This is a genomic window from Nocardia sp. NPDC056000 (assembly GCF_042269265.1).
Taxonomy (GTDB): domain Bacteria; phylum Actinomycetota; class Actinomycetes; order Mycobacteriales; family Mycobacteriaceae; genus Nocardia.
Genome location: NZ_JBHJXS010000005.1, coordinates 505,065 through 560,943, shown reverse-complemented (window position 1 = coordinate 560,943; position 55,879 = coordinate 505,065). Strand labels below are relative to the sequence as shown.

Genomic DNA, 55,879 nt, shown 5'->3' with positions numbered 1-55,879 from the left:
GTGATCGTGCCCACGCTGCTGCACCCATTCGATGTGGAACCCATTGCCGCGGCCTGTGATTCGGCGCGCATCATCTGCGTCGCAGAGGAGAGTACGGGCGGTGGCACCTGGGGCGCCGATATCGCACAGGCGATCTATCAACGCTGCTGGCCGAATCTACAGCGCCCGATCGTGCTGGCGCACTCCGATTCCGGGGTCATCCCCGCGGCTGTGCATCTCGAGCGCAACGTTCTCATTGACACCCAGCGCATCGTCGATGCGGTTCGAAAGGGCCTCGATGGCTGAGATCTTTGTCCCGGTACTCAATGCCAATGACGAATCCTGCACGCTCGTGGAATGGCTGTGCGAGGACGGTGATCTGGTGCGCGCCGGTGATCCGATCGCGGTCGCCGAAACCTCCAAGGCCAGTGTCGATATCGTCGCCGATGTCGACGGGATCTTGCAGCGAGCGGTCGCGGCGGCGAGCGAAATCACGTTCGGCGAGCCGATCGGGCACCTGTTCGACTCCGAGGAGCAGCGTCTGGACCAACTCGCGGCTGCGAGTGAAACAGTCGGTGCTGCAGCAGAACCCGCTGCGAAAGCGAGCTATGTGCTCACCGACGCCGCGCGAGCGCTGGTGGAGCAGCACGGTATCACCGACGAGCAGTTGCGTGGCCTCGGCAAACGCGTGATCCGCGGCGGCGATGTGGAGAATTTGACCTCGACCACGATCGAACTGAGCCTGAACCAGCGTCAGGTCGCTCGGTCGGTCTCGCGGTCGTGGCAGAGCATCCCGGCCGCCTATAACGTGACCCGGCTGCTTGTGGCGAACGCCCTGGCCTTGCGGCAGGAGCTGCGCGCCGAGCGCGGCATCGATATCGGGCTGCCCGTCCTGCTGATTCGCGCGATCGCCCGGCTGCACAACGACTTTCCGTTGCTGTTCGCCAGTATCGGGCACGATGGCCGTACCGCGACCATCACGGGCGCCGATATCGGGGTGACCGTGGACGCGGGTGCGGGGCTGTTCGTTCCGGTGCTCCGTGATCCCGCCGGGCGTCCGATCGAGGAACTCGCCGCCGATCTGGCCCGCCTGCAAAAGTGCGCGGTGCAGGGGAGATTCAGTTCCGCTGATCTCGTGGGTGGCGCGCTGACCGTATCGATCAATCCCTATCACGACACGGTGTTCGTGATCCCGATAGTGTTTCCCGGCCAGTCGGTCGCAGTGTCGCTCGCGGCGGTCACCGACGAGATCGTTCTGGACCCCGCGAACCAGCCGGTGCGCCGGCCGGTCACGCAGCTGGGCATCGCCTATGACCATCGCCTGGTGAACGGTCGCGATGCCGCGATGTTCTCCCGCCGGCTCAAGGGCGAGCTCGAATCTCCGCTCGCCCTGCGCAATCTGCTGACCTGATTTCTCAGCACACCTCCAGTCGGGGGCGTGGATGTGGTTGCGCGACGCACAGCCGCACCACCGGATGCATACTCAGGCGCAGATCGCCCGCGCCGCCGTACCGGCATTCCACCAACTGCTCATTGGCCAGTCGCCCGATCGCGGCCTCGGTCTCACGTCGCGGCAATTGCAGGGCGCAGCACACGGTCGTCGCGGTCCGCGCACCCGTGCGCACCGCTTCGAAGACCCGCAGTTCGGTTTCGCCGAGCATGGTCAGACTGGCCGAAATGGCCGCTCCGACATCGGATTCACCGTAGCGCAGCAGATTGAGCCGATTGCTCTCGTCCGCGAGCAGTTCGGTCAGGTACTCGAGCGACAATCCGGGCCAGTTCTCCCACAGGGCGCCGACCGCGGTCAACGCCAAAGGCAAACCGCCGCAAAGCTGTACTACCGCGCGCGCCGCGGGCTCCTCGGCGATCACCCGGGCTTTGCCGACCAGCATGGCGAGCAATTCCAGTGCGCTGTCGACCGAGAGCACCTCGAGGTTGATCCGGTGCACTCCCCCGAGTTCGGACAACCGGCGTCGGCTGGTGACGATCAATCCGGACTCACTGCCCGTCGGGGATAGCGCCCGGACCTGTTCAGTCGAATAGGCGTCATCCAGCACCACCAGCACCGATCGCGCTGCGGTCCAGCTGCGAAACATATTGATGCGCTGGGCGGTCGAGCGCGGCATCGGATCGGTGCAGCCGAGCGCACGCAGGAAGCCCTCCAGGATCATCCCGGTCTCCACCGGCCGCCCGCCGATACGCAGTTCCGCGACCAGCTGACCATCGGGATACCGGCCGCGGACCTGGTGTGCGGCGCGCAATCCGACCGCGGTCTTGCCGACCCCGGCCATCCCGGTCACGAGCACTGCGACCGGACCTGATCCCACTCGCGCGTCGATGCCCAGATGCCGGACCACCGTGTCCAATTCGCGTGTGCGCCCGACCAGTGCGCCCAGATCGGGCGGCAGGTGCGCGGGCACCCGCGGACCGATCTGCACCGCGGCCGAATCCGGTACGCCAAGTTCGTCATCGGCCATCAGGATCATCTGATGCACACGTTCGGCCTCGGCGCTGGGATCCAGGCCCAGATGTTCGGCCAGGGTGATGCGCAGGCGGTGGAAGACCGCCAGTGCCTCGCTGCGGCGGCCAGTACGGAACAGCGCGATCATCAATTGGATGTGAAAGCCTTCGTGCAGTGGGTGTTCGGCGATGAGCGCACCCAATTCCCCGATCAAACTGGCGTGCCGGGCCAGGCGCAGATCCGCGTCGATCCGCATTGACAGCGCGTGCAGTTTGCGTTCGCTGAACCGCAGCACATGGGTATCGAGCATGGGTCCGGTGGGCACATCGGCCAGCATCGGACCGCGCCACAGTTTCAGGGCGTGTTGCAGTTCGGTGGATGCCAATTCGGGAACCCCGTCATCGAGTGCGCGGGTGCCGCGTCCGACCAGATCCTCGAATCGAGTGGTGTCGACGCGACCCGCCGGAATGTGCAGGGAATAGCCGGACGAGGAAGTCACCACCGAGACGTCGGTATCGGTGCGGGCCAGGCGGCGCAAATGGCAAATATAGGTTTGCAAAGTGGATTGGGCGCTGCGGGGCGGGCGTTCGGGCCATAGTTCGCGCATCAGCACTTTGGCCGGAATCACCTCGCCCGCATGCAATGTGAACAAAGTCAGCAGGGTGCGGACTTTCGGAGCGGTCGGGGTGACGACTTGTCCTCCCGATTCCACGCGCAGGCCGCCGAGCATGTCGATCCTCATTTGTAGGCCCCCTCCGGCCTCGGGCGAATAGCCCGGCACTTCGAACACCGCTACGGGGCCGCACTCGGAACGGCATCCTGCCCAGACTCGCCGTCGAGTATCCAGCCGATGAAGATCCGAAATCCGGCAATCAGTAGTCGTGTTCTCGGTCATCTGAATTCGATTGTCTGCCACCGCATCCCGACGCATCCGTCCCCACACGGAAATATGCCGATAGGCGAAGTAAGAGTCGTTTCGTCGCGAGACTACTCAAGCATGAGTAGGTTGCACTGTCAACATGAGCGGTGCCGAGGCAAATACGCTGTCGCGCTAAGGTTTCGGCTGCTCACGACCCGATGATCCTGCGGCTCGCTCGAGTCCGACTTGAACGGCTGTCCAGAGCCTCGAGCGCCGGTCAAGCGGTACGCAAATCCACCCTGGCAGCGTGAGTGCCATGGGAATCGCCTTGTTGAGCACCATCTCTCTGGTGGCCACCGGACTGGTCGCGGGAATATTGCTCGGGGTCGCCATGGCCAACGTTCCCGGATTTCTGGCCATGCCGGCGGATCAGTACGTCGCGACACACCAGCTGTTCGACCGGCACTACGAGCCGACCATGCCCGCCCTCGTCGCGATCGGCGGGATCGCCGATATCGGACTCGCACTGATGAGTGAAACCGGCTCGGCCACCACACTATTCATACTCGCCATGCTGTTACTGGTTGGCACCGCAATGGTTTCGCAATTCGCCAATGTACCGCTGCTGAGTTCGGTGCGTGACGTCGACCCCGCTGCCCTGAGCCAGGATTGGGCCGATCCGCGACTGCCGTGGCGACGCTGGCACCAGATCAGAACCGTGCTGTCGACTCTCGCACTGGCGGCCACAGCGCTGGCAGTGGCGATCTGAGCCCTTCTCGACCATTCGGAGGTCATGTCCATGCCGCAATCCGAGCACCCCGATTTCGCCACCCTCACCGATGTGATCGCGCCGTGGGCGATGCGGGTCGCCGCCACCCTGGGATTGGCCGACCACATTGGTGCGGGTGTCACCACGATTCCCGAACTCGCCATTGTCGCCGGTGCCGATCCGGACGCATTGCGCCGACTGATGCGCTTTCTCGTAGTGCGCGGGGTATTCCGCGAGATCGATACCGGTTCGTACGCTTTGGGGCCGAGCGCGCAATTACTCAAGGCCGATCATCCGGCGGGCAGGCATAAGTGGCTCGATCTGTCCGGTGCGGGCGCGGTGCTCGATGCCACCTATGTCGGACTGCTCGATTCGATTCGCACCGGCGAGCCCGCGTACGAACGGGTGCACGGACTCTCGTTCTGGGAGCATCTGTCGGCCGAGCCCGCACTGGCCGCCTCGTTCGACACCCTGATGGCGGAGAATGCTTCGTGGTTCGGTGAAGTCACTGCGGCCTACGACTGGACCGGAATCGAGCAGATCGCGGACGTCGGTGGTGGGACCGGGGCGTTGCTGGCGGATGTTCTTGCCGCACAGCCGCATCTGAGTGGTGTGCTGGTCGACCTGCCCGATACCGTGGCCGCCGCGGAAGCGATTCTGGACGCGGCGGGCGTGCGCGAGCGTGCTCGTGTCATCGGTGCGAGCTTCTTCGACCCTTGGCCGCCTGGTGCACAGGTCTACCTGCTCTCGCATGTACTGCACGACTGGAACGACGAAGACGCTCGTCGCATCCTGCGGCGCGGTGCCGAAGCGATCGGCGAGGGCGGCCGACTGTTGCTGATCGAGCGCCTCGCCGATGACGAACCCGACGAACTGCTCGCTACCAAAATGGACCTGCGCATGCTGGTACTGGTCGGCGGACGCGAACGCGGTGCGGGCGACTTCGCCTGCCTGGCAGGAGATGTCGGACTCGACTGCCGAACCCTGGTCCGGACCGATTCCGGGCGCACCCTCCTCGAATGCAGAAAGCGATGAGCCATATGCCACGCAAACCGGTGGAAACACCCTCGCAGACAATTCTGGTAACCGGAGCGACCGGCCTGCAGGGTGGCGCGGTCGCGCGCCGCCTGCTCGCGGACGGCCACCGGGTTCGGGCGCTGGTCCGGAACCCGCTCACACCCGCGGCCGTCGCCCTAGCCGGGCTCGGAATAGAGCTCGCCACAGGTGATTTCGCCGATGCGGGCGCGGTCCGCGCCGCAGCCGACGGCGCGGACCACACCTACGTCATGGGCACGCCCGCGGAATCCGGACCGGATGTGGAGCGGGACAACGCGATTCGGGTCCTGGACGCGGTAGCCGACGCAGGGGTGGGGCATATCATCTACAGCTCGGCCGCCGCGGCCGATCGGGAGATCGGCATCCCGTGGTTCGACAGCAAGAAGGAGGTCGAATCACACCTCGCGGGGCTGCCGGTCCCCTGGACGATCATCGCTCCGGTGGTCTTCATGGATGTCATGCTGGCTCCGCACGTGATCAATGCGCTCCGTGCTGGATTCCTCCCGATGGCGCTACCGGCCGTGCGCGCACTGGCCTATGTCGATGTCGCCGATATCGCGGGGTTTGTCGCCGCCCTAGTGACCCAGCCTGCCGACTTCAGCGGTCAGCGCATCGAAATCGCTTCCGACGAGCTCACCGGCCCTGCTGCCGCAGCCGCGATATCCGCAGCCACCGGGCGCGCTATCACGTACGTGGTTCAACCGCTGGGCGAGCTGGCGGCCTGGAACCCCGAACTCGCCCGCATGTTCCAGTGGTTCGACGAGGTCGGCTTCGGCCTGGATCTGCCCGCCCTGCACGCCGCGCACCCTCAGGTCCGCTGGCACACCTTTGCCGAATGGGCGGCAACCACCTCCTGGGCCATGCTCGACACCCACGACGAGCACACCGGCTGAACACACCGACCAGCACGCGGCGAGCCGCGCCGATATCATTGGCGCAGCAGCAGACCAGGGCCTGGGGGAACCGATGACCGAAGGTGCGCACGCGATCCTGACGCCCATGGCGATCACCACTCTCTCTCTGCTGAATGAGCATCCGATGCAGCCGTACGAGATGTTCCAACTGCTGGTGCGCCGCCACGGCAAGGAACTGACGGCCGTCAATCCCGGCTCGCTATATCGCACCATGGCGCAGCTGGCCAAACAGGGATTGGTGGGGACCGCAGCCACAATCCGCACGGCCAATGGCGCCGACCGGACCGCCTACCGCATCACCGCCGCCGGACGCACCGCACTGCGAGATCGCATCGCGGAACTCCTGCACCGGCCGGTCCCAGAACGCCCCGATCTGCTGATCGCACTGTCGAAATCGCACACACTTCCCCGCCGGGAAGTGATAACCGCACTGCGCGAACGCATTACCTGTCTCGAGGCCGATATACGCGAACTCGACACCCTCCTCCAAAACGGTCGCGCCTGCGGCATCCCCCGCCGATACTGGGTCACCACCGAATATCTTCGCGCGAGAGCGGCAACCGAACAGCACTGGCTGCGCGGTATCGTCGACGGCCTCGAGTCCGGTGACATCGATTGGGAGAGAGCCGATTCCGAATTGGTTCGATAGCGACCTGCTCGATCCACTCTCCCGCCCGTCGAATCAAGCGGGCAGATGCGCGGCCAGGAGTCGAGCCGGTAGCCGCAGTAGTCCATTGTCCCCGGGGGCGAACGATTCCATCATCGAGGCCGCGTGCGGTGGGATGCCTTGTGTGGCGATTTCGATGTAGGACTCGGTGAGGGAGTCGATGATCCAGTGTTTGGTGACGGTGTCGCGGATTTCGGCGTCGGTGAGGGCGTCGAACATGCGGCCGGTGAATTGTCGGTCGAATTCCTCCTGGCTGAAGCAGAGGATGAACAGGCGGGCGCCCGGGGCGGCGGCGCGGGCCACGGAAGCCAGATAAGCGGAGCGGCCTTCCTTCGGGAAGGAATTGAAGGATGCGTTGTCGATGATGGTGTCGAACTCGCCGTCGTGGCAGGTCAGGGTGCGCAGGTCTGCGGCCTCGAAGCGGACGTGGTCCGAAATGTGCTGCGCGGCGGCGTCGGCGGTGGCGGTGGCGATTGCTGACGCGGCGATGTCTATGCCGACTGTGCGGTAGCCCTGGCGGGCGAACCAGAGTGCGGTGGCACCTACTCCGCACGCACTGTCCAGGACGGTTCCGGTGATCTCGCCGCCTGCCTCGAGGTCGATGATCGCCTGTTGCGGTCGGCCGATGTTCCACGGCGGCTGCTGGTCGCCGTTGATCGGTGAGTCGCCTCGGTAGACGGCTTCCCAGTCCAGGGTGCCCATCGATGGCGGAGTCGCCGGGCCGGGGCCCTTGATCGCCGTGACGCACAACAGGTCTCGGAACGACTGGACGTCCTGTTCGGACATGGCGAGTTCGCGGCCGTACTTGTTCATCAGGTCGGCGGCGTCGATCGCGGATGCGCTCCAGCCGTGCGCATTGAGCCAGCCGACCACGTCGATCTGCTCGTTCTCGAGGAAGATCATCTCGGCCATGCTGGGGCCGTCGGATTCGCCGGTGATGTCTTTGGTGTGCTCCTGGCTGGCCGCGAGGAACTTCTGCATATCGATGGTCGGTGAGGTAACGCCGACCGCGAAATGGCTTCCGGCAGCTGATAGTTCGTCGATCTTCTCGAACAGCCGGTTCTGTGCGTCGGTGGGCAGGTAGGGCACCAGGCCCTCGGCTGACCACGCGGTCGCAATGGTCGGATCGAATCCGGCGGCGATCAGGTCGGTGGCCCAGTCCCCCGTCAAATCCGTTGCCACATCGGACCATTGGACCTTGGGTACCGCGCCGGTGTCTTCGTAGACCTTCTTCTTGAAGGCGAAGACTTCGGTGAGGTCGATCTCGTAGACCGTCATATCGGCGGGCCAGTCCAGCCGGTACGGTCGTGCGTCTAGCCCGGATGCCAGGATCACCGCCTGGCGGGCACCCGCGGCGATGGCATTGAGGAAGAAGTCGTCATAGCTCTTGGTCCGGACTCCGGCCATGCTCGAGAACGCGGGCCAGTGGGCCTTGGCGGTCGGGTTCTCGATGATGGCGATCAGATGCTCCACGCCGGAGGCGTAGACGAACCTTTCCGCGAATTCGTCGGTGATCAGGGCGTCCGGGGCCTTGGATTCCACAGCCCGGAAGGCCGCGGATCCCAGGGCGGTGAGACCCACCGTGTTCGCGATATCGGCTTGTGCGCCATTGGTTGTCATGGTTTCTCCTTCGGTTGGGATGGGTCGATCAGAGGATTCGCAGAACGGTGAAGTAGACGAACAGCATGGACAGAACGGTTACCAGCGGTAGTACCGCTCGCAGCCATTTGGGTTGGCGGGCAAACCATTTCCGCAGTGGGGTGAGTCGTCGGCGCGCTCGGGTGAGTCCCCGGCGCACCACGGTGAATTCCGAGGCCAGCAGACCCAGACCCAGGAGCGCCACCGGCGGGGCGACCAGGCAACCCACCGTCACCATCACCGTGCCCACGATCAGCACGACCACTCGGACCGCGATATCGATAACGCGGTTGGTACGCAATCGGCGCGCTCGCGTGCGTAGTGCGGAATCCCTTCGCGTCACCGCGATTTCCGGCTCATCGATGCTCATCGCAGCGCCCCGGACTCGACTGCCACCTCCAGTGGGTCGCCAGGATCGGGCTCCGGATCGGTCGCTGCGGTTCCGGTCGGCACCCCGCGCACGAATACGGCGAAGGCGATGCCGATCAGGGTCAGGGCGGCGGTTACCAGGAAGGCGTCGTGATAGGCCGAAATGGCCGCGGTGTGCCTGGCTGCCGCGTCGGCGTTGTCTCCCAGTGCTCCCAGGCGCGAACTCAATCGAATGCTGAGCAGGCTCGCCAGTACCGCGACCCCGGCGGCCGAGGCGATCTGGCGGGTCGTGCTGAACACCGCGGACGCTCGCGCGGTCGCCTCACCGGTGATGGTGGCGAAGGTCGTGGCCTGCATCGGCACCATTACCAATCCCATGGCCGCACCGGAGACGAGCATGATCCCGCGAATCCACCACAGCGACGTATCCTGTTGCACCGCAAGGAATCCCAGATTCGCGAGCGCGGTCACGAGCAGCCCGGTCACCAGCATGACGCGTGGCCCGACCACGGTGTAGAGCTTGCTCGCCAGCGGCATCGCCAGCACCATGCCGACGGCCTGGCACGCGGTGATCAGCCCCGACTGCGTCGCGGTCAACCCGAGTTCCTGCTGCAGTAGCAGCGGTGTCATGAACAGCACGCCCATCGTGGCCGCGCCCGCCGCCAGGGAGATGAGGTTGCCGAGCCGGAACAGGCGGTCATTCAGGAGCCGCAGGTCCAGCAGCGGCGAACGTTTGCGCAGTTCGACCACGACGAGCAACCCGGCGAGCAGGACTCCCCCGATCAGCGATATCAGTGTGATCGGATCGGTCCAGCCCGCGGTCGGGCCGCGGTCGAGTCCGAACAGCAGCCCGGCGAGAGCGGCCCCGGCGAGCACGAACCCGGCGAGGTCGAACGCTCCGGGGCGCGCCTGCTCATCGTCATCGCGCAGCACGAAGATGACGAACGCCAGCGCGATGGCCCCGACGGGCAGATTGAGGAAGAAGATCCACCGCCACGACACCGCATCGACCAGCCAGCCACCAATCACCGGCCCGAGCGCGGGAGCCACCGCGGCTGGAACGACAAGTACCGCAGAGGCTTTCGCGCGCTCGGCGGCCGGGAAGGCCCGAAACAGCATGGCGGTGCCGACGGGGGTGAGCATGCCGCCGCCCACGCCTTGCAAAAATCGTGCGGCGGTGAGCATTTCGAGCGAGGTGGACAGCCCCGCGATCAATGAGGCGATGGTGAATATCGCCACCGCGAACCCGAAGGTGCGCCGCGCCCCGAATCGGTCCGCGACCCAACCCGAGGCCGGGATGAAGATCGCCAGGCTCACCAGATATCCGGTCACCGGCCACTGCAACATCGCGGCATCCGCGTTGAACTCCCGCCCGAGTGTCGGCAGCGCTGTGTTCAGCACCGTCATATCGAGCAGTTCCATGAACAACCCGAACACGAATGCGGTGGCGACCAGCCACTTGTACGGAATGCGCTTGATCATGGTTCCTCGGTTTCGGTCGGAGGAAATCGCGTTGCTGTACGAAACGATATCGTACACTTAAGCTAGACGCCACCCTCTGGCGAAGATTCCGCGAACACCCGGCGCCCTATGCTTCGATAGATACGGAACCGTCTCGTACGAGAGAAAGTCGACATATGCCCGCGTCCAACCCCGCCCCGCCGCGCCGCCGTATGACCCCCGAACGCGTCGGCGAACTGTATGACGCGGTTATCGAGGTGCTCGCCGAAGTCGGCTACGAGGCCCTGACGATCGACGCGGTAGCCGCGCGCGCTCGCACCAGCAAGGCGACCCTCTACCGGCAGTGGAACGGCAAGACCGAGCTGGTCGCGAGCGCTCTGCGGCATATCGGCCCGGTCCCCGGCGCCGAATTCGACACCGGCAGCCTGCGCGGCGACCTCATCGCCCTCGCCACCCGCGGCGCACGAGATGAGCGTGATACGAGCGTCTTCCGCGCGATGAACGAGGCGGCCAGCCGAGAACCGTTGCTGCACGAGGTATTACGCGAACTCATCTTCGACCCGACCATGCACGCCTTCAACGCGGCGGTCGAGCGCGCGGTCGAGCGCGGTGAGCTGGCGGCCGATTCCCCGGCCATCGAATTCACCGGGCATATGGTGATGGGCGCGATCACTGCCTACGCGGTCGTCGAAAACCGCCAGCCGGAAACGGATTTCATCGTGCGCTATATCGATGCGGCGGTGCTGCCCGCGCTGGGCGTGCGTTGAAACCGACGGGCCCGTCCCTCCCGCTCCCCTACCGGGTCAGGCGGGCTTTCGGGCGGCGATGAACAGATCGGGTTCCGGTGCGGCATCCGGGTGATCGGGCTGGAATTCGACCACCCGCTCGCGCAGCACCTCCAGGCCCGCCTCGGTGAGGCGGCGGCGGAACTCCTCGGGCGGGTAACTGCTGACGGTGACCGGCTTTCCCATGAACTCGATATCGATCCCCTCGATATCGGCGGGCACCGTCGCGAACAGGAAGATTCCGCCGGGCGTCAGCCACCGAGCGAATTCCACCAGCGCGGAGTCGATTTCAGCCCTGGTCAGTTGCAGCAGCGGAAAGAACGCCGTGACCGCGTCCCAGGTGCCGTCCGGATAGGACAGCGTCCGCAGGTCCGCGACCTCGAACCGCGCACCGGGAACCTGCGCCCGCGCGATCTCGATCATCCCGGGCGAGATATCGCATCCGGTGACGTCATACCCCGCCGCCACCAGCACCTCGGCCGTCGGTCTCCCGGTCCCGCAACCGACATCGAGCACCTTGGCCCCGTCGGCCAGCTGCGTCAGCAACCATTCGAGTTCCTCGCGATGCGCCGGATGCCCGGCGAACGCCTTCTCGTAGTCCCTACCCAAGCTGTCGAACACCTCAGCGGCCGAAAGTCCCATGTCTGCCAACGTAATCGAGAATTCGCAGCCGGGCAGGGATGATCGGCTATTCGGGCCGGGCGGGACAGTAGTCCGAAATTCGATGGTCGGAGGTGCCGCCGCTCGGACACACTGCCGGACGTGGCCTTATCGGACAAGCTCACCCGGTCGCCCAGCCGCGGCCGGGCGACCACGCTCAGCCTGACCTCCTGGGTGCTGTTCGCGAGTTCGGGTCCGCTCGCGGCGGCGGTGATGGCGGCGGGGTGGTCTCCTGCGGCGGTGACCTCGGTGCGGATCCTGCTGGCCGCGGTGCTGCTGGTGCCGACGGTTGCGGTGCTGCGGCCGCACGCATTGCGGTTCGGGCGTGCCGACCTCGGGCTGCTGCTCGGCTATGGACTATTGGGTGTCGCCGGGGTGCAGTTGCTGTTCTTCGTCGCGGTCTCCCGGATTCCGGTCGGGGTGGCGATGGTCCTGGTCAATATCGCGCCCGCCCTGGTCGCGGTGTGGGCACGGGTGGTGCGCGGCACCCGATTGCCCGAATCGGCCTGGGCGGGAATCGTACTGGCGCTCGGCGGGCTGGTCGTGGTCGCCCAACCGTGGCAGGCCACCGGCCTGGATCGACTCGGCGTCGCCGCCGGGATCGGCGCGGCCATCTGTTCGGCCGGATACTTCCTGCTCGGCGAACACGGTGCGGGCAAACATGATTCATTCGGGCTGACCGCCGCCGGGTTGGCGATCGGCGCGGTGCTGGTGGCGGTGCTCGCCCCGCCGTGGTCGCTGCCACTGGGACAGCTCGACAACGTTGCGACACTGGGCAGTACGCGCGCACCGGTGTGGTTGGTGCTGCTGGTACTGGCCGTGGCCTGCACCGTACTGCCCTACCTGACAGGACTGCTGGCGTTGCGCGAATTGCCCGCAATCCTGGCAAGCGTGCTGGCATTGATCGAGCCACTGGTCGCCACCATGCTGGCTTGGTTATTGCTGGGCCAGGCGATCGGCCCGACGCAACTGGTCGGTGCGGCAATCCTTTTGACCGGCGCGGTATTGGTACAGCTGGCTCTACCCGCAGCCGCGCCCTAGTTCTAGCCGGATCGGTTGGAGGTGCCGGCGGCGCGGGGTTGTTCGCGATTGGCCACAAGGGTGCGGCGGCGCTCGGCCATTGCCTCGGCGGGTGATTCACCGGTGGTCAACGCGGTGAACAAGACCAAGGCGTCTTCGATGGCTTCGCGCGCCCCGCGCACGGCGGCGGGGGTGATGGCGTGGTCGGCGTCGCCGATCAAGATGACCGGTGGCGCCGGCGGACGGGCGTCGGCGAGGGGGACGCTGCGGGTGTTGGAGACGTGAATTGTGCTGGTGGCGTCCAGGATTGCGCCGATCAGAACTGTCGCGTCGGGATCCGCGCCGAGCACGGTCTCGGCCCAGTCCGCGGCGGGATGAAAGCCGGTGTCGGCCTCGGCAATCGGATCCCGGGTGAGGCGGGTGAACCAGAAGACCGTCTTGTCGGTGGCGAGGTGCCCGAACGAACTCAGTGGCATGGGACCCTGGCCGAATTGACCGTGAAAGTGCATGACCGATGGATCGGCAGGCAGTGACACCGGATGCGAGGTTTGGCCGTAGATCACGATCTGCCCGGCGTAAACCGGTGTGCGCGTGGGCTCGAGCAGAGTTCGGGCGAGCGAATCGATGCCGTCGGCGGCAATTACCAAGCCGTCCCCGGACAGCTCACCGTCGGTGCTGTGCAATGCACCGGTGCCGAGATCGATGTCGGTGATGGTGTGCCCGTATCGGATATCCGTGCCCGCAGCACCGGCGAATTCGTTGAGCACACGCATCAGTTCGGTGCGTTCGTAGAGGCGGTGCCCGCGACTGGGCCCGGTGTTGCGCCCCTCGGGCAGGTAGTGAAAGGCGAAGCCGCCGGGAATCGGGTGCGACGCGGCGTGCAGCGCCTCGATCGAAACGCCCAGCGCGGTGAGGGATTGGTGGGCGTCCCCATCGAGGACCATGAATGCCCCGCTGGCGGGCCCGGTCCGGCGCTCGTACACGGTGACCGGATGTCGTTGCCGGGCAAGTGCTCCGCCGAGCACGGTGCCTGCGATACCGCCACCGAGAATGGTGACCATGACGAGCCTCCTGAACGCTGGATGGGTCGGGCAGAGCGATCACAGCACAGCGTCGATGGCGGTATCGGTGTTCTCGAGTGACTTCGGGAATGTCAGCTCACAGCGGCACCGCGATCGGCTCCTCCACGATAACTTGCGGTGCCGCATGGCGATTCGGTCGCAAGGTGAACAGAGCGATCGGGATGCCGACCGCGACGATGGCCGCGGCGATGATGATCGCGAAGCGGTAACCGTCCAGGAATGCGGTCAGGGGTGCGGCGCCGTCGTGGGCGGAGGCGGCTGCGCGGGTGGTCAAAATCGCGCCGACCACGGTGACGCCGAGGAGGGCGGAGATCTCACGACTGGCGTTGATGACCGCGCCCGCCGCACCGGCTGAGGCAGCGGGCATCTGCCCCATGACGGCGGTGTTCAACGGCGCCATCAGCAGGCCCGACCCGACACCGAAAGCGACGAAGGGCAATACGAGATCGATGAACCGCCCGCCCTCGCCAACCGTCGAGATATCCAGTAGCGCACCGACGATGCCGGCAACACCTAGTGCGACAGTCACATTCGTGCCCAGTCGACGCGCAGCGAGCGGAGCGATCGGTGAGATCGCGACCATGCTCAGCGCCATCGGAATGAATGCCGCGCCCGCCATGGTCGGCGACAGGGCCAGCACGTTCTGCAAATACATAGCGGTGAAGAAGTAGATCCCCATCACGCCGAAGCCCCACAGCATCATCGTGACCACGCCGCCGCTGAAAACGCGCGAACGGAACATCGACATATCCACCATCGGGTCCGCGCTGCGCATTTCGACGATGATGAACGCCGCCAGCGCGACCGCCCCGAGGGCGAAGCAGCTCAGGATCACCGTCGAAGTCCACCCCTTACCCTGACCTTCGATCAGCGCGTAGGTGATCGCGAAGAGCGCGACCGTCGAGGTCACCAGGCCGGGGAGATCGAGTCGCGGCCGCACCTGATCGCGGGTCTCGTCCAAGGTCAGGGCGGTGAGCGCGAATGTCGCGATGCCGAACGGCACATTGATCAGGAAGATCCAGCCCCAATCCATGTGCTGGCTGATCACTCCGCCGGTGAACGGTCCGAGCGCCAAAGCCAGTGCGCCGATGGCACTCCAGACGCCCACGGCCTTGGTGCGTTCGGATTCGTCGGGGAACAGTCCGGCGATGATCGCCAGCGTCGGTGGAATCGCCGCCGCCGCGCCTACGCCCTGGAGTACGCGGGCGCCGATCAGCATGGTTTCGTCACCGGCCAGTCCGGCCAGCAGCGATGCGAAAGTGAAAACGGCCAAGCCGCTCAGGAACATTCGGCGTCGTCCGAACAGGTCGGCGAGTCGGCCACCGACCAGCATGAGCCCGGCGAACACCAGGATGTAGCTGCTGACGACCCATTCCAGGGCCGAGATGGACAGCCCGAGATCGCGCTGGATCGACGGCAGCGCCACGTTGACCACGTTGTTGTCGAGAAAAGTCATGAATGTCGCCAGCGATACCCCGATCAGGGCGAGCCAGCGGCGCGGCAAGGTCAGCACAGCAGTGCTCCTATACGTCGTTATTGTACGGTGTTCCTATACCTTGTACATGTACGAGGCAATCAGACCTGTACGGTGTACATTTGTCAAGTGGCGAAAACGGAGAATCGGCTGAGCCGGGAGTCGGTGGCAGAGGGCGCGCTCGCGCTCGCCGACGCCGAGGGCCTGGACGCGCTGACCATTCGACGGTTGGCGCAGGAGCTCAATGTCACGCCGATGGCGCTGTACTGGCATTTCAAGAACAAGGACGAGCTGCTCGACGGCGTGCTCGGCCGACTGTGGGCGCGGGTGGACACCACCCGCGATCGCTCACGCCCGCCGCTGGAGCAATTCCGTGCGCTGACCGAATCGCTGCTCACGGTGCTGCGCGAACACCGCGCATTGGCCCCGCTGCTGCAGATTCCGCGCAGCAGCGAACCCTCCCCCGGATTCCTGGACGCGGTGGAAACCGCATTGGACATCCTGGTCGAATTCGGCTTCGACGTGCCGACCGCCGCCGCGATCTGTACCAACGCGCTGCGGACCACGACCGCTTTGGTGCTCGGTGAGCCCGGCGCAGCCACCCCGCAGCAGAGCCCCGACGATGCGGCCGAATCCAGCCGCCGCAAGCGTCTGACGCTGGAAAGTCTTCCCCCGCAACGCTATCCGAACGTCGTACAGGCGGCGCCGTTCCTGACGTTCTGTGCCGACCCGGAGGATCACTACACCTTCGGCGTCGACTTCTTCATCGGCGGAATCGCCGCCCTCCCACTCCCCCGGTAGGCGGGCGGCGAATCGCGTTCTAGGAGTTCAGGTGTACCGGCAACGAGCCGTGGCCGTTGGAGATGAACGACGCGATCGAGCCGAGTTCGGCCGGATCCTTGGCCAGTTCCATCGCCGGGAACCGGGCGAACAGCGTCGACAGCGCGATCTCGGCTTCCAGCCGGGCCAGCGGCGCGCCCAGGCACAGGTGGACGCCGTAGCCGAAAGCCAAGTGCGCCTTGTTCTCTCGCGTCACGTCGAACTCGTCGGCGGTCTCGCCGTGGATCTTGGGGTCGCGGCCCGCGGCGGCATAGGAGGCGAGAATCGGTTCGCCCGCGGCGATGTGGACCGGTCCCGCATCGGTGGCGACGTCGATGTCCTCGACCGCGTAGCGCAGCGGCAGGTGCGCGACGGGCGCTTCGAATCGCAACGCTTCCTCGACCACATCGGACCAGGTCACCTCGCCCGCGTCCAGCTTGGCGCGCTGTTCGGGCTGGGTCAGCAGCAGGAAGATCGCCTGGTCGAGCAGGTTGACGGTGGTCTCGTGACCGGCGCTGATGACCAGCAGCAGGGTGTCGACCAATTCCTGTTCGGTCAGCGCGGAGCCGTCATCCTCATCGCGGTGGGCGATGAGCACGCTGGTCATGTCATCGGCCGGATGCTCGGTGCGGTAGGCGACCAGTTCGCGCAGAATACGTTGCATCTCAACGAAATTGGCCTGCGCCTGTTCAGCGGTGAAGGTGGTGTCGAAGATGCCGTCGACGCAGGTGCGCAGGCCCGCGTGCAGTGACTCGGGCACTCCCATCAGCTCGCTGATGACCCCGATAGGCAAAGGGTAGCAATAGCTTTCGCGCAGATCCACGGGCTGTCCGGCCGGGGTCTCGGCGAGTTTGTCCAGCAGATCCGAGGCCAGCGCCTGCACCTGCGGCCGCATCGCCTGGGTGCGGCGCGAGGTGAACGCGGGCCGCACCAGCTTGCGCAGCCGAGAGTGGTCGCTGCCGTAGGCGGTGAACATATTGGCCACCGCGACCCAGGTGTACAGCGGCCAATCCTGGCCCACCTCACCGGAAATGAAGGCGGGCCAGTGTTGGCGAGCATCTTTGGAAACGCGGGGATCGCGCAGCAGATCGTGCAGGATCTCCTGATCGGTGACCGACCAGGCGCGAACCCCGCCCGGTAGCTCGACCCGCGTGATCGGGCCGCGCGCGCGAATCCGCGCGGACTCGCCTTGAATATCTTTACCGCTCGGGTCCAGGACCAGCGGTGTCGTGTGCTCCATCGTCATTTCCTCACTCGGGTGCTACGGCATTTGCGGAGTTGGCGGGAATTCGACGGGCAACGCGGTCAACGCTCGGTGGAACGGGCCGGGCCGCCAGACGAGATCATCGATGGCGACGGCCAATCGGAGTTCGGGCAGTGCGTCGAGCAGGTAATCGATTGCGTCCATGGCGATCTGGTAGCCGAGCTGGCGCGCCGGGCACTGATGTGGACCGCCGCCCCAGGCCAGATGCGACCGGTTGCCGAAGCGGTCCATGCGATCCAGGCGAATGGTGGGATCGGCATTGCAGGCGGACATACTGATCAGCACCGGCTGGTGCGCAGGCAGCCAGACGCCGTCGATGAGCATCGGCTGCGGCGGGTAGCTGACGCAGTAGTTGGCCATCGGCGGACTGGTGAACAGCACCTCATCGAGTGCGTCGCGGGTCGAGAGACTGCCGCCGATCAGATCACCGGCGAATCGCTCGTCGGTCATCATCAGCAGCAGCGCGTTCGAGATCAGATGCACCTGCGGTTCGCTGCCCGCGCCGTGCAGGGTCACCAGCTGATGGATGATCTCCTCGGTGCTCAGGTCGGTGGACCGGATCATCTCGGAGGTCATGTCATCGCCGGGTTCGGCGCGCTTGCGCGCGATGTGCTCGGCCAAGGCCGCCGCCATCATGTTGCTTCCGGCCTCGGCCTCGCCACCGGAGTCGAACATCATCGCCATACCCGTGGAGACCCGCTCCAGGGTGTCGTCGTCGAACCCCAGAATGACCGCCAGCACCCGATACACCAGCGGATAGATGTACTGGCCCAGCAGATCCGCCTGCCCGGTCCCGCTCGCGAATGCGTCGATCAGCGGTCCGGACAGCCGTTCGATGACCGCGTGCATACCGTACAGATCGACGGTATCGAGTGCGGAGACATTGGCCGCCCGATAGCGTGTGTGCTCATATCCGCTGCTGCGCAACGCATTCGGCCGCCACTCCAGCATCGGCTTCACCGGGCACCCGGCGGGCACCGAGTCCTGCCAGATGCGCGGATCGGCCGGAAAATGCTGCGGATCGTTGAGAATACGCACCGCGGTGGCGTAGCCGATGACCAGCGTGGCGGGAACCCCCGGCGCGAGCTCGATCGGCACCAGCGGTCCGTACGCGGCGCGCCAACGCTCGTAGATCGCGTACGGATCCTTGGCGAATTCCTCGGTGTACATGGGTTCGGGCGGGCCGCCACCTGCCAATATCGGCCCGGCCGTGTGGACCTGCGTCGAAGGCGCGGGCGCGGGCCCGGGCTGGTTCGAGATGGTCACAATGCTCCCTCTGCGAAGGTGTATTGACGGACGATCAGGACCCAGCGCGTCACATCGGTTGCCCCGGAACCGTTTTCACTGCGTCATTCCCTACGTTAGCCAACGAAGTGCTGTGCCGCAGCTTATTCCGGGACGGCTTCGCGCACCGCCTTCGCAATCGGGTCGGCCGCAGGTGCTAGACCAGCGTTTTACCGGCCAGCTGCCGCTCACGCATATCGCGCACGTAATTCTCGAAGGGGTACAGACGCCACCGCTCGGGCATCACCCGCAGAGCGCGGCCGATGAGGCGCATGACGGTCTCGAAGGTGCGCTGGCGGCGTGGACTCCAGTGCACCCCGAGTTCATCGCGGAAGCTTTGCGGCAGAAAACCGATGGTGAAGAAGCGATTCAGCCCCGCGAACGCGAACTGGGAGCGGCGCCCGAAAGCGCCGAGGTTCACGACCTGGTCGAGGAGATACCGCCTGACCTCGGGGTCGAGGGAGAGCTGGGGCAGCATGGCGTCCCAGTACTCGGCGAACGCGGCGCGGTCGGCGGGCCACAGCTCCGGTCGCACCTGCAAGGTCGTGCCGAAACGGCTGCTTTGCCGATACAGGTCGTCGGCGGTCGCCTCGTCGAGCGGGCCGAAGAACAGTTCCATGTAATCGGCGACGCCCCGGTAGATGCAAGCGGCCACCCACAGTTGCAGGTTGGGATCGAATGCGTTGTAGCGCAACGTACTTCCGGGCTCGGATCGCACATATCGATGGACGGAATCGACCGCGTCCCGGTACGCCGCGCGATCCTGCTCGCTACCGATCATCGCCACGGCGAGATAAGTCAGTGTCGTGCGCCCGCGCTTGCCCGGCCGCATATCGAAGCGGCCACTGGCCACCGGGCTCTCCACCACCCCGCGCCCGACGGCGGGCAGGCTCAACTGCATCACCACATTGGCGGGGCCGCCCAGCAGCGCGCCGAGCCCGATCATGTAGCGCCGTCGCCGTGCGGCAGCGTGAATCTCGTTGTCGGAGTCCGATTCTCGGGAGTGGTGCAGCGGTGCCGCCATGGAAGTCCCCATCGAGGTAGTGAGAAAGAATATGCCTCAGTTTCTCAATACGGGATTGGTTGGTCAACTCCGAGGGTTGTCACACGCACGGACTGGGCGGTGTGTTCAACCCGGCGCCGAGCGCACCGCGGAGGATGCGGATACGTTGCCTGTCGTGCACCGACGTCAGAACCGCAGCGCCACGAACCGCGCGCTCCCTGTGAAATCAGCGCGTTGTCCAGCGTGATCGTCACGATCGGCAAACTCGCACCGGTGGCATTCCTGTTCGCCGCCGGTGCGCTGTTCGCCCGTCGTGGCATCATCGCCGGGGAGGTGTCGAAGGCGTTCTCCGAGTTCGCGTTCCGCTTGGCCATCCCGGCATATCTGCTGGGCAGCCTGTATGTCGCTGACCTGCGGCGGGTGTTCAATGTACCGGCGCTGACCGCGTACACCTGCACCGCGATCATCGCGGCGGCCGCGGTGGCGGTGATCGCCCGGATGCGTGGCCGCACGACTCGCGAGATCGCGTTGCGCATCATGGCTGCCTGCCAGGTCAATACGGCCTACATCGCCATTCCGGTCTTCGGGCTGCTATTCGGGGATGTGTCCCCGATCTTCCCGGTGATCCTGTTGCAGGTGTGCGTGCTCACCACGATCGTGATCGCCATCATGGAATCCTCATCCCGCGACTCCGGCGATCAAAGCAGAACGAGTGTGCGGCAAGGTATTCAGGCGGCGCTGACCACCCCACTGGTACTGGCCTGCTGGGTGGGGATCGCAGCCAACGCCGCGAATGTCCCTGTCCCGCAATGGCTCTTGGACTGCTTGTCGATGGCGGGCGCGGCGGCCGCACCGGTCGCGCTATTCGCGCTCGGCCTGCATTTGGGTGCGACCGGACTACAGCTGCGCGGCGCCGATCCCGATGAATACTGGCTGATCGCCTGCAAGTGCGTCGGATTTCCGCTGCTCGCATTCGTGTTGGCGCACTTCGTCTTCCATCTCTCCCACCCGTGGCTGGGCGATGTGGTTCTGATCGCCGCCATGCCCAGCCCGCAAAACCTGTTCATCTTTGCCCAGACCTACGACACCGATATCGACCTCGCCGCATCGATCGTGGTGAAGTCCACCATCGTGACACTGATCCTGCTGCCCCTGTGGGCGGTGGCGTCGGCGCGGATGTGAACTCGGCTACGGCAAGGACGTCATCGCGAATTCCTGGCCGTCGCTGGTACGGATCGTCAATTCCGACGTGGTTGCGCTGGCCGTGATGTTGCGGAAACGCCCTGTGCCGGTGAGCTGTTCGACGACCGGGCGCAGGCGCGAGGAACGCCGGTCCAAGCCGTTCGACTCGTCGGGGGAGAGGCCGAGAATGCCGTGGTACGTGCGCGGTGTGCGAGTCAAGCCCTCGGGTTGCCAGTTCATGCGGGTATCGCTGGCCAGCATGGCGTTGAGGGTGGCGCACGCGCCGTCGGAGGTGCACAGCCGCAGCGGGATTTCGTCTGCGGCATAGTCGAAGTCGCGCGTGGTCAGCGTCCAGCCCTGCGGATCCCGATAGGCGTAGTGCACGCCCGAGGGCGGCGCGAGGGTCAGTGCCGAGGTGTCGGCCACCCGGTTGTCCAGCGTCGGGGCGAGCATCGGCTGATCGGTGGGAGTGAACTCCCAGGCGCTGTTCGGATCGATCGGCTTGTGCCAGAAGCCCGTTCGATCGTCATCGCGGCCTTCGACCCGCAGTTCGCGCTGGAACGACCGGGAGCCGGTCTGATGGATGCTGATGGTCGAGGTGATCTCGCCCGGGATCTTCGGCTGCTGCACCCAGCGGGGCGCGGGCAGTTGGATATTGGCGTATTCGTTGAACGGCGGGCGCAGTTGGGGGAAGCGGGAGAATTCGTGCTCGAAGTTGTTGGGCGCGGAGTCGTAGGCGGACTGGTCCTCATACGAGTAGGAGAAGAACAGGGTGTCCGCGCCGGAGATATCGAAATCCCAGAGCCGGGTGAACATATCGCCGTACTCGTTGATCACGAAGGTCGTCGAGCCCGCCGAACTGAGGTTGATCGCGCGGAAACGGCCGTTCAGCGGTCCGGGCACCTCATAGCTGTAATCGTCGGCGAGTGTTTGATCCTCGGGATGCAGGGGGTCGCTGCCGGGCAGCCAGGGATCGAGGATGACGATGCGATTGCCTTCGGGGGACAGGACGTACACCGTGGTGACGCCGGCTCCACCGACCGGCACGTCATGTCCGGCGGTATCGGTCCAGGTTCCCTCCTGCCGGAACGGGAGCACCTCCTTGTAGACCGGATCCAGCCAGGACAGGCTCCAGGCCCGCGATCCGGCGCGCACTCGCTGGCCCGACGGATCCAACCAGATGGGTGCGCCGAATCGCATGGTCCACCACCAGATCTCGGGTGTCTGATCCGCCGATTCGAGGCTGTACACCCGGCCCTCCGGTCCGGTCGCGGCCAATCGCCCGCCGTCCACGGAGATTCCGGTGATCTGCCCGCGCAGGCAGTTGGGCATCGGCGGAATTCGCCATCCCGACTCGCCCTCGGTCGCCTTGACGTAGAGGTTCTGGTCCAGCAGCGCGAACTGCCATGCGTCGTTCCAGCCGCCGTCACTGGTGCGCAGGTCGATATGGCGCGGCAGCCGGACCGCGATATCGGCGGGGACGAGCGGCATGGTCCACAAACCGATTCCGACGTTCGGATAGTGCAACGGCACCGGCCACGCACCTGCCCGGCCGGGAAGTGAGAGCGCCGCGCAACTGAACACCGGCGGCAGTATCCCGAACGGCAGGTACTCATCCGCCGCGGCGGGTCCGGCACACAGCAGCGACAGTATGGTGAACCACGCGGTGAGGCCGCCGCGCCAGCTGTTACGCATCGAAGATTCCTGCCCTTTCGGATGAGTTGGAGTTCATGACCGCGACATGAGGACTTTCACGCCCTCGTCGGTGCGCACTCGCAGCGCCGAATTCGTCGCGGTGACAATGGCATTGCGGAACCTGCCGGTTCCGGTGAACTGCTCCACGATGGGCCGCACTCGCTCGTCCATGGCATCCCACTCGTCCTGCGGGACGACCACGAAGCCGTGATACTCGCGCGCGGTATCGCTCAAACCCTGGGGCTGCCAGCCCAATCGGGGCGCACTGGCGAGGTAGGCGACCAGATCGGTGCACGCCTGCCCGGCGCACAGCCGCAGCGGTAATTTGTCGGTGGCGTAGTCGAAGTCGCGGGTGCTCAACGTCCAGCCGTCCGGATCTCGGTAGTCGAAATGCACCCCGCTCGGCGCCGCGAGCGTCGCGGCGGAGGTATCGCCCGGCCGATTGTCGAGCAGCTCGGTGGTCAGGGTCCGGTCCGTCGGCTCGAAGGCCCATTCGGCGTTCGGGTCGATCGGCTTGTGCCAGTATCCGGTTCGCGCGCCGTCACGGCCCTCCACCCGCAATTCCCGCTCGAAGGACCGGCCACCGGTCTGATGAATGCTGATGGTCGAGGTGATCTCACCGGGAATCTTCGGCTGTTGGATCCAGGACGGCGCGGGCAGCTGAATGTTCGCGTATTGCGAGAAGAACGGCCGCAGGAAGGAGAACCGAGCGAACTCGCCCTCGAAATTGTTCGGCGCGGTGTCGTGCGCGGTCTGATCCTCGTAGGAGTAGGAGAAGAACACCGTATCCGAGCCGGAGATATCGAAATCCCAGAGCCGGGTGTACATATCGCCGAACTCGTTGATCAGGAACGTGGTCGACCCCGCGGCGCTGAGATTGATTGCACGGAAGCGGCCGTCGAGTGGTCCGGGCATTTCGAAGCTGTAGTCGTCGGCGCGCGCAGGGTCATCGGGATGCAGCGGATCCCCGCCCGCGAGCCAGGGGTCGAGAATGATGATCCGGTCACCTTCGGGCGAGAGCACGAATACCGTATGCACCCCAGCGCCGCCAACGGGCTGGTCATGTCCGGCGGTATCGGTCCAGAATCCTTCCTGGCGAAAGGGAATCAATTCCACATAGCGCGGATCCAGCCATGACAGGCTCCATGCCCGGTTGCCGGGACGCACCCGCTGACCTGCCGGATCCAACCAGGTCGGCGCGCCGTAGCGCGCGGTCCACCACCACAGTTCAGGCGTTTGATCGGCGGATTCGAGGGTGTAGACCCGCCCCTCGGGTCCGGTCGCGACCAGGCGGGAGCCGTCCACCGAGATCCCGGTGATCTGTCCGCGCAGGCAATTCGGCAGCGGCGGAATACGCCAGCCCGATTCACCCGCGACGGCCTTGACATAAAGACTGTTGTCGAGCAGCGCGTACTGCCAGACCTCATTGAATCCGCCGTCGGTGCTACGCAATTCGATGCGCTGCGGCAGTCGGGTCGCGACCTCCGCGGGCGCGAATGGCATGGTCCACAAACCGATCCCGGTGTTCGGGAAATGCATCGGCAAGGGCCACGCACCCGCTCGCCCCGGCAACGACAGCGCCGCACAGCTGACCGGCGCGGGCAGCACCCCGAACGGCAGCCATTCATCAGCGTTCGCCGACCCGCTGCTCGAAACACACAATGCCGCAGCGGCTACCGAAACCAGGGCTCGCCGACGCTTGCCAATCAACGATTTCATCCTTCCGCTGAAACCTTCGGGAGCGCATCGCGCCCGCATGACATCGCAACCGAGACAATCGAACAGGTGTTGCTGGCAATCACTTCGGCGATTCGCCGTGGATCATCAGGAATGGGCCCGGAAGAAATTGGCCGCGCGCACAATATCACCCGCCGAGTGACCTGATCCCGAGGCGGGCCGGAACCGGAGTGGGTCGTCTGCGAGCCTGGCAATAGTCATGGCTGGGAATGCCCCCAGCGCGCCGGGGGCAGAAGGTGGCATCTTGACCCCGTGAGAGCGAATGTCGAAGGAGTGGCGAGCAATCCGAGCACGCCCGAGGAGTTGCTGCTGCGAATTCTGGCCGCCGATTGTGCGGGTGCGGCGGCGGTCGCGACCCGGCCCGAACTCCCCGACCCGATCTACGACGCGATGGTCGCACACCGTGATCTGGATATTCGAGGGTTGCTGGCGCGCAGCGTGTTCGCACCGGCACGGCAGCGGGCGCGGCTGGCCGACGACTCGAGCGCTGTCATCCGGCTGTTCGTCGCCGCCGGGCCGATCACGTTCCGCACCAAGGTCGAACCGCTGCCCGATCACACCTACCGCGAGCTCGTCGCCGACCCGTCTCCCGCGGTACGGTCCGCGGCCTGCCTGACCTGGCCCAATCCGACTGCGGCGGTACTGGATCTACTGCTGCATGACCCCGACCCCGAAACGCGCACCGCGGCGGCCACGCGCAGTTGGCGGCGGCTGCCGCACCTGCTGACCCAAATAGCTACTGTCAGAGATGATTTGGTGCACCTGTGGTCGGAGGCGATCGCGACCGCACCGCTGGATCCCGCTACCGTCGCAGCACTGTTGTCCCGAGATGAATGGGTACGGCGACTGCTGGCCGAGAATCCGTACCTGCCGGGGGAAGCGATCGCCAGGCTGATTGCCGATCGGAGTCACGATGTGCGCGTGGCGGTTTCGATGCGACAGGAGCTGGGTGATCGAGTGCGGGAGATCATCGCCGTGGACATCGACCCGGCCGAACAGATCACCCCCGCGTTCTGGCCCAGCACCACCGATAACCCCGCCCTCATGCGGCGAGCGGTCGAGTCCACCCACCTGGGCCTGCGCCGCAGCGCCGCCTACAACCCCCGGCTACCCCGCAATCTCGTGCACCGGCTCGCGGCTGACGACGACGCGATGGTCCGCCTGATCCTGTGCGAAACACACCCTTACGCCCCCGCCGACGTCCTGTGGGAGGTACTCCGCGAAACCCGCATGATCACCCGCGCCGACCTGATCACCCACCCCAACTTCCCGGTCCACCGCCTCCGCGAACTCGCCGCCAGCCCCGACCCCACCGAACGCTCCCTGGTAGTCCACGACCCCATCGCCTCAACCGAGTTGATCGAACGCCTCAGCCACGACATCGATCCCCGAGTCCGCCGCGCCACCGCCGCGGACCCCCGCCTGAGCCGCCGCCGCCTCCTCGAGCTCCTCGACGACCCGACCACCTCCTACGGCGCGGTCCGCAACCCCAACCTCCCCCTGCCGATCATGGAATCGGTCCTGTCCGCCGCCGGAATCGTCTAACTCAGTTCGGCGGTTGGCCACCCAGGAAGTAGACGACCTCCCAGAGGTGCCCGTCGGGATCGGCAAAGTAGCCCGCGTAGATGCCCCAGGGCCGTTCCAGCGGTGCCCGCACGATGGTGCCGCCCGCGGCTTGCGCGCGCTCGAGGATGCGATCGACTTCGTCTCGCTCACCGACGAAGTACCCCAAGCTCATCGGGGAGCCGGTGATGCGTTCGGGCGCGACTCCGGCGTCCTTGGCCAGGTTCTCGCGCTCGTACAGCGACAGGATCAGCCCGCTGTCGAGGGTGAACATGGCGACCGCGCCGCCGGGGGTGTTCTCATCAGCCTCGAATTCGGTACCGATGATGCCCGGGGAGGACAGCTCGAGGGCTTCCCGGTAGAAGCGCAGGGAACGCTCAAGGTCGTCGACGCCGAGGGTGAGTGCGGCGATATTCGCTTTCATCGGTGTGCCTCCTGACTGGATACCTTCGGTCGGTCCTGAAGCTAACTGCTGAGCGGCCGCGTGGTCTTGAACGAATCGGACACGCCGTCGGCTACGGAGCGACACCGATGGTGTCAGGGCAGGCGGATGGGCATCAGCACATAGACAAAGCCGTCGCGTTGACCGGCAGGGTTGGGGTGAGCAGGGCGCAGGACCGCGGCCCGGGAAGGTCCATTGAGCGCGAGTTCGACGGTTTCGGTGCGCATCGCGGTGAGGCCGTCGAGGAGGTAGCGGGGATTGAAGGCGACGGTCAAGGGGTCGCCGTCGAATTCGCCGGCGATGGTTTCCTCGGCGTTGCCCTCGCTGTCGTTTCCCGCTGTGAGGCGGGTCTTTTCGGCGGTGCAGGCCAGTTGGACCTGAGCGCCGCGGGTGGAGAGCAGCGAGACTCGTTTGACGGCGTCGGCCAGCGCGGCGCTGGGGAAACGGGCGGTCGCGGTGCGGCGGTCCACGAGGTATCCCTGATAGGGCGCGTATGCCATATCGAGGGTGCGCAAGGTGGCCCGGCGGCTGTCCGATGCGAGGCCGAGGACGGTTTGAGCTGGGCCGCAGGCGATTTCGAGTTGTGAGCCGGACAGAGCTCGGCTGGTGTCGGCGAGGGCGCGGGCGGGGATCAGTACGGTGGCGGGTTGGTCGTCTGTGATCGGGGTGCTCGGTTGCCAGTCGAGTTCGCGGATCGCTATGCGGAAGCGGTCGGTGCTGACCAATCGCAGGAAGTCGGCGTGGAATTCGAGGTTGATGCCGAGCAGCATCGGGAGGGTGTCGTCTTTGCCCGCGGCGACGGCGACCTGGGTTACGGCGTCGCAGAACTCGGTGTAGTCGACGGTGCCCGTGGTCGGCGGTTGGGGTGGGAGTTCCGGGTAGTCTTCGACGGCCATCAGCGGCAGTGTGAATCGTGCTGGTCCGCAGACGATTTCGAGCTGTTCGCCGCTGTCGCACAGGTCCACCGGATGGGCGGGTAGCGACTTTGCGATCTCGGTAAGCAGGCGTCCGGAGACCAGCACCTCGCCGGGCTCACTGACTTCGGTGCCGGATATCGCGGCGTGCGAGGAGATCTCGTAGTCGAACGCAGCCACCGAGGCTGAATTCGCTTCCGCCCGTATCCGAATGCCCGCGAGCACCGGGACGGACGGGCGGCGCGGCACCGCCGGGCCGACGACCGATAGCGCCTCGGTCAGGCAGTCTCGTTCGACACGTATTTTCATCGGGGTTCTTCCTCGTCCAGGGTGCGATGTTCCAGGCGGCGATGCAGTGCGGCGGCTCGGGCGTGCGCGGCCTGTTTGGAGCGGTGGCCGAAGGCTTCGGCGATCCAGCTCCAGCTGTTGCCGTGTTCGCTCGCGGCGCGCATGAGTTCGAGTTCCAGGCGATCCAGTTCGGTGCGCGCGGCCATCAGTTGGATGACCGCGGCGTAGATGACGCGATGCGGCAGCTCGGCGGTGTCATCGGTGGCCAGCCGGTCCAGGACCGCGCGCACGACGGCTGCCGGATTGTGCTGGGGCGCTTGGCTCGACGGTGGCGCGGTGGTCGCCAGCCACTCGGTGAGCAGCGCCGTATCCGGCTGTTCGGGATCGGGCATGGTCGGAGCATACCTCGAGCGTCAAAGAATTTTTGACGGCCGGGTATTGACCTCTGGCTGATGCGTTGAGAAGCTTCGGGTTCCATTTACTCATCGATGAGGAGAGCGCGGATGAGCGACGGCGATGCGGACGCGACGGAGTACTCGACGATCACCTATGCGGTCGCCGACGCGATCGCGACGATCACGCTGAACCGGGCGCACGCGCGCAACGGATTCACGCTCACCATGGCCGATGAGCTCGGTGCCGCGGTGACGGTCGCCGACCGCGATGACTCGGTGCGGGTGATCCTGCTCGCGGCGGCGGGCGAATACTTTTGCGTAGGAATGGATTTCGCCGAGCCCTCGATCGGCGATACCACCGACCCGGATTGGGATGAGCCGTCCACGCGCGTGGTCCGGCCGATCGTGAACTCGAACAAGCCGGTCATCGTGGCGATCCAGGGCGCGGCCGTGGGAGTCGGCATCTCCATGACGCTGGCGGCGGACCTCCGATTGGCCAGTGCGGAAACCAAATTCGGGTTCGTCTTCGCTCGTCGCGGACTATATCCCGAAGGCGCGTCGACCTGGTTCCTGCCGCAGCTGGTCGGCCTGGCCAAAGCCAAGGAATGGATGCTCACCGGCCGAATCATCAGCGCCCAGGAAGCTTTGGACGCGGGCCTGGTGACCAGCCTGCACGCGCGCGCGGACCTCCTCCCCGCCGCATACGAGCTGGCCCGGGACATCGCCGTGAATATCGCGCCGACCTCGGCGGCGGTCATCCGCCGGGCCCTGGTGGCCATGACCGCCCACGGCGATCCCGAAGCGGCATTCGCTCTGGACCGCAAGACGATTCCGCACGCGTCGACCAGTCCCGATCTGGCCGAAGGCATCTCATCGTTCCTGGAGAAGCGCCCGCCGCGCTTCACCGGTGTGGCGCGCACGGACGTGCCGGACCTGGAGGATTGGCTGCGCTGACCCGGCCTAGTCCGGTGCGGACCAGAGATGGTCCAGCACCGGCAGCAGGAAGTTGCGGGCGTAATTCTCCGGCCCGTCGGGCGTCTCCAGATCGAGTACCCCGGACGGGATCAGGATCAATGTGTGGAACGCGCGGGCGACATGCTCGGCGAACTGGTTCGCCGCCGCCGGGGTGGACCAGCCATCCAGCGGCAGGAACGTCGCGACGAACATCCGCCCCCAATTCAGCGCCTGGCTGTCGGTGGTGATCACGTACGGCAGGAACAACTCCGGGTTCAGGGTGAGTACCGGCCGAACCGCGGGGTGCCCGCTCAGTCGCCGGTAAGCCTCGGCGAAGGAGTGGACGAGCCTGTCCGAGGGGTCGTCGTAACGCTGCGCAACCAGTTGGACTTCGGCGAAGAACCTGGCCAGCTCTTCCTCCACCAATGCGCTGATCAACGCGTCTCGCCCCGCGAAGTGCTTGTAGAGCCCCGCGCGGCTGATGCGCGCCTGGCGGGCCACCTCATCCATGGAGAGCTTGCGCATGCCCGTGGTGGCGGCCAGCTCTCGGCACGCGTCGAGAATCCGCTCGCGCGTACTGTTCGCCGCCTTATTGGGTGTGACCGTCGGGCTCATGACCCACATCCTACGAAGTAGACACATAGGCAATATATGTCTACTCTTCCACTATTGAATCGGCAGCGTCGCCGAACCCGGCGACACCGTGACGCGTGACCGGCTGCCGATTCGTGCCAGGAGGAGTGCACGATGACCGCATCGACCGACGCCACCGACCCCCGAACCGCCAACGCCGCCGCGCGCGACGCGGTCGCCGACCGCCTGATCGGGGGATCACTGCGGCGTTCCTACAACTCACTCATCGACGTGGATTGGGATGCGCCGCAGGACCCGCGGCTGTTCTACATGCCGCCGCAAACCATCTCGCTGTACGGAACACCGTTGTGGGAGAGCATGTCTCACCTCGAACGCGTGGAGCTCTCGCGCCAGGAACTGGCGAACATGCTCAGCCGAGCGGTGTGGTTCGAGAACACACTGAACCAGGGCCTGCTGCGCGCCATGCTGTATCAGGATCCGACCTCGCGCACCGTGCAGTACGCACTGACCGAGATCGGTGACGAGACCCGGCACATGATCATGTTCAGCCGGGTGATCACGGCGATCGGCGCATTGCCCTACCGGCTCTCGACGCTGGAAGCGATGACGGTGCAATCGTTTCCGTTCTTCTATCGAGGATTGTTCCTGTGGGTGGCCGCGCTGTGCGGTGAGGAAGTCATCGACGACGCGCAGCGCAATTACGCCCGGCATCCCGATCTGCAGCCGATCGTCGCGCAGATCATGCGCATTCACGTCACCGAGGAGGCACGGCATATCCGGTACGCGCGCGAAGGCGTGCGCCGCCGGGTGCAGCACGCACCGTGGTGGGAGCGGCAGTTCGCGGCGACCGCTAATGGAGCGGCGGGATTCGTGTTGCGCCGCTTGATGTATGACCGGCGCGTCTACGAGCGCTGCGGGCTCGATGCCGGTGAGGCGATGCGTCAGGCGCGTGCGAACGAGCAGGTCAATGCCCGACGCCGCGAGGCTTTCGAAGGGCTGCACGGATTCCTGACCGAGAACGGGCTGATGAACCCGGTGTCGCGGTTGCTGTGGCGTCGATTCGGATTCCTGTGATGAGCGATCGCCCTCGGTACGACGTCATTGTCATCGGTGCGGGCTTCGCCGGGCTTTGCGTCGCGATCATGCTGCGCCGCAAAGGCATCGACAACTTCGTCATCCTGGAGAAAGCGCAGGAGGTCGGCGGCACCTGGCGGGAGAACACCTATCCGGGCGCGGCCTGCGATGTGATGTCGCTGATGTACTCGTTCTCGTTCGCGCCCAATCCGAACTGGACCCGCGGCTATGCCGGGCAGGCCGAAATCCTGGAGTATCTGCGCGAGGTCACCGAGCGGTTCGATCTGCGGCGCAGCATCTGCTTCGGTGCCGAGGTCGTTAGCGAGCGCTTCGACGACGACTCCGATACCTGGACCGTCACCACCACCGACGGGGTCGAGCGCACCGCGCGCGTGATCATCGCCGGTACCGGGCCGCTGCACATCCCGCAGGTCCCCGACATCCCGGGCGCGGAATCGTTCGCGGGCAACAGCTTTCACTCGGCACGGTGGGATCATTCGGTCGACGTAACCGGTCGGCGGGTAGCGGTCATCGGGACCGGCGCATCCGCGGTGCAGTTCACTCCCCCACTGGCCGAGCGCGCCGCGCACGTGGATGTGTTTCAGCGGACGCCGAGTTGGGTGCTGCCCAAGCTCGACCGGCCGATCACCGCGGCCGAACGCGCCGCCTATCGAATGGTGCCCGGGCTGCGGAAATTGGTGCGGGGCGGCATCTATTTCAGCCACGAGGCCCTCACCGGGGCCTTCCTGAACCCGAAGTACATGCCTGTCGTTCGTGCGGTGGCGAAAACCCAGCTGCGGCAACAGGTGCGCGACCCCGAGCTTCGCGCGCGGCTGACTCCCGAGTACGAGATCGGCTGTAAGCGAATGGTTATGGATAACGGGTACTACCCGGCGCTGCAACGCGAGAACGTCGAACTGGTGACCGCCGCGATCACCGAAATCACCGAGACCGGGATCCGCACCGCGGACGGCGTCGAGCATCCCGCCGATGTCATCATCTACGGCACCGGGTTCAAGGTCGTCGACAAGACCGACGATCAAACCCTGATCGGCGCGAACGGGCAAACCATTCAACAGCTTTGGCGTGACGGCCCGCAGGCCTACCTGGGACTCGCCACGTACGGATTGCCGAACTACTTCCTGCTGATGGGTCCCAATACCGGCGTCGGCAACCAGTCGATCGTCTTCATCATCGAAGCGCAAGCCCGCTACATCGTCGCGCTGCTCGCCGCGATGCGTGCCCGCGAGGCAACCCGCGTGGAGGTGAAATCGCATGTGCAGCAGCAATTCAACCGTGATCTACAGCGCCGCTCGCGAGGTACCGTCTGGACCACCGGCGGCTGCCGCAGCTGGTACCTGGACAGCGACGGCGTGAACCGGGCCATCTGGCCGGGGTCGACACTGGACTACTGGCGGCGCACTCGCACACCGCGACTCGCCGATTTCGAATTCACCCGGCCCGAGGATCGCGACGACGAGGACGAGTATCACGGCCCGGCGTTCCTCAGCGGCGCCGACGATATCGAGTACCCCGTGCGCGTCCATCTGCTCGCGGTGTACCAGCCGGTCGACAATACCGTCCACTGGTCCGGCCGCATCGACGCCTGCGCTGATCTCGCACGCCTGCACACGGTCACCAATCAGACTGTCCGACTGCGCATTCCGGACCGTGACGCGGTTCCGGCGCTGCTCACCGACAGCGATCCGTGGGGCGGTTCCCACATCACGGGCAGTGGCGCGTTCCCCTACACGCATCCGCTGGACCTCGACACATCCGCCGCCTTCGGCGCGTGAATCGCAAGGATATCCATGGCCTACGTCATCACCCAGAACTGCTGCAACGACGCCTCATGCGTGGCGGTGTGCCCGGTGGGCTGCATCCACCCCACGCCGGAGGAACCCGGATTCGCCACCGCCGAACTGCTGCACATCGATCCTGCCACCTGTATCGACTGCGGTGCCTGCGCCGACGCCTGCCCGGTGGACGCGATCCGCCCCGAGGCCGCGCTCACCACCGCGACCCGGCCGTTCGCGGAGTTGAACGCCGACTACTACCGGCAACACACACCGACTCCGGTATTCACTCGGGCACAACGCCCGGCCGAGCTGATCACCACGGCGACACCCTTGCGCGTGGGGATCGTCGGCTCCGGCGCGGCCGGCCTGTACAGCGCCGCAGCGCTGCTGCGCCACCCCGGCGTCAAGGTCGACATGTACGAAAAGCTTTCCACCCCAGACGGTCTCATCCGTCACGGGGTGGCACCTGATCATCCGGCGACCAAACAGGTCATCGATCAATTCGACTTCGTGCCCGAGAAACGCAGCCGATTCCAACTGCACCTCGGCGTGGAGATCAGCACCGACCTGACGCACGCCGAGCTGCTGGCCCGCCACCACGCCGTCATCTACGCCTATGGCGCCGACAATCACAACGCGCTGCGCGTTCCCGGTGCCGAGTTGCGAGGTGTGCACTACGCCAACGCATTCGCCGGTTGGTACAACGATCACCCCGATCATCGTCACCTCGACCCCGACCTGTCCGCCCGCCGCGCGGTGGTGATCGGCAACGGCAATGTCGCCCTCGACATAGCTCGCATCCTGGCCACCGATCCCGCCCGCCTGACCACCACCGCCATCGCGGACTCCGCACTGGAGGCATTGCGGCACAGCGGTATCGAAGAAATCGTCATGCTGGGCCGACGCGGGCCGGAACACGCCTCCTTCACCACACCCGAACTGCTCGGCCTCCTGAACCGCCCCGATATCGACGTCTTCGTCAACCCGGCGGACCTACCCGCTGAACGGCCCGCCGACCCAGCCGCCCGCGCCCGCCTGGACCTGCTCGCCGCCGCGACCACCACCTCCCCCACCCCGGGAAACAAGCGCATAGTCCTGCGCTTCCACACCACGCCGACCCGCATCCTGGGAACCGCCGCGGTGACCGGAATCCGCGTGCGGCGAACCGATTCGAACACCGACGACACCATCGACACCACCACCGTGATCGCGGCGATCGGATTCCGCGGCCGCCCCATCCCCGGCATCGAATTCGACCCCCGAACCCACACCATCCCCAACAGCCGAGGCCGCGTCCTCACCCCTACCGGCACCCCGATCCCCGGCGTCTACACCGCCGGCTGGATCAAACGCGGCCCCGTCGGCGTCATCGGCACCAACCGCACCTGTGCGGAGGAAACCGTCGCCTGCCTGTTGGCCGACCACCGCGCCGGTCTGCTGGCTGATCCCTCACGTAGCGTCGGGGAACTATGCGCCGTTTGGAACCCGACGAAATAGACGCCCTGCTGAACCTGGATGTCGTTGCACGCCTTGCCACGATCGACCCCGACGGATATCCGCATGTCACCCCGATCTGGTTCCTCTGGGAGAGTGGCCGTTTCCACCTGACCAGCTCCTCGACCCGTCCGCATCTGCGCCGAATCGCGCGAAATCCGAAGGTGGGTTTGGTCATTGATATCGAGGGCGAGTTGCGGGCGGATGGGGAGCGACCGAACAGGCAGGTTCGGGTAGTGGGGGACGCGAGCATCACCCCCGATACGGGGGGACTGTGGACCCGCCGCATTCGGGCCAAATACATCGACGGATCGATCGCCCCCGGTATCGCCGAACGCGCTGTGCACCAGGAGAGGTCGCTTATCGGGGTCACTCCGCGCGAGATCGTCGGTGTCGCCAGCGTGTGATGGCCTGACGCGCTTTCACTCAGCGCGGGTCGAGCGGGTGGCCGACACTTGAGGCGTGTGGTACGTCATCGTGTTCTGGATTGTCTGCGGCTCGGTGTTGGTGACGGTGTTCGGTGCGCTCATCTATTTCGAGATCGAGTTCCGGCTCGCACTACGGCGACTGCCGAAGGACCCGAAGGCGCGGCGGGCGGCGTTGCGGCGGTTACGAGTTCCGGAGTATCGGAGCCAAGAGATCGAGGGTCCGTCTGGGGTGCCATGGGACAGCACCTAGCCCGGTGAAAGAATGCGGGGGTGAGTGGGCGTCGGATATCGGTGGTGGGAACCTCGGGTTCGGGGAAGAGTTCGCTGGCGCGGCGTATCTCCGAGGTGCTCGGGATACCGCATATCGAGCTCGACGCGATCCACCATCAGGCCGACTGGACGCCCATGCCCGCGCAGGAGTTTCAGGTTGCCGTCGCTGAACGGCTTGTGCCGGACGCATGGGTCGCCGATGGGAACTATCACGGCAAACTCGGGGATCTGGTGTGGCAGCGCGCCGATACGGTGCTCTGGTTCGATCTGCCGCGCCGCGTGGTCATCCGGCAGATCACCAAGCGGACCATCGTCAGGGCGGTGACGCGCCGCGAGCTGTGGAACGGCAATCGGGAGGAGTGGCGGAACATGCTCTCGCGCGATCCCGAACGATCGGTGATCGTGTGGGCGTGGACAACCCACGCACGGAACCGCGAGCGCTATCTCGCCCTGCAAGCCGATCCGGCCTACGGTCATCTCGAATTCATACGGTTGCGTTCGCACCGCGATGCCGCGAAGTATCTCGCAGGGCTCACCGAATCATCGAGTGCGAGAACGGAACCGTAGCGGTTCGCCCGCCGACCATTCGATCTCGTTTCGTCAGAAAGAATTCGTCATCATTTCCGTCGCATCCCCCCAGCAATATCGGCATGACCTCGATGGTCTGCGTGGCCTCGCCATCGCGCTCGTGGTGGTCTTCCACATCTGGTTCCGCCGGGTGTCCGGCGGGGTGGACATATTCCTGGTGCTCTCGGGCTTCTTCTTCACCGGATTGCTGTTGCGGCGCAACGATTCCACCGGTGCGGTGGGTGTGCTGCCCACGCTGCGGCGTACCCTGCGCCGCCTTCTGCCCTCGATGCTCATCGTGCTGGTGGCGGTCGCGGTGGCCACCGTGCTCATCAGTCCGTACACGCGGTGGAACGATGTGGCGGACCAATCGCTGGCGTCGCTGTTCTACTATCAGAATTGGCAACTCGCGCTGTCGTGGTCGGACTATCTCGCGGCCGATCCGTCGGTGAGTCCGCTCCAGCATCTGTGGTCGATGGCGGTGCAGGGCCAGTTCTATCTCGCCGCAGTAGTTTTCATCGCAGCGCTGGCGTGGGGATGCCGACGGATCGGTAAGCCCGCACTGCTGCGCCCGGCGACGCTGATCATGGCGATCGTGCTCGGGACGATGTCGTTCGGGTACGCCGCGCACGGGGCGATCACCCAGCAGGGCTGGAATTACTACGACAGTTTCGCCCGCGCATGGGAATTGCTCGCGGGCATGGCGCTCGCCGTCATCGCTCCGAGGCTGACTCCCTCGCGGATCAGCCGACTCGTGCTTGCCGTACTCGGCGTAGCCGGTGTGCTGGCCTGCGGATGGCTGTTCAACGGCGCCAACGTTTTTCCCGGTCCCGCCGCGCTGTTTCCGGTCGCCACAGCGGCCGCGCTGATCATCTCCGGCACCGGGTTGCCCACCGCCGCACTCCCCTGGCCGAACCGACTGCTCGCCACCCGGCCGATGGTCGAGCTCGGCGCGCTCGCCTATCCGCTGTATCTGTGGCACTGGCCCATGCTCATCTTCTTTCTCATCGAATTCGAGCAGCGCACAGTCAATTTCAGTCAGGGGATAGTGATCATCGGGCTGTCACTGATACTGGCCTGGATGACCCATCACGGGATCGAAGAGCCGGTGCGAGCGGCATTCCGGCGGGAATCCGGTTCCGCCCCACGCACTTACCGCTGGATCGCGCGAGCGGGGGTGGCGCTCGCGAGCGTGCTGGTGATCGCGGCCGCATCGGTATGGCACGTGATAGTCGATTCCCAGCCCACCGCGCCCGCGGCAGCCCTGGACCCCGTGCTCTATCCGGGGGCCGAGGCATTGAGCGCGGGCATCGCCGCACCACCGGCGACGATGCGCCCGACCGTCTTCGAGGCGCCGTCCGAACTGCCGCCGCCCACCCTCCAGGGCTGCATCTCCGATTGGAACACCAGCACCGTCGTCACCTGCGTCTACGGCGATCAGGAATCCGACCGAACACTCGCGGTGGTGGGCAGCTCACACGCCGAGCACTGGCTGCCCGCCCTCGATCTGCTGGCGACCGAAAACCACTTCCGCATCGTCGTCCACCTCAAAATGGGATGTCCCCTTACCGTGGAAGCCGACCCGATGTACCGGGGCGAGTCCAATCCGGACTGCGTCAACTGGTCCCGCGAGGTGATCAACCTGCTCGGCGAGGAGCGACCGGATTGGGTATTCACCACCGGAACCCGTCCCGTGGACGAGGGCGGTGACGAAACCCCCGCCGACTACCTCGACGTATGGAACGAACTCACCGCCCGCGGCCTCGACGTGATCGTCATCCGTGACACACCGTGGCTGCGCCACAACGGCATTCGCTACCGCGCCGTCGACTGCCTCAGCAAGGGCGGCGACCGCCTCGGCTGCGGTATGCGCCGCACTGACGCCCTCAACCCCGTCAATCCCGCCATCGAAGCCTCGGCGACCTACCCGAACGTCTACCCCATCGACCTCACCGACGCCGTCTGCGAACCCGAGATCTGCCCCGTCGTCGAAGGCAATGTCCTGATCTACCACGACGAACACCACCTCACCGCCACCTACTCCCGCACCCTGGCCCCGGCCCTGGGCCGTCAATTGGCCCCGATCCTCGGCTGGTGGTGAGACCGGGCGAGCGTGCGCGTCGCCATGAGCGCGGTGACGATGCCCAGGGCGGTCAGGACGGTGATGCCGATGGTCATCAGGCGGGCCGAGTCGACGGGGGTGGTGTCGCCGAGGCGAATGAGGGTGCCCGCGATGGCCGAGGTGACGGTGTAGGAGATCAGCTGGGTGGTGTTGAGGGCGGCGGCGGCCTTCGAGCCCTCGGCCGGATCGTCGGTGCTGCTCATCGCGGCCACGCTCAGGTGCGGGAAGGCCAGGCCGATGCCCGCGCCCGCCAGGAAGAGCGCCACGGCCCAGATGATCATGCGCGGCGTGGACGCGCCGTCGGTTTGCAGGAGCCCATAGGCGATCAGGCCGCCGGTGAGCAGCAGCGGTGCGAGACGGATCGCGCGGCGGGCGGCGGAGGGGGCGAAGCTGACGCTGAAGATCTGGGCGACCACCCAGCCGACCGAGAGCGCGGCGCCCAGCAGGCCCGCGATCAGGGGTGAGAGGCCGCCGAGTTCTTGGCCGAACAGGGGGATGAAGTTCTCGGTCATCACGCCCGCGCACAGGGCTGCGACGGTGAGGTAGATCCACTTGAGCGAATTGCCTTGTGTGTATGTGAGTTTCGGCAACACGCTGGCCCGGCCTCGTCGCTCGGCGGCGAAGAACGCGGCGATCAGCGCGACGCCCACGCCGAGTGCGATCGCGGTGGGCGCACCGGTCGACACCGCGGAGCTGAGGCTGAACGCGGTGGCCGCCAAGGTGAGGAGGGCCAGCGACAGCACAGGGACGGGAGCCTGATCGGCGGTGGAACCGCCACCGCGCGGCAGTGCCCACCGGGTGAGTCCGGCCAGCACGATCGCGACGGCCATCAGCAGCACATACGCCCACCGCCACGCACCGAACTCGGCGAACAGCCCGCCCGAGGCCGGTCCGATGAGCGTCCCCACACCCCACATCGCCGACATCAAACCGGCGGCGCGAGCCCAGAGGTGTTGCGGCAGAGCGGTTCTGATGACGGCGTAGCCGAGACCCGCCAGCAACCCGCCACCGAACCCCTGAATCACCCGGCCCACCAGGAGTAATTCCATGGTCGGGCTTGCCGCGTTGATCACGGCGCCGACCGCGAACACCAGGAACCCGGTCAGGTACGCGCTCGCACCGCCCCACGATCCCAGGATTCGGCTCACCAGCATCGACGCGATGACCGCCGCCATGAGGAATCCCGTTGCGACCCAGGCGTAATAGCGGTCGCCACCGATATCGTCCACGATCGACGGCAGCAGCGCGGCGGTGAAATACAGATTCATCGCATACAGTGCGACGCCGCCCGCCAGGATCGACACCACCACGGCATGGCGGCCGGAGAACAGCTCCGACCAACTTCCGACGCTGTTCGCGGGCGACTCCGGCGGTCGATCATCCGGCTGGTTTGTGCTCTGCACGCTGGCATTCAAGGAATTTCGCGTCACGACAGCTACGCTAGAACTTCAAGTTATATTGAAGTCAAGCGAGAGTGCGCCGCGTGAAACGAACTCCGACCGATCTGCTGACCATCGGCGATCTCGCCGAACGCGCGGGCGTCGCCGCATCGGCCATACGCTTCTACGAGGATCAGGGATTGATCACCTCGATCCGCACCTCGGGCAATCAGCGCCGGTATCCCCGCCACGTGCTGCGGCGGCTGTCCCTCGTCCTGTTCGCCAAACGCCTGGGCATCCCCCTGGCCGAAGTCGCCGAGGCTTTCGCGACCCTGCCCGAGGACCACATGCCGAGCAAGCGCGACTGGGATCGCATTTCGCGGCGCTGGAGCGATCACCTCGAAGCCCGCCGCCGCGAACTCGAACGCCTCCAGCACGAACTCACCGACTGCATCGGCTGCGGCTGCCTATCCCTGCGCCGCTGCTACGTGCTGAATCCCGCCGACAGCCTCGCCGAACAGGGCGCGGGACCGCAGCGGCTGCTGCACCCCGATATGGTCACACCGACAATCGGAGACTCCGAGACAGCGGGACGTGCGGAACGGAAACAGCGATGAGCGAAGCGAGTTCGACCATGCAGTCCGCGGCGGGAACTCGCCTCAATCGCAAGGGGCGCGAGACACGCCAGCGGCTGCTCGACATCGCCATCGTATGCCTCGGTGACGGGTCCGGAGAACCGTTGTCGGCCAATCGGATTGCTCGTGAAGCCGGAGTCAGCTGGGGCACCCTGAAGCATCAGTTCGGCGATATCGACGGCCTGTGGGCCGCGGTGCTCACCGAGTTGACCGATCGCAGCGGCGCGAACAGCCCCGAGATCTGGCCGCAGGTCACCGGATCGATCCGCGAGCGGGTCTGGGAGATGGTCGATGCCATCTGGACCATCCTGGATTCCCCCGAGGGGCGCGCGGTCGAGGCATTGCGCGCGGGCCTGCCCAATGCGCAGGACGAGCGACTCGAGGTCTTCCCTCTGACCACCGCGGCGATGGCCGGGTACGAAAACGCCTGGCTCCGCGCATTCGAATACTTTCTGGCCGACCTGCCCCTGGATGCGGACAAGGTGCATCGGGTCCAAGCCCTGATTCCGATGGCCATACGCGGGATCAATAACGAGCGCAGGCTCGCCTCCCCCGCCGAACTGACCGACGCGCGCCACTGCCTCGTCGATGCGATGGCGCTCTACCTGCAATAACCCATATTCTTTGAGAACCCTCGTTGACAATTGCGAAGGGGAGGTCCAGTCTTACCTCCACCCTTAGCAATTCAGTCAGGAGTGATCCATGTCTCCGTCTCCCGATGATCAGGGCATGCGGCTGCAGCGCAGCAGCCGCGACCCCGCCGCCCTGATCCCGCGCCTCACCGAATGGCTGGCGACCCAGCTGCCCGATGAGGCGGATCCGACGCTCACGCTCGGGTCCGGCATCGACAGCAACGGGATGTCCGCGGAGACCCTGACCCTGACGCTGACCTGGCGCGAAGCCGGGGACACGCAGGTCGCCGAACTGATCGCCCGGGTGGTCCCGGCTCCCGGCGACTTCCCGGTCTACGAGACCTACAGCCTCCCCGACCAATTCGATGTCATGCGCATCGTCGCCGAGACCAGCGACGTCCGCGTCCCGCGGGTGCGGTTCCTCGAACCCACCGGCGAGGTGCTCGGCACGCCGTTTCTGCTGATGGACCGGGTCGACGGGCAGGTGCCGCCCGACGTCATGCCCTACACCTTCGGCGGCAACTGGCTCTTCGAGGCCGACCCGGAGCAGCAGCGCCGAGTGCAGGAAAGCACCGTCGAGACGCTCGCGAAACTGCACGCGATTCCGGACGCGGCAACGACTTTCGCGTTCCTGGACCCGCAGCAGCCCGGTGCCACCGTGCTCGAACGCAACCTCAACCGGGCTCGGGCGTGGTACGAGTTCGCGGCCCGCGATATCGGTCCGTCGCCCTTGGTGGAGCGAATCCTGAAGTGGCTCAGCGCCAATCTCCCCGAGCCCTCGACTTACGAGACCGTGCTCTCCTGGGGTGACGCACGCCTGGGCAACCTCATGTACCGGGACTTCGCCCCGGTCGCGGTGCTCGACTGGGAGATGGCGACCATCGGCCCGCGCGAGCTCGATGTGGCCTGGATCGTGTTCGGGCATCGCGTCTTTCACGCGATCGCGAACAACTTCGGCTTTCCCGGCATGCCGGAATTCATGCGCGAGGACGAGGTGCTGGCCAGCTACGCCGCGCACTCTGGCGTGGAGCTGGGCGACCTGACCTGGTACACGATGTTCGCCGCCCTGAACTACAGCGTCGTCTTCATGCGCGCCGGTGGACGCCAGATCCATTTCGGTGAGATGGAACGCCCCGAGGACATCGAAGTACTGCTGCATCACCGGGCGCTCGTCGAAGAGCTGCTCGCCGAACTCGGCGCTTGAAAATCAAGCCGAAACCCACTGGGAAAGAACGCCTCTCGTGATTGATCAATTGAACGAACTCGCCTACTACTGCATTACCCGCCATCCCGCCGACGCCCGCGTGCTGCTGCCCGAGGCGCGCGACGCCGAACGCCTCGGACTCGGCTCGTGCATGATCGGCGAGCGCATGACCGTCAAGGACTCCGCGGTGCTGTCCGGCGGCCTCGCCGGATGCACCACCGACCTCGGAATCGCCGCTGCGGCAACCAATCACCACACCCGGCACCCGATGGTGACCGCGACCATCGGCTCCACCATGCAGGCGATGACCGAGGGCCGATACGCCATGGCGTTCGGCCGAGGCATGGCGGCGAACTGGAAGGCGATCGGCCTGCCTCCGGTCACCGAGGCGCAACTGCGCGATTTCGTCGGCATCCTGCGCCGCCTCTGGGACGGCGAAACCATCATCAATCACGATGGGCCGGCGGGTAAATGGCCCGTCCTGTACCACCAGAACGGCCTCGACGAAGCGCCTCCGATCGGCTTCGTCGCGGTGGGCCCCAAGACTCTCGAACTCGCCGGGGAAATCGGCGACTTCGTCGTACTGCACACCTTCTTCTCCGATGAGGCGACCGCGAATTCCGTTGCGGCCGTGCGGCGTGGCGCCGAGCGAGCGGGCAAGGACCCCGACAGCGTCCGGATCTGGTCCTGCCTGGCGACCGCGAGCGACGCCCTCTCCGAAGCGGATCAGCTGCGTCGCCGCACCGGCCGTCTGGTGACCTATCTGCAGGCGTACGCCGACATCCTGATCAGCGCCAACGGCTGGGATCCGCAGGTGTGGGAGCGAATTCGCGCCACGCAGCTGTTCCAGGACGCCGCGGCGGCGGGCCCCATCGACGCCTCCGCCTCGGTCGAGGTGCTCGAACAGTTCGATGCCCTCATCCCCGACGAATGGCTCGACTCGGCCGCCTATGGCACCCCCGAGCAGTGCGTACGCAAGATCTCGCGCGAATACGACCTCGGCTGCCACTCGGTGATCATGCACGGCGCGAGCCCGCACGAACTCGAATCGGTGGTCGACGAATACCGCGCCAACCGCCCCACCCTGCGCCGCGCCGTGGCGGCGAACCCGGGCAAGTTCGCCTAGGGAACCACATGCGTCCAGCGCTGAGCACGATGCCCGTGCTCAGCGCCCGCGAGTGTTCACCGGCGATATCGGGCTCCCGAATGAAACAATCTTCGCGGCACCGATGAATTTCGGATGGCTCCGCCGTCGATACCTCCGAATGCACCGGCAGCGGTGCATCAGGAGCGAGTGTTCCGGACAGCGATCCGGACCGGCGAGCAGGAGACGCAGTGAGCGGTATCAAGGTGTTGGTGGCGGGCGCGAGCATCGCGGGTCCCGCGCTGGCCCATTGGCTGCACCGGCGCGGGGCCGAGGTGACCGTGGTGGAGCGGGCTCCCGAGCTGCGACCCGGCGGCCAGGCGGTGGACGCGCGCGGGGTGACCAAGGAGGTCATCCGGCGGATGGGTCTGGACGAAGCGGTGCGCGCGGCGCGCACCGAGACCGCCGGCGCCCACAACGTGGACGCGGAAGGTCAAGTGCTGGAGACCTTTCGGGCCGATGACGACGGCGGCGACGGCTACATCTCCGAGATCGAGATCCTGCGCGGCGACCTGTCCCGAGTGATCTACGACGACACCCGCGCGGGCGTCGAGTACATCTTCGGCGACCGCATCGCCGAACTCGCCCAGGACGCCGACGGGGTCGACGTGGTCTTCGAGGGCGGCGACAAGCGCCGATTCGACTTCGTGGTCGGCGCGGACGGCCTGCATTCCTCGTTGCGGTCGATGGTTTTCGGCCCGCACGAGAAGTTCATCCGTCACCTCGGAATGGCCCTGGCCTTCTACACCGTGCCCAATGAATTCGGACTGGAACGCTTCCTGATCGACTACCAGGAGTCCGGCCGCTCGGCGGGCTTGCGGCCCATTCCGGACCCCACCCACGCGATGGCCATGTTCTCCTTCCCCATTACCGAATTCGATGTCGACTACCGCGATATCGACGCCCAGAAGCGCCTGCTGCGCGAGCGGATGACCGGAATGGGCTGGCAGGCCGCGGGAATCCTCGCCCACCTGGACGACACCCCCGACTTCTACCTCGACCAGGTAGCCCAGGTGGTGATGGACCGCTGGTCCACGGGCCGAGTGGTCCTGCTCGGCGACGCCGCGTTCAGCTCCTCCCCGATGTCCGGCCAGGGCACCGGCCTCGCTTTGGTCGGCGCGTACCTGCTGGCGGGCGAACTCGCCGCCGCCGACTGGAACCCCGAAGCCGGCTTCGCCGCCTACGAAAAGGCAATGCGCTCCTTCGTCGAAGCCAACCAGGAAATCGGCCGCCAGCACGCGGCCAGCATCCTCAATCCCCCGCCGCCCGCCGAACCGGGTGCCGAACCCGAATGGGATATGGACCTGATCAACCGCGCGATCAACGGCGTCGACCTCCCCTACTACAAGGGAGTCCCGGACTCCCGCGCCTCGGCCGTCTGAGCTTCTGCTGCTCCGGTGAGCCGGTGTCTCGAGAATTGAATGGGCAGTAGACATTCGAACCCGGTTGGTCGGTGACGGACGGTGTACCTCACCGACCTACCGGGCGTCGCGGCCTACGAAGTCGAAGGATCCGCCGTCGATGCCCCAGGAGACGACTCGTTCGGGGAGGATGCGGATGACCGCGCGCTCCTGGTGCGGGGACGGCGGCTCCTGGTCGTCTAGTGCCTGGGCGGTGCCGCGTACCTCGATGCCGCGGATTACGTACGGGTCCAGGGAGACCTGCTGGTCGACGACGAAGGAGACTCGGCTGCCCGCTTCGACGTTGCGGTATTTGCGGCTGCCGCGCATGCGCATGCCGCCGATATCGATGGTGCCGTCGGTGTTCACGCGGTAGCCGGTCGGGTTGTTCTGCACGACTCCGTCCGGGGATACCGTTGCCAGACGGCCGATTCCGGCCTCGGCGAGGAACTGCTGCTCGTTGCTGGTGAAGGTCATGTCAGGTGCTCCTCGGTGCGTCGGATCGATGAGTTCTAGCGTTGCTAGAAGCTGGAGCAACGGTAGCATCGGTGTGCCAGCTTGTCTAGCGCTGCTAGATTTCCGAGGTGCGCCTGCCCTATTCGGCCGATTGAACGCGAACCCCGTTGTAGCCGATACATCCTGGGACACGTACCGCAATCGATTGCGAGGTCCCATGAACAGCACATCCGTGATCGCAGCCGAAGCCGCACGTGCCCTGGCGATTCGGTCGGTGCACATCATCTCCGATGGTGAGCGCGCCGATTTCGACGCAATCATCCATCCGGAGGCGACCAATCGGGAAGCCAAAGCCGAGCCGCCCGCAGCCCGTGGATGCGGGCCCGCCGCGTATCTCGCCACGGCGCTCTGGTTGCGCGCCGCCTACGCGGATCTGCGCCACACCATCGAGGACGCGGTGGTGGAAGGCGATCTGGTGGCGGTGCACACCATCATGCACGGGCGGCATGTCGGACCATTCGTGGCCTATGGCGAGGATGGCCGGATCGATCAGGTATTCCCGCCCACCGGCCGGAGTTTCGCTGTCACACAGTCACATTGGTTGCGGATCGCGGATGGCAAGGTGATCGAACACTGGGCCAACCGCGACGATCTCGGACAGGCGGTCCAGCTGGGCTGGGTGCCACCGACCCCGGCCTATCTGCTGCGGATGGCACGGGCCAAGCGAAAGGCGCAGCGGGAGAACGAGGTTCGCTAGCCGATCGGGTCTCAGTCGCGCCAGTAGTTGTTCGCGGCGGCGATGGTCTGAAACTCCACCGCGACCACGTGTCCGGCGGCGATGAGGCTGTCGGGGTTGGCGGAGTAGATCGGGCGGCCCTCTTTGAGCCTGTCCAGGTCAGGCTGGATGTTGTGGATGGTGTGGCGTGCCAGGGTGAGCGCAAGGGCTCGGCCTTCCTCGGGGGTCGCGGTGATGAGCGTGCCGCCGGGAACCAAGACCAGTTCGGATGCGGGCAGGGCTGTCATGAGGACTCCTTCGATCATGCGGGCTGAATGCGAGGAATGGGAGTCGCGCTGGGATGAGCGGGCTGGTGGCCGAGAACCTGCCCGGTCAAATGCTACGCGGGGGTGTGCCGCGCGTACCGCCACGACATGGCCGCCGATATCGCCCGCCCCAGGCCCGACTGCCCCTCGCGGTCGGGCCGCTTAATGTATGAACGTGTTCATTGCTGATGTGGGAGCGTTCGCGGCGGGGCCGGGCCCCGACGGGCAGACCCTGTGGTCTGCGCAAGGGCCGGTGGTCAGTGCCCTCTACCCGAATCCGGTCGAGGTGAATATCCTTCTCGGCGAGCGGGAATCGGTGGATGAGGAGCTCATCGCCGAGGTGATTCGCGATATCGACGGATACCTGTTGTCCGGTCTGCGATTTCTGCATGCGGCGCTGATGGCCGATGCGACCACATTCGGGCTGGATGCGGTCGCATCGGAGCAGTTTCGGGAGTTCGACCCGTCGACGTTCCCGGTTGATCTGCCGCAGTTGAATTTCTACGCCGACGGTGAATGGCTGCTCCGGTTCGCCGAGGGCGCGCTCCCGATCTGCGATCCCTACGGCGTCGGTGTCACGTTCGAAGCCACCGAACCGGTACGGCTCGAGGACCTGCGCACCTATTGCTGATCGTCGACGCCGGGGTCCGGATTCGAGGGCGTGGACAGGGCGATTCCGGTCCAGCCGGTGAGTACCTCGAGCACCTGTTTCCGATCGACCATCATCTCCGAAGTGCGTGCCTGCCAATCCTTCTCGCGTACCGAGCGATCGGCGATCAAGCGCTTTTCGGTATCGCGGAACTGGGCGGCCGCGGCCCAATCCTCGGCCTCGACGGCGGCGAACTTACCTTCGAGTGCGGCGGCGATTCCATCGTCGAATTCGCGCAGGTCCGGCAGATCGGCGATGCGGGTGCGCGCGGCGGCTTCGTCGATCAGAGCGATCGCCTTTTCCGGAAGCCTTCGCGCACTGACGAATTGGTGGGACACCGTGACGGCCGTGGTCACTGCCGCGTCGGTGATGGTCACACCGTGATGGGACTGGTACCTCTTGCGCAGTCCACGCACCATATCGATGGCCTGATCGATAGTCGGTTCGGCGATATGGATCGACTGAACTCGGTGGCGCAGAGCGGGATTGGCCGCGATGAGCGCGTCATAGCCGTCCGGGGTGGTCGCGCCGATGAACCGCAGTCCACGCCGAGAGATCCTGGATCGCATGGCCTCGGCCCGATACATGGCAGTCGGGCTCGAATAGCTCTCGCCCGCACCGATCAGCGTGTGCAGGTCATCGAGGAACACAATGACGTCGCCGCGCCCGGCGATTTCCTCGAAGACCGGTTCCAGCCGCGCCTCCACCTCATCACGGTCACGGCTGCCGACGACGAGGGAATCCAGCTCGAGAGTGTAAATCTGGCCGCGCGCCAGGCTTTTCGGGACCGGCCCGGCAGCCATAGCCCGCGCGAGGCCCTCGACAACCGAGGTCTTGCCGACGCCCGGTTCCCCGATCAGCATCGGATAGGGCCTCGCGTGTCGCAGCAGAGCGCACATCAGCTCGCGGATTTCCTCGTCACGGCCGATGACGGGCTCGAGTCGATTTGCCTCCCCGGTCAGATTGCGGCCGAACCGTTCCAGGGGAGACTTCTGCGCCCATGTCGGTGCGGTCGATCTCGGACCGGTTCCGCTGTAGGCGGTGAGCAGCCACCGGATCCATGCGCGCACCCGCTCCAGATCGGCACCGAGCCGCACCAGCACCTGCGCCGCGACACTATCGCCCTCGCGGACCAAACCCAGCAGGATCGTCTCGCTGCCCACGTACTCCAGCCCGATCCGCCGCCCCTCCTCGAGCGCCAACTCCAGTGCTTTCGTCGCACCCGCGGTGCGGGGTAGCTCGACCAGCGGCGGCCCCGGCTCACCCCGCCCGATGATCGCATCGACCTGCGTGCGCAGATCGTCGAGCGAAATATCAAGCCCTTGGAGCGTTTTCGCACCAATGCCGTCGCCGTCATCGATCAGGCCCAGCAGCAGATGCTCACAACCGACCTGGTCGTGCCCGCGCACCCTGGCCTCCGCCGTGGCGAAATCGACGATGCGCCGCGCGCGCTCGGTGAAGGTCTCTGACATACGCACTCTTTCGCTCGCCGAGCCGCCCACCCCATCGGACCGGCCCTGCCGTGGCTCAATATAGGGCTGGCCGACCGCGCTCGGAAAGAAGTTTGAAATTCATGCGCCAGGGATGTCGAGAACGCGCGGGCGGCTCCGTCCCAGAAGTACGAGCAGCCGAACGGGCCTCGGATACACCGAACCGAAGGAGAATTACCATGACCGTCCGCCGAATGGATCACGCCGGGCTCGTCGTCGACGACCTCGCCGCCGCCGTCGCGTTCTTCGTCGAACTGGGCCTCGAACTGGAAGGCGAGGCGAGCGTCGGTGGTCAATGGGCCGACGAGCTCCTCGGCCTCGAGGGCGTCAAAGCGGACATCGCCATGGTCCGAACCCCCGACGGCCACACCCGAATCGAACTCTCGACCTTCCACTCCCCCCTGTTCACCGGCACCACGACGCCATCCCCGGTGAACGTCCCCGGCATCCCCCGCCTGACCTTCGTCGTCGACGACGTCAACGACACCCTCGCCCGCCTCCGCCCCCACGGCGCCGAACTCGTCGGCATCGTCACCCACTACGAAGACATCTACCGCTACTGCTACATCTATGGCCCGAACGGCGTCACCATCGGCCTGGTGCAGGAACTCCGCACCTCACCTGATGCGGGGTAGCACCTCGATATCCTCCGAGGTTCGAAGGACTGCCGCGTCCGCCTGCGCGATGGGGATGAATCCGAGAGCCATCGAATCGGACTCGGTATTGATCGAGACGATCGCGGCCCCGGCGGCGCGGCTGTGCTCGGCGAGCAATTCGTGGAATCGCTCGCCGGTCTCGGTCGTCACCTCGTAGTCGTGTGCCGCAGCCTCGAACCACTCCCACGACATTCCCACCGGATACGAATGCAGCGCCCACAGGCCGTCGCGTATCTCCGACGGGTTCGCCTTCCAATCGGTCCACAGCAGCAGGCCCATGGACCGCAGCCCCGACAGCAGTATTTCCAATCCGTCGCTCAGGAATTGGTCGGTCTCGAACTCGTCTATGTCACCGTCATCGAGATCGACGACGGTGAGTTCGAGATCGTCATCAGTCAGTAGATCCCACACATCGACCTCATCGAGTTGAGCGCGCAAACTCAACGCCGGTGCCCATCGCAGGTACTCGGCCAGCGACGGCTCATCCGAAGCCATCAGAACCGCAATATCAACCAGCCCCCGGCACCGCGACTTCCATTCGAAGTCGCTCTCGCCGAACACATCCCACGGTTGCCGCAACGCCGCGATATCGCCACCGAACCAATCCTGTTCTGCCACAGCATGAACCATAGAGCCGCACCGCCCAGGGCGGTGCGGCAGGCAGTCGGAGCTACTCCGCGTAGGGCTGATCGGTCCCTTGGTCGCTGTATCCCACGCTCCAGATGTAGCCATCGGGATCGGCGAAGGTGCCGCCGTATCCACCCCAGGGCAGCGCGGCAGCGGGCTTGAGGATTGTGGCACCGGCCTTTTCGGCCTCGGCGACGATCTCGTCGACGCGTCCTTCGCTGCGGACCACGTAGGTCAGCACCAGGCCGCTGAAGCCGCTGCCTTCCGCGTCCGCGCCCACCTGACCGGCCAAACCCTCACGGCCGTAGAAGCCGACAGGCGATGCGCCATCCGATTCGAAGAACACCGAGATACCGAAGTCCTTCGCGATCTTCCAGCCCAGCCCCTCGGTATAGAACTGCTTGGCCCGGTCCAAATCCCGGACGCCGAGGAGAATCGAGCTGACGTGCGCTTTCATGCCTTGCTCCTTCATTCTGAATGTCCCGGTTGACATTACGAAGCGCACCCGGGCCCGGGTATCGGTCACATGCCTTAGGTCAGTCGTATAGGGCGCTCGGCTCAGAGCCGTCATGATGGCTGGCATGTGCTCTGCAGTACCGCCTCGGTGGCGACGCCGGTTGCCGCCAGGATCGCTCGGACGATTCGTGAGTTGGGCGGGAGTGGGGCGTGTCGCCGTCGGTGCTGCCGCGGTAGCGGTGGTGGTCGCCGCGGTGGCAGGGGTGTGGTTCACCGGGCAGAGTTTGCAGGCCACGCGCGATCAGTACCGGCTCTCCGAGCGGAGCCAGGTGACCGAACGGTTCAGTCATGCGCTCGATAACCTCGGGTCCGACAAGCTCGATATTCGGGTCGGCGGTATCTATCTGCTCGAGCGGCTCTCGGCTGACTCTCCAGCCGATCACGCGACCGTGGTCGATATCGTGTCGGCGTTCGTGCGCACTCACAGTCCGGTTTCGGTGTGCCCTGCGGCCGGCACGGTTATCGATGCCCATGATCCTGATACGCGACTACCGACCGACATTCAGGCGGCGCTGACCGTGATCGCCCGGCGGGACGTCACGGGTGAGGATGGGCGTCAAATCGATTTGCTGCGAACGTGTTTGGCCGGTGCGCGATTGAATGACGCGAGACTGGCCGACGTGAATATCTCCGGAGGCGACGTGCGTGGCGCACAATTCTCCGGGGCCGATATGGAGCTCGCGGCACTGGTCGATATCGAAGCTACCGGAGCCGAGTTCGACGGGGCGAACCTGTCCGGCGCCCTGTTCACCCACGCGAGACTGACGGACACCGAGTTCACCCACGCTGACCTGTCACGGGCTGTTCTTCAGCGAGCGAATCTGGCCCGCGCGAATTTGGCTAACGCGAATCTCTCCGGCGCCTTTCTCCAAGGCGTCAACATGGCCTGGGCCAACCTCGCGGATGCGGATCTCTCGAACACCAAGCTCGACTCGGTGACCTTGGACGGGATCTTCTACACCTCGAAGACAGTGTGGCCCAAGGGATTCACTCCGCCGCCTAGTCGCGCTTCATTCCGCTGAGAACGGCAGGCGACGACTCACGTACCGGCTCAGGTCAATTGGTGGGCAGCAGGTTGTTCATGAGCAGGCCGAGGGTGAACTCGAAGCGTTCGGGTGCGGTGCCGGAGATCAGGTCGGCGGCGTGGCGGCGCGTTTCTGGGAATTTGTCGGCGGGGAGTGCGGTGAAGCGGTCCAGCAGCTCGTCGTGGCTGAGTACCCATTCCTGGTCTTGGCCACCGCGGCGCTGCTGGACCAGCGATTGTTCGAGTGCGTAGGCGCTGACGTAGAGCGAAAGAGCGTCGCGCGCCCAGCCAGCCGTCTTGGGTTCGACACCGCCGGCCAGCAGAATCGCCAGGATTCCTTCGCCGACACGGAGGGTCTCCAGGTTCGTCGATACCGCGGCAAGAGCGGCGCGTGAGATGCCGGGGTAGCGCATGTACAGGTCTCGGATCTGGGTGTACACGTCGAGTAGCTGTTCACGCCAGGACTTCGGATTCGGTTCGGGGAGAACGACTTCGGCGTACAGCTTGCCGATCAAAAGGTCGTCGATGTCGGTCTTGTTCACGATGTGCGCGTACAGCGAAGACGGTCCGGTGCCGAGCACGGTGGCGACCCGGCGGATGGTCAGCGCGTCATAGCCCTCGGTGGCCACGACCTGTAGCGCGGCGTCGGTGATCCGTTCCACGGTGATCGGCGTCTTACGCGGCGCGGGGGCGGCGGTCTCCGCGGCGGGTTGGGCGTGGCGGGCTGCGCGGCGTTGGCGGGGATCGGCGGACATACCGGCAACTATAGCTTGACACGAACTTAGTTCGTCCATTAGAACTTAGATCGTCAGAACGAACTTAGTTCGTGTCGGTGTTTCCGGAGGTGTGTGATGCGAGTTTCCGTTATCGGTGCAGGTCTGGGCGGTCTAGCTCTCGCGCAGGGTCTGCGCGGCGCCGGAATCGAGGCCGAGGTGTTCGAGCGCGATCCGGGCATCGTCGCCCGCTTCCAGGGCTACCGCCTCGTGCTGAACCCGATCGGTTTCCAGGCCGTCCGCGACTGCCTGCCCACCCGCTGGCATCCATTGCTCGACGAGATCGTCATGGAAGCCTCCGCCGAACAGCTCATCCTGGACCCGCACCTCAATGAGATCGGCAAACTCGGCGCGGGCCGCACCGGCATCGTGGTCGATCGCCAGGTGCTGCGGCACCTGCTGCTGACCGGCCTCACCGTGCACACCGACGCCGCGCTGACCGGCTACGACGTACTGCCCGACGGTCAGGTCCAAGCCAACTTCGCCCACCGCGACCCGGCCACCGCCGACCTGCTTGTCGGCGCGGATGGCGTCACCTCCGCGGTCCGCGGTGTCCTGTCACCCGACACCACCCCGACCGACACCGGCGTCCGGTTCGTCATCGGCCGCACCCCGCTCACCGACGAATTCGCCGACATCTCAAAGGCTTTCGGCTCGAAGATCGCCGGAGACGGCGTCAGCCTGCTGCTCGGCGCGATGCAGTTCCGCACCCCGCCCAAGCAGGCCGCCGAACAACTCGCCCCCGAAGTCACCCTCCCCGATATCGGCGACTACGTGCGCTGGGCCATGATCCTGCCCCCGAACGGCTCACTCGACAACGCCACCGCCCAGGACGCCGTCCTTTCCCACATGCACGGCTGGCACCCGCAACTGCGTGCCCTCATCGAACAGGCCGACCCCGACAACAGCGCCCTGCTGTCCATCCGAGTCGTCCACCCCGGCCAGCGCTGGACTCCCGGCCCGGTCACCCTCCTCGGTGACGCCATCCACGCCACCTCCCCCACCGGCGGCAACGGCGCGAACACCGCTCTGCGCGACGCAGACGTGCTGCGCCGCAGCCTGATCGAGGCCATCGAAGGCCGTCAAGACCTGATCAGCGCTGTCGACGACTACGAACGCCAGATGTTCGAGTACGGCGCCGAAGCCGTCCGCACCAGCCTCGAACGCCTCCCCGCCTTCGCCCCCGAAGCGAAACTGTCCTGAGCGCGTCAGGCCGATTCGTTCAGCAGGTGAGCGTTCCATACCGCCGCCGCCTTCTCGTGGGAGTCGACGCCCGCGTAGAACGCGGCTCCCAAGGTGTCGAAGTCGGAATCGCCGAAACCGTGTGCCTCCATGAATTTCGGCCGGTACACCGCGAAACCCTCCGCCGTCGAATGGTGCCGGTAGGGAACGGCGATCCGCATCGACCGGGGATTCAGGGAGAATTCGACCGCCTTGATCATCAACGCATCGGTCCGCCCCCTGTCCAGGTGCAGGTAGGCATCGACGACGAGCACGGCGCGTAGCCAACCCACTGGGCTATCAGCCAGCCTCTCCTCGGCTGCCACTGCCGAGTCACCGACATCGTCGTCGAGGAAACGCTCCATACCTTTGGTCCCGTCGGCATGGACGTACCCGATCAACGGGATCAACACATCGGAATCGGACACACTCCAGATCCCGTGTGCCGCACAAAAACCCGCAAGCTCGGCAATCTCGTACACGGCCACCCACGATATCGGTGCGCACTGACATTCGACACGAGGTTAAAACCTTTTGCCCGGCGGCGGGGACCGCTGATACAGTCCGGGGGCCGTGTGAGCGAATGAGGAGGTGGTACCCGTGAACGTTGTATCGATATGGGTGCTCCCCTCTGGGGTCACGGTCGGGCGATAGGTCGTCCGGGAGCGCCATTCCTGAGCACTCCCGAAAGGCATGACCATGCAATTCACTTCTGAGAAGCTGCTCGATGACGGTGTTATCGAGCGCGAATTCACCCTCGGCGAGGTCCCCGGCATCCTGTGGACCGCCGAATCATCTTCTACGCCAGCACCTTTGATGCTCGTCGGTCACCCCGGTGGACTACCACGGATGTACCCGCGAGTGGCGGCGCGGGCGCGGAGCGCGGTGGCCGAAGGGTACGCCGCTGTCACCATCGAACTCCCCGGCAGCGGGGATCGGCCGAGTTCCGCGGTTGCCGATCAGGCCAGGGCCGATCTGCGACAGGCTATTCAGGCCGGTCAGCCGGTCAGCGATGACATCGTGGACCGACTCATCCTCCCGCTCGTCGATCAGTCGGTTCCCGAATGGCAGGCCACCATCGACGCCGTGCAGGAACTGCCCGAGATCGGCGATTCTGTCGGATACTCGGGCGGGGTCATCTCCGTCGGCGTCCGGCTGGCGATCGTCGAGCCGCGTGTTTCGGCCGCGGTGCTGTTCGCGGGAAGCTATGTGCCGCGCAGCATTATCGAACAAGCCCGGCAGGTCACCATTCCGCTGCATGTGCTGTTGCAGTGGGACGATGAGGGCAACGATCGGCAGATGGCGCTTGATCTGTTCGATGCCTTCGGCTCGAAAGAGAAGGCGCTCAACGCCAATATGGGCGGGCACACCGGCGTTCCGCAGCACGCGGGCGAGGAAGCGAATCGGTTCTTCGCCCGCCACCTGAAGTAACGATCAGCTCCGGTGTCGTCCGATGGTCAGGTCGAGCAGGGCCGCCGCATCGCGGCGCAGTCCCTCGACCGCATCGGCGGCACCGGCGTTGTGCAGTAGCAGCGCTCGCTGGAACAGTCCGTCGAAGGTCGCGTAGGCCATGGATTCGCTGATGAGCAAAGGACTTTCGGCCAGTTCGGCATAGCGCACCACGACATTGGCGATCATGCGTTCGCGACGGGCGTCGATATCGATGACGTCCTCACGGAACGATTCCTCGAACAGTCCCTGATTGCGCAGGTCGTACCAGAGACGGTGCAGGGCGGCATCGGTTGCCAGGGTGCCCGCCATCGCATCACTGAAGTCGGTGCGTAGTCCATCGGCGGTGGTCGCCGCGGCGACGATGTCGTCGTATCGGGTCACGCAGACCGCCTCGTACTGCTGCACCGCGTGGGTGAGCAGTTCGACCTTGTCGCTGAAGTAGTAGTGCAGCAGCCCGTGCGTGAACTCCGATTTCTGGGCGATCTCGCGCAGGCTGGTGCGGGCGTAGCCGAGTTCGGCCAGCGCATCCAGTGCCGCGGTTGCCAATTGGGCTCGACGTTCAGCGAACTTGTCAACCTGGCGGCGGGCGATACGAGCCCGCTTCTCGACGATTTCGGTCACCGCGCCTCCTCTCATCTGCCCTGTCACGTGGGTGGGACCCCGCTCAGTGTATCGCGGGTCACAACGGATCCGCCGCTTGACTTTGGACAGTCGTCAAGAAAAGTCTTGACGACTGTCCAAAGTTTTGCGTACTGTGACTCACATCTCATTCCCCGCCGGCGCGTAATGAGTGGTCGAGCAACACAAGCCATCTCGAAGAGGAGATCCCTGATGAGTGGGTATGACCTGGCCGGGCGCCATGCGCTGGTCACCGGAGCGGCGCGCGGACTGGGCGCGGGAATGGCCGAGGCGCTGGCTCGCGCGGGCGCCGCCGTCGCCATCGCCGATGTCAACGAGGATCTTGGCAAACAGACCGCCGAGGCACTGCGCGCGACCGGAGCCACCGCGGAATTCGTCCCACTCGACGTCTCCGATGACGACCGCTGGGAACACGCCATCACCGATACGGTCGCCGCGCTCGGCGGTCTCGACATCGTGGTCAACAATGCCGGTGTCGAAATCACAAGTCTCGTAGTGGATCTCGATCCGGCGCAGGTGCGTCGCATGCTCGAGGTGAATGTGCTCGGCACCGCGCTGGGCATCAAGCACGCGTTCCGGGCAATGCGGCCCGGCGGCGCGGCAGGCCGGGGCGGTGCGATCGTGAACATCGCCTCGGTCGCCGCGACAATCGCATTCCCGGGAATTTCGGTGTACTCGGCGACCAAATCCGCCGTCGACCGGCTCACCAGGGTCGCGGCCATGGAATCGGGCAAGCTCGGCTACGGCGTCCGCGTCAATTGCGTGTACCCGGGCCTGGTGCCCACCGAGATGGGTGCGCAGCTGGCGAGCGATGTCGCCGAGATCGGGCTGTTCGGCAGTGCGGACGAGGCCGTTGCCGCAGTCATCGCCCAAACCCCGCAGGGCCGCCTCGGCGAAGTCGCCGATATGGCCGACGCCGTCGTCTTCCTCGCCTCCGACGCCGCCCGCTTCATCACCGGGGCCGGTCTTCCGGTCGACGGCGGCATGGGCATGTGAGCACCGGAACCACGAAAGGTCCGAAAGATATGAGCACCAAACCCGTTGTCGTCTATGGCGCTTCCGGCTACACCGGCCGTCTGATCTGTGAATACCTGCGCGAGTACGGGATTCCGTTCATCGCGGCCGGGCGGGACAAGACCCGCCTGCAGGAGGCGATCGACCACATCCCCGGAATCGACACCGTCGAATACGAGACGGTCGAGGTCGCGCATTCGGTGGAATCGCTCACCGAACTGTTCCGCGGCGCATCGGTGGTCTGCAATACCGTCGGCCCCTTCGCGCAGTACGGCCACGAGGTCGTCAAGGCGTGCATCGCCGCGGGCACGCATTATCTGGACACCACCGGCGAACAGGATTGGCTCATCGACTGCGATGAGCAGTACGGCGCGGATATGGCGGCGCAAGGTCTGCTGCTGTCCCCCGGCATCGCGCAGATGTACACCACCGGTGAGATCGCCGCCCAAATCTGCTTGGAGACACCGGGTTTGGACACCCTCGATATCCAGGTGATCTGGAAGGGCTTCCCGACCGTCGCGTCGACCAAGACCATTCTGGTCAATGCCGCGCTGGCCAAGGCGTACTACTTGGAGCAGAACCGGTACGTGGAATGGCCGGCCGATGCCGGTCTGTACAACGTGGTGGTGCCCGGCCAGCATGAGATCGGCCTCGCGCTGCCGTGGGGCGGGACCTCACATCCGGTGTGGTTCAAGCACGATCCGCGCGTGGCGAACGTCAAGGTGTTGGGCGGAGTCGCGGACCGCGCGCTCATGCAGGGCGTGCCGTTAATCGTGACCGCGGTCCTGGAACAGGTGAAGGATCTGCCGCCCGAGGAGAAGCTCCGGGTGCTGACCGAGCAGGCG

General features: G+C 65.7%; 57 protein-coding genes (2 of these 57 only partly in view). 32 read left to right on the top strand and 25 right to left on the bottom strand.

All coding sequences use genetic code 11. The features are described 5' to 3' along the window. Positions 1-285: the 3' portion of an alpha-ketoacid dehydrogenase subunit beta gene (locus tag ACFC4D_RS18395; protein ID WP_376064821.1), read on the top strand. It extends 732 nt beyond the left edge of the window; 285 of the gene's 1,017 nt are visible here — the last part of the coding sequence; its start codon lies beyond the left edge, outside the window; it ends in the stop codon at positions 283-285. After that, positions 278-1,390 (top strand): 2-oxo acid dehydrogenase subunit E2, encoded by a 1,113-nt coding sequence (locus ACFC4D_RS18390; protein ID WP_376064817.1) that lies wholly within the window; start codon positions 278-280, stop codon positions 1,388-1,390. Before ACFC4D_RS18395 ends, ACFC4D_RS18390 begins: the two co-directional genes overlap by 8 nt. Before the next feature lie 4 nt (positions 1,391-1,394). On the opposite strand, the gene ACFC4D_RS18385 is transcribed toward ACFC4D_RS18390, so the two are convergent. Beyond that, positions 1,395-3,182 carry a BTAD domain-containing putative transcriptional regulator gene (locus tag ACFC4D_RS18385; protein WP_376064814.1) on the bottom strand — a complete coding sequence of 596 codons (1,788 nt, stop codon included), beginning with the start codon at positions 3,180-3,182 and terminating at the stop codon, positions 1,395-1,397. Between the two features lie 433 nt (positions 3,183-3,615). Here ACFC4D_RS18385 and ACFC4D_RS18380 point away from each other — a divergent pair, with 433 nt between their 5' ends. From ACFC4D_RS18380 to ACFC4D_RS18365, 4 genes are all read left to right on the top strand, one after another. Then, on the top strand, positions 3,616-4,068 hold the full coding sequence (locus ACFC4D_RS18380) for an anthrone oxygenase family protein (protein WP_376064813.1): 453 nt from the start codon (positions 3,616-3,618) through the stop codon (positions 4,066-4,068). Positions 4,069-4,098: 30 nt separating this feature from the next. Next, a complete protein-coding gene (locus tag ACFC4D_RS18375; protein ID WP_376064811.1) occupies positions 4,099-5,103 on the top strand; it encodes a methyltransferase in 1,005 nt (334 codons plus the stop codon). Then, on the top strand, positions 5,088-6,017 hold the full coding sequence (locus tag ACFC4D_RS18370; RefSeq protein WP_376064809.1) for an NmrA family NAD(P)-binding protein: 930 nt from the start codon (positions 5,088-5,090) through the stop codon (positions 6,015-6,017). Before ACFC4D_RS18375 ends, ACFC4D_RS18370 begins: the two co-directional genes overlap by 16 nt. 73 nt (positions 6,018-6,090) lie before the next feature. Beyond that, positions 6,091-6,687, top strand: coding sequence for a PadR family transcriptional regulator (locus tag ACFC4D_RS18365; protein ID WP_376064807.1), 597 nt, complete (start codon positions 6,091-6,093; stop codon positions 6,685-6,687). Positions 6,688-6,720: 33 nt separating this feature from the next. Here ACFC4D_RS18365 and ACFC4D_RS18360 read toward each other — a convergent pair whose 3' ends face one another. Genes ACFC4D_RS18360 through ACFC4D_RS18350 form a run of 3 tightly spaced genes read right to left on the bottom strand, consistent with a single transcriptional unit; the run spans position 6,721 to position 10,194 of the window. Further along, positions 6,721-8,325: an SAM-dependent methyltransferase gene (locus ACFC4D_RS18360; RefSeq protein WP_376064805.1), complete on the bottom strand. Its 1,605-nt coding sequence runs from the start codon at positions 8,323-8,325 to the stop codon at positions 6,721-6,723. A gap of 28 nt (positions 8,326-8,353) precedes the next feature. Then, positions 8,354-8,713: a hypothetical protein gene (locus tag ACFC4D_RS18355; protein ID WP_376064802.1), complete on the bottom strand. Its 360-nt coding sequence runs from the start codon at positions 8,711-8,713 to the stop codon at positions 8,354-8,356. Continuing rightward, positions 8,710-10,194, bottom strand: a complete 1,485-nt coding sequence (locus ACFC4D_RS18350; RefSeq protein WP_376064799.1) for an MDR family MFS transporter — start codon at positions 10,192-10,194, stop codon at positions 8,710-8,712. The genes ACFC4D_RS18355 and ACFC4D_RS18350 overlap by 4 nt, the downstream gene beginning before the upstream one ends. A gap of 155 nt (positions 10,195-10,349) precedes the next feature. On the opposite strand from ACFC4D_RS18350, the gene ACFC4D_RS18345 reads away from it, so the two are divergent. Then, positions 10,350-10,940, top strand: a complete 591-nt coding sequence (locus tag ACFC4D_RS18345) for a TetR/AcrR family transcriptional regulator (protein WP_376064798.1) — start codon at positions 10,350-10,352, stop codon at positions 10,938-10,940. Between the two features lie 36 nt (positions 10,941-10,976). On the opposite strand, the gene ACFC4D_RS18340 is transcribed toward ACFC4D_RS18345, so the two are convergent. After that, positions 10,977-11,600 (bottom strand): class I SAM-dependent DNA methyltransferase, encoded by a 624-nt coding sequence (locus ACFC4D_RS18340; protein ID WP_376064796.1) that lies wholly within the window; start codon positions 11,598-11,600, stop codon positions 10,977-10,979. 120 nt (positions 11,601-11,720) lie between these two features. Between ACFC4D_RS18340 and ACFC4D_RS18335 the strand changes: the two genes are divergently transcribed. Beyond that, positions 11,721-12,659: a DMT family transporter gene (locus ACFC4D_RS18335; RefSeq protein ID WP_376064795.1), complete on the top strand. Its 939-nt coding sequence runs from the start codon at positions 11,721-11,723 to the stop codon at positions 12,657-12,659. Between the two features lie 2 nt (positions 12,660-12,661). Here the strand turns inward: ACFC4D_RS18335 and ACFC4D_RS18330 are convergent, their stop codons facing one another. After that, a complete protein-coding gene (locus tag ACFC4D_RS18330; RefSeq protein ID WP_376064792.1) occupies positions 12,662-13,699 on the bottom strand; it encodes an FAD-dependent monooxygenase in 1,038 nt (345 codons plus the stop codon). Positions 13,700-13,796: 97 nt separating this feature from the next. Next, entirely contained in the window at positions 13,797-15,233 is a 1,437-nt protein-coding gene (locus ACFC4D_RS18325) for a DHA2 family efflux MFS transporter permease subunit (RefSeq protein WP_376064790.1), read from the bottom strand. Between the two features lie 90 nt (positions 15,234-15,323). Between ACFC4D_RS18325 and ACFC4D_RS18320 the strand changes: the two genes are divergently transcribed. Continuing rightward, a complete protein-coding gene (locus ACFC4D_RS18320) occupies positions 15,324-15,995 on the top strand; it encodes a TetR/AcrR family transcriptional regulator (protein ID WP_375958498.1) in 672 nt (223 codons plus the stop codon). 19 nt (positions 15,996-16,014) lie between these two features. Here the strand turns inward: ACFC4D_RS18320 and ACFC4D_RS18315 are convergent, their stop codons facing one another. The 3 genes from ACFC4D_RS18315 to ACFC4D_RS18305 form a co-directional block, all read right to left on the bottom strand. Continuing rightward, positions 16,015-17,253, bottom strand: coding sequence for a cytochrome P450 (locus ACFC4D_RS18315; protein ID WP_376064787.1), 1,239 nt, complete (start codon positions 17,251-17,253; stop codon positions 16,015-16,017). 21 nt (positions 17,254-17,274) lie between these two features. Further along, a complete protein-coding gene (locus ACFC4D_RS18310; protein ID WP_376064784.1) occupies positions 17,275-18,543 on the bottom strand; it encodes a cytochrome P450 in 1,269 nt (422 codons plus the stop codon). Positions 18,544-18,718: 175 nt separating this feature from the next. Then, positions 18,719-19,597: an oxygenase MpaB family protein gene (locus ACFC4D_RS18305; RefSeq protein WP_376064781.1), complete on the bottom strand. Its 879-nt coding sequence runs from the start codon at positions 19,595-19,597 to the stop codon at positions 18,719-18,721. A gap of 210 nt (positions 19,598-19,807) precedes the next feature. On the opposite strand from ACFC4D_RS18305, the gene ACFC4D_RS18300 reads away from it, so the two are divergent. After that, positions 19,808-20,746: an AEC family transporter gene (locus ACFC4D_RS18300; RefSeq protein WP_376064868.1), complete on the top strand. Its 939-nt coding sequence runs from the start codon at positions 19,808-19,810 to the stop codon at positions 20,744-20,746. 6 nt (positions 20,747-20,752) lie between these two features. On the opposite strand, the gene ACFC4D_RS18295 is transcribed toward ACFC4D_RS18300, so the two are convergent. Together ACFC4D_RS18295 and ACFC4D_RS18290 are read right to left on the bottom strand one after the other, a co-directional pair. Next, on the bottom strand, positions 20,753-22,441 hold the full coding sequence (locus ACFC4D_RS18295; protein WP_376064778.1) for a hypothetical protein: 1,689 nt from the start codon (positions 22,439-22,441) through the stop codon (positions 20,753-20,755). A 33-nt stretch (positions 22,442-22,474) separates the two neighbouring features. Next, positions 22,475-24,160 carry a hypothetical protein gene (locus ACFC4D_RS18290; RefSeq protein ID WP_376064776.1) on the bottom strand — a complete coding sequence of 562 codons (1,686 nt, stop codon included), beginning with the start codon at positions 24,158-24,160 and terminating at the stop codon, positions 22,475-22,477. Positions 24,161-24,430: 270 nt separating this feature from the next. Here ACFC4D_RS18290 and ACFC4D_RS18285 point away from each other — a divergent pair, with 270 nt between their 5' ends. Further along, a complete protein-coding gene (locus ACFC4D_RS18285) occupies positions 24,431-25,723 on the top strand; it encodes a hypothetical protein (RefSeq protein ID WP_376064773.1) in 1,293 nt (430 codons plus the stop codon). Between the two features lies 1 nt (position 25,724). Here the strand turns inward: ACFC4D_RS18285 and ACFC4D_RS18280 are convergent, their stop codons facing one another. The 3 genes from ACFC4D_RS18280 to ACFC4D_RS18270 form a co-directional block, all read right to left on the bottom strand. After that, complete coding sequence (locus tag ACFC4D_RS18280) at positions 25,725-26,165, bottom strand: VOC family protein (RefSeq protein WP_376064771.1); 441 nt, start codon at positions 26,163-26,165, stop codon at positions 25,725-25,727. 113 nt (positions 26,166-26,278) lie between these two features. Further along, entirely contained in the window at positions 26,279-27,406 is a 1,128-nt protein-coding gene (dnaN, locus tag ACFC4D_RS18275) for a DNA polymerase III subunit beta (protein WP_376064768.1), read from the bottom strand. After that, the gene (locus ACFC4D_RS18270) at positions 27,403-27,777 is read right to left on the bottom strand and encodes a hypothetical protein (protein WP_376064765.1); all 375 of its coding nucleotides are present in this window, start codon (positions 27,775-27,777) and stop codon (positions 27,403-27,405) included. Before ACFC4D_RS18270 ends, dnaN begins: the two co-directional genes overlap by 4 nt. Positions 27,778-27,888: 111 nt before the next feature. Between ACFC4D_RS18270 and ACFC4D_RS18265 the strand changes: the two genes are divergently transcribed. Next, positions 27,889-28,734 (top strand): enoyl-CoA hydratase-related protein, encoded by an 846-nt coding sequence (locus ACFC4D_RS18265; RefSeq protein ID WP_376064763.1) that lies wholly within the window; start codon positions 27,889-27,891, stop codon positions 28,732-28,734. Positions 28,735-28,740: 6 nt separating this feature from the next. Here the strand turns inward: ACFC4D_RS18265 and ACFC4D_RS18260 are convergent, their stop codons facing one another. Beyond that, positions 28,741-29,349: a TetR/AcrR family transcriptional regulator gene (locus ACFC4D_RS18260; protein WP_376064762.1), complete on the bottom strand. Its 609-nt coding sequence runs from the start codon at positions 29,347-29,349 to the stop codon at positions 28,741-28,743. A 132-nt stretch (positions 29,350-29,481) separates the two neighbouring features. Between ACFC4D_RS18260 and ACFC4D_RS18255 the strand changes: the two genes are divergently transcribed. The 7 genes from ACFC4D_RS18255 to ACFC4D_RS18225 are packed head-to-tail and all read left to right on the top strand — an operon-like array spanning position 29,482 to position 37,061. Then, positions 29,482-30,402: a diiron oxygenase gene (locus tag ACFC4D_RS18255; protein ID WP_376064761.1), complete on the top strand. Its 921-nt coding sequence runs from the start codon at positions 29,482-29,484 to the stop codon at positions 30,400-30,402. Next, positions 30,402-32,198 (top strand): NAD(P)-binding domain-containing protein, encoded by a 1,797-nt coding sequence (locus ACFC4D_RS18250; protein ID WP_376064758.1) that lies wholly within the window; start codon positions 30,402-30,404, stop codon positions 32,196-32,198. Before ACFC4D_RS18255 ends, ACFC4D_RS18250 begins: the two co-directional genes overlap by 1 nt. 15 nt (positions 32,199-32,213) lie before the next feature. Beyond that, the gene (locus tag ACFC4D_RS18245) at positions 32,214-33,698 is read left to right on the top strand and encodes an FAD-dependent oxidoreductase (protein WP_376064755.1); all 1,485 of its coding nucleotides are present in this window, start codon (positions 32,214-32,216) and stop codon (positions 33,696-33,698) included. After that, positions 33,671-34,102 (top strand): pyridoxamine 5'-phosphate oxidase family protein, encoded by a 432-nt coding sequence (locus tag ACFC4D_RS18240; protein ID WP_376064752.1) that lies wholly within the window; start codon positions 33,671-33,673, stop codon positions 34,100-34,102. Before ACFC4D_RS18245 ends, ACFC4D_RS18240 begins: the two co-directional genes overlap by 28 nt. Positions 34,103-34,157: 55 nt before the next feature. After that, positions 34,158-34,373, top strand: a complete 216-nt coding sequence (locus ACFC4D_RS18235; protein WP_375958529.1) for a hypothetical protein — start codon at positions 34,158-34,160, stop codon at positions 34,371-34,373. Positions 34,374-34,393: 20 nt separating this feature from the next. Next, on the top strand, positions 34,394-34,960 hold the full coding sequence (locus ACFC4D_RS18230; protein WP_376064750.1) for a hypothetical protein: 567 nt from the start codon (positions 34,394-34,396) through the stop codon (positions 34,958-34,960). Continuing rightward, entirely contained in the window at positions 34,941-37,061 is a 2,121-nt protein-coding gene (locus ACFC4D_RS18225) for an acyltransferase family protein (RefSeq protein ID WP_376064747.1), read from the top strand. The genes ACFC4D_RS18230 and ACFC4D_RS18225 overlap by 20 nt, the downstream gene beginning before the upstream one ends. Here the strand turns inward: ACFC4D_RS18225 and ACFC4D_RS18220 are convergent. Further along, positions 37,031-38,512 (bottom strand): MFS transporter, encoded by a 1,482-nt coding sequence (locus tag ACFC4D_RS18220; RefSeq protein ID WP_376064744.1) that lies wholly within the window; start codon positions 38,510-38,512, stop codon positions 37,031-37,033. The two genes, ACFC4D_RS18225 and ACFC4D_RS18220, sit on opposite strands and share 31 nt — an antisense overlap. 53 nt (positions 38,513-38,565) lie before the next feature. Here ACFC4D_RS18220 and soxR point away from each other — a divergent pair, with 53 nt between their 5' ends. From soxR to ACFC4D_RS18195, 5 genes are all read left to right on the top strand, one after another. Continuing rightward, on the top strand, positions 38,566-39,078 hold the full coding sequence (soxR, locus tag ACFC4D_RS18215; protein WP_376064742.1) for a redox-sensitive transcriptional activator SoxR: 513 nt from the start codon (positions 38,566-38,568) through the stop codon (positions 39,076-39,078). Next, positions 39,075-39,710: a TetR/AcrR family transcriptional regulator gene (locus ACFC4D_RS18210; protein WP_376064740.1), complete on the top strand. Its 636-nt coding sequence runs from the start codon at positions 39,075-39,077 to the stop codon at positions 39,708-39,710. Before soxR ends, ACFC4D_RS18210 begins: the two co-directional genes overlap by 4 nt. Positions 39,711-39,798: 88 nt before the next feature. Next, complete coding sequence (locus ACFC4D_RS18205; RefSeq protein WP_376064737.1) at positions 39,799-40,932, top strand: phosphotransferase family protein; 1,134 nt, start codon at positions 39,799-39,801, stop codon at positions 40,930-40,932. A 40-nt stretch (positions 40,933-40,972) separates the two neighbouring features. Continuing rightward, complete coding sequence (locus ACFC4D_RS18200) at positions 40,973-42,058, top strand: TIGR03857 family LLM class F420-dependent oxidoreductase (RefSeq protein WP_376064865.1); 1,086 nt, start codon at positions 40,973-40,975, stop codon at positions 42,056-42,058. Positions 42,059-42,267: 209 nt separating this feature from the next. After that, positions 42,268-43,458: an FAD-dependent monooxygenase gene (locus ACFC4D_RS18195; protein WP_376064734.1), complete on the top strand. Its 1,191-nt coding sequence runs from the start codon at positions 42,268-42,270 to the stop codon at positions 43,456-43,458. 96 nt (positions 43,459-43,554) lie between these two features. On the opposite strand, the gene ACFC4D_RS18190 is transcribed toward ACFC4D_RS18195, so the two are convergent. Continuing rightward, positions 43,555-43,953, bottom strand: coding sequence for a PPOX class F420-dependent oxidoreductase (locus tag ACFC4D_RS18190; protein ID WP_376064731.1), 399 nt, complete (start codon positions 43,951-43,953; stop codon positions 43,555-43,557). A gap of 196 nt (positions 43,954-44,149) precedes the next feature. On the opposite strand from ACFC4D_RS18190, the gene ACFC4D_RS18185 reads away from it, so the two are divergent. Continuing rightward, entirely contained in the window at positions 44,150-44,689 is a 540-nt protein-coding gene (locus ACFC4D_RS18185; RefSeq protein ID WP_376064729.1) for an ester cyclase, read from the top strand. A gap of 11 nt (positions 44,690-44,700) precedes the next feature. Here the strand turns inward: ACFC4D_RS18185 and ACFC4D_RS18180 are convergent, their stop codons facing one another. Further along, positions 44,701-44,955, bottom strand: coding sequence for a hexameric tyrosine-coordinated heme protein (locus tag ACFC4D_RS18180; RefSeq protein WP_375958558.1), 255 nt, complete (start codon positions 44,953-44,955; stop codon positions 44,701-44,703). Positions 44,956-45,148: 193 nt separating this feature from the next. On the opposite strand from ACFC4D_RS18180, the gene ACFC4D_RS18175 reads away from it, so the two are divergent. Continuing rightward, positions 45,149-45,604: a hypothetical protein gene (locus ACFC4D_RS18175; RefSeq protein ID WP_376064727.1), complete on the top strand. Its 456-nt coding sequence runs from the start codon at positions 45,149-45,151 to the stop codon at positions 45,602-45,604. Here ACFC4D_RS18175 and ACFC4D_RS18170 read toward each other — a convergent pair. After that, entirely contained in the window at positions 45,595-47,094 is a 1,500-nt protein-coding gene (locus tag ACFC4D_RS18170) for a Clp protease N-terminal domain-containing protein (RefSeq protein ID WP_376064724.1), read from the bottom strand. The two genes, ACFC4D_RS18175 and ACFC4D_RS18170, sit on opposite strands and share 10 nt — an antisense overlap. Positions 47,095-47,291: 197 nt before the next feature. Between ACFC4D_RS18170 and ACFC4D_RS18165 the strand changes: the two genes are divergently transcribed. After that, positions 47,292-47,747 (top strand): VOC family protein, encoded by a 456-nt coding sequence (locus ACFC4D_RS18165; protein ID WP_375958564.1) that lies wholly within the window; start codon positions 47,292-47,294, stop codon positions 47,745-47,747. On the opposite strand, the gene ACFC4D_RS18160 is transcribed toward ACFC4D_RS18165, so the two are convergent. Further along, positions 47,730-48,386 carry a hypothetical protein gene (locus ACFC4D_RS18160; RefSeq protein WP_376064722.1) on the bottom strand — a complete coding sequence of 219 codons (657 nt, stop codon included), beginning with the start codon at positions 48,384-48,386 and terminating at the stop codon, positions 47,730-47,732. The genes ACFC4D_RS18165 and ACFC4D_RS18160 overlap by 18 nt on opposite strands. A gap of 52 nt (positions 48,387-48,438) precedes the next feature. Beyond that, positions 48,439-48,852, bottom strand: coding sequence for a VOC family protein (locus ACFC4D_RS18155; RefSeq protein ID WP_375958568.1), 414 nt, complete (start codon positions 48,850-48,852; stop codon positions 48,439-48,441). Positions 48,853-49,093: 241 nt separating this feature from the next. Between ACFC4D_RS18155 and ACFC4D_RS18150 the strand changes: the two genes are divergently transcribed. Beyond that, a complete protein-coding gene (locus ACFC4D_RS18150; RefSeq protein ID WP_376064719.1) occupies positions 49,094-49,933 on the top strand; it encodes a pentapeptide repeat-containing protein in 840 nt (279 codons plus the stop codon). Positions 49,934-49,967: 34 nt separating this feature from the next. Here ACFC4D_RS18150 and ACFC4D_RS18145 read toward each other — a convergent pair whose 3' ends face one another. Beyond that, positions 49,968-50,690: a TetR/AcrR family transcriptional regulator gene (locus ACFC4D_RS18145; RefSeq protein WP_376064716.1), complete on the bottom strand. Its 723-nt coding sequence runs from the start codon at positions 50,688-50,690 to the stop codon at positions 49,968-49,970. A 96-nt stretch (positions 50,691-50,786) separates the two neighbouring features. On the opposite strand from ACFC4D_RS18145, the gene ACFC4D_RS18140 reads away from it, so the two are divergent. Further along, complete coding sequence (locus ACFC4D_RS18140) at positions 50,787-51,911, top strand: FAD-dependent oxidoreductase (protein ID WP_376064714.1); 1,125 nt, start codon at positions 50,787-50,789, stop codon at positions 51,909-51,911. Positions 51,912-51,916: 5 nt separating this feature from the next. Here the strand turns inward: ACFC4D_RS18140 and ACFC4D_RS18135 are convergent, their stop codons facing one another. After that, complete coding sequence (locus tag ACFC4D_RS18135) at positions 51,917-52,411, bottom strand: hypothetical protein (RefSeq protein ID WP_364648951.1); 495 nt, start codon at positions 52,409-52,411, stop codon at positions 51,917-51,919. A gap of 217 nt (positions 52,412-52,628) precedes the next feature. On the opposite strand from ACFC4D_RS18135, the gene ACFC4D_RS18130 reads away from it, so the two are divergent. Further along, positions 52,629-53,360 carry an alpha/beta hydrolase gene (locus ACFC4D_RS18130; RefSeq protein WP_376064711.1) on the top strand — a complete coding sequence of 244 codons (732 nt, stop codon included), beginning with the start codon at positions 52,629-52,631 and terminating at the stop codon, positions 53,358-53,360. Between the two features lie 3 nt (positions 53,361-53,363). On the opposite strand, the gene ACFC4D_RS18125 is transcribed toward ACFC4D_RS18130, so the two are convergent. After that, complete coding sequence (locus ACFC4D_RS18125) at positions 53,364-54,002, bottom strand: TetR family transcriptional regulator (protein WP_364648945.1); 639 nt, start codon at positions 54,000-54,002, stop codon at positions 53,364-53,366. Between the two features lie 210 nt (positions 54,003-54,212). Between ACFC4D_RS18125 and ACFC4D_RS18120 the strand changes: the two genes are divergently transcribed. Beyond that, entirely contained in the window at positions 54,213-55,016 is an 804-nt protein-coding gene (locus ACFC4D_RS18120) for an SDR family NAD(P)-dependent oxidoreductase (RefSeq protein ID WP_376064709.1), read from the top strand. Positions 55,017-55,045: 29 nt separating this feature from the next. Then, positions 55,046-55,879, top strand: partial view of a DUF5938 domain-containing protein gene (locus tag ACFC4D_RS18115; protein ID WP_376064707.1) — the 5' portion only. The gene runs 291 nt beyond the window's last position; only the first 834 of its 1,125 coding nucleotides appear in the window; it begins with the start codon at positions 55,046-55,048; its stop codon lies off the right edge, out of view.

What these genes read in the sequence shown, in the direction of transcription:
- ACFC4D_RS18390 (WP_376064817.1), top strand. Translation starts at nt 278, where the DNA reads ATGGCTGAGATCTTTGTCCCGGTACTCAATGCCAATGACGAATCCTGC.
- ACFC4D_RS18385 (WP_376064814.1), bottom strand. Translation starts at nt 3,182, where the DNA reads ATGAGGATCGACATGCTCGGCGGCCTGCGCGTGGAATCGGGAGGACAA.
- ACFC4D_RS18380 (WP_376064813.1), top strand. Translation starts at nt 3,616, where the DNA reads ATGGGAATCGCCTTGTTGAGCACCATCTCTCTGGTGGCCACCGGACTG.
- ACFC4D_RS18375 (WP_376064811.1), top strand. Translation starts at nt 4,099, where the DNA reads ATGCCGCAATCCGAGCACCCCGATTTCGCCACCCTCACCGATGTGATC.
- ACFC4D_RS18370 (WP_376064809.1), top strand. Translation starts at nt 5,088, where the DNA reads ATGCAGAAAGCGATGAGCCATATGCCACGCAAACCGGTGGAAACACCC.
- ACFC4D_RS18365 (WP_376064807.1), top strand. Translation starts at nt 6,091, where the DNA reads ATGACCGAAGGTGCGCACGCGATCCTGACGCCCATGGCGATCACCACT.
- ACFC4D_RS18360 (WP_376064805.1), bottom strand. Translation starts at nt 8,325, where the DNA reads ATGACAACCAATGGCGCACAAGCCGATATCGCGAACACGGTGGGTCTC.
- ACFC4D_RS18355 (WP_376064802.1), bottom strand. Translation starts at nt 8,713, where the DNA reads ATGAGCATCGATGAGCCGGAAATCGCGGTGACGCGAAGGGATTCCGCA.
- ACFC4D_RS18350 (WP_376064799.1), bottom strand. Translation starts at nt 10,194, where the DNA reads ATGATCAAGCGCATTCCGTACAAGTGGCTGGTCGCCACCGCATTCGTG.
- ACFC4D_RS18345 (WP_376064798.1), top strand. Translation starts at nt 10,350, where the DNA reads ATGCCCGCGTCCAACCCCGCCCCGCCGCGCCGCCGTATGACCCCCGAA.
- ACFC4D_RS18340 (WP_376064796.1), bottom strand. Translation starts at nt 11,600, where the DNA reads ATGGGACTTTCGGCCGCTGAGGTGTTCGACAGCTTGGGTAGGGACTAC.
- ACFC4D_RS18330 (WP_376064792.1), bottom strand. Translation starts at nt 13,699, where the DNA reads ATGGTCACCATTCTCGGTGGCGGTATCGCAGGCACCGTGCTCGGCGGA.
- ACFC4D_RS18315 (WP_376064787.1), bottom strand. Translation starts at nt 17,253, where the DNA reads ATGGAGCACACGACACCGCTGGTCCTGGACCCGAGCGGTAAAGATATT.
- ACFC4D_RS18305 (WP_376064781.1), bottom strand. Translation starts at nt 19,597, where the DNA reads ATGGGGACTTCCATGGCGGCACCGCTGCACCACTCCCGAGAATCGGAC.
- ACFC4D_RS18295 (WP_376064778.1), bottom strand. Translation starts at nt 22,441, where the DNA reads ATGCGTAACAGCTGGCGCGGCGGCCTCACCGCGTGGTTCACCATACTG.
- ACFC4D_RS18290 (WP_376064776.1), bottom strand. Translation starts at nt 24,160, where the DNA reads ATGAAATCGTTGATTGGCAAGCGTCGGCGAGCCCTGGTTTCGGTAGCC.
- ACFC4D_RS18280 (WP_376064771.1), bottom strand. Translation starts at nt 26,165, where the DNA reads ATGAAAGCGAATATCGCCGCACTCACCCTCGGCGTCGACGACCTTGAG.
- dnaN (WP_376064768.1), bottom strand. Translation starts at nt 27,406, where the DNA reads ATGAAAATACGTGTCGAACGAGACTGCCTGACCGAGGCGCTATCGGTC.
- ACFC4D_RS18270 (WP_376064765.1), bottom strand. Translation starts at nt 27,777, where the DNA reads ATGCCCGATCCCGAACAGCCGGATACGGCGCTGCTCACCGAGTGGCTG.
- ACFC4D_RS18265 (WP_376064763.1), top strand. Translation starts at nt 27,889, where the DNA reads ATGAGCGACGGCGATGCGGACGCGACGGAGTACTCGACGATCACCTAT.
- ACFC4D_RS18260 (WP_376064762.1), bottom strand. Translation starts at nt 29,349, where the DNA reads ATGAGCCCGACGGTCACACCCAATAAGGCGGCGAACAGTACGCGCGAG.
- ACFC4D_RS18255 (WP_376064761.1), top strand. Translation starts at nt 29,482, where the DNA reads ATGACCGCATCGACCGACGCCACCGACCCCCGAACCGCCAACGCCGCC.
- ACFC4D_RS18250 (WP_376064758.1), top strand. Translation starts at nt 30,402, where the DNA reads ATGAGCGATCGCCCTCGGTACGACGTCATTGTCATCGGTGCGGGCTTC.
- ACFC4D_RS18245 (WP_376064755.1), top strand. Translation starts at nt 32,214, where the DNA reads ATGGCCTACGTCATCACCCAGAACTGCTGCAACGACGCCTCATGCGTG.
- ACFC4D_RS18240 (WP_376064752.1), top strand. Translation starts at nt 33,671, where the DNA reads ATGCGCCGTTTGGAACCCGACGAAATAGACGCCCTGCTGAACCTGGAT.
- ACFC4D_RS18210 (WP_376064740.1), top strand. Translation starts at nt 39,075, where the DNA reads ATGAGCGAAGCGAGTTCGACCATGCAGTCCGCGGCGGGAACTCGCCTC.
- ACFC4D_RS18205 (WP_376064737.1), top strand. Translation starts at nt 39,799, where the DNA reads ATGTCTCCGTCTCCCGATGATCAGGGCATGCGGCTGCAGCGCAGCAGC.
- ACFC4D_RS18190 (WP_376064731.1), bottom strand. Translation starts at nt 43,953, where the DNA reads ATGACCTTCACCAGCAACGAGCAGCAGTTCCTCGCCGAGGCCGGAATC.
- ACFC4D_RS18185 (WP_376064729.1), top strand. Translation starts at nt 44,150, where the DNA reads ATGAACAGCACATCCGTGATCGCAGCCGAAGCCGCACGTGCCCTGGCG.
- ACFC4D_RS18180 (WP_375958558.1), bottom strand. Translation starts at nt 44,955, where the DNA reads ATGACAGCCCTGCCCGCATCCGAACTGGTCTTGGTTCCCGGCGGCACG.
- ACFC4D_RS18170 (WP_376064724.1), bottom strand. Translation starts at nt 47,094, where the DNA reads ATGTCAGAGACCTTCACCGAGCGCGCGCGGCGCATCGTCGATTTCGCC.
- ACFC4D_RS18165 (WP_375958564.1), top strand. Translation starts at nt 47,292, where the DNA reads ATGACCGTCCGCCGAATGGATCACGCCGGGCTCGTCGTCGACGACCTC.
- ACFC4D_RS18155 (WP_375958568.1), bottom strand. Translation starts at nt 48,852, where the DNA reads ATGAAAGCGCACGTCAGCTCGATTCTCCTCGGCGTCCGGGATTTGGAC.
- ACFC4D_RS18145 (WP_376064716.1), bottom strand. Translation starts at nt 50,690, where the DNA reads ATGTCCGCCGATCCCCGCCAACGCCGCGCAGCCCGCCACGCCCAACCC.
- ACFC4D_RS18140 (WP_376064714.1), top strand. Translation starts at nt 50,787, where the DNA reads ATGCGAGTTTCCGTTATCGGTGCAGGTCTGGGCGGTCTAGCTCTCGCG.
- ACFC4D_RS18130 (WP_376064711.1), top strand. Translation starts at nt 52,629, where the DNA reads ATGCAATTCACTTCTGAGAAGCTGCTCGATGACGGTGTTATCGAGCGC.
- ACFC4D_RS18120 (WP_376064709.1), top strand. Translation starts at nt 54,213, where the DNA reads ATGAGTGGGTATGACCTGGCCGGGCGCCATGCGCTGGTCACCGGAGCG.